Below are 56,475 nucleotides of genomic sequence, written 5' to 3'. Positions count from 1 at the left end.
CGGCAACGATATCGATGGCGCCGCCCGCCCACAGGGAAACCAGCATCGAGCCGATCGTCTCGGTGCCCGGCGACAGCAGGTACACACCGGTCGAATACTCGCGCTCGAAAATCAGGAAGATCAGCAGCCAAGCGCCGAGCAGGCCGTAGCGCGTGAGCGGCACGGTCACGTCGCGCGTGGTGCGGGCACGGGTGGCGCCCACCGAGCGTGCGGCTTCTTCCAGCTCCGGACCGACTTGCAGCAGCGCGGCCGAGATCAACCGCAGGCCATAGGCCAGCCACACTACCGTGTAAGCGATCCACACGCTGAAGATCGTGCTGCGCAGGTCGCGCAGGCTCGGCACGACGTTTTCGATGATCCAGTTGGCGAAGGGCAGGCCGCTGTCGGTCAGGCCGGTCTCGATCCAGTTGGGCACGAACAGGAACACCCACAGGAACGCCAGACCCGCCAGCAGACCCGGAATGGCGCGAGGCACCAGCACGCTGTAATCGAGAAAGCGCGTCCAGCCATCCGGCTTGCGGTGCATGGCCAGACCGATGCACGTGTAGCAGCCCACGGCCAGTGCACCGCCGATCACGCCGATCAGCACCGTGTTGACCATCGCACGCAGGAACTGCGGCTGCTCGAAGATCTGCTGGAACGCCGTGGTCGAGAACGCCTCGACCAGCGACACGCCTTCACCCCAATTCGACACGAAGGCGCGCAGCGCGATGCCCGAGAGCGGCACCACCACCGTCACGAAGAACCACAGCACCACCACGGCCCACGCCGGCCAGCGCCAGCTGCCCAGGGGTAGCGGGCGGCTGCGCGTGACCTTGCCCTTGACGGTGACGAAGCGGTTGGCCGATTTCAGCATGTAGCGTTGCAACAGCACCAGCGGGAACGTCACCATCACGAGACAGACCGCCACGGCCGCCATCAGGTGATATGCCGGCGTGCCGAGCTTGTTCGTCAGCTTGTACAGATAGGTCGCCAGCACGAGGTGGCCTTCCGGATCACCCAGCACGAGCACCAGGCCGAACACCTCGAAGCCCAGGAATGTCACCAGCACGGCTGCGTACAGCAGGGCAGGGCGCACCATCGGCAGGCTCACGTTGAGTGCCACCGACAGCGGCGATGCCCCGGCGATACGAGCGGCTTCTTCCACGTCCGAACCCAAGCTGCGCAGCGCCGACGAGACATACAGATACACGTGGGGTACGTGCGTCAGGCCGGCAATGATGATGATGCTCGTGAAGGAATACACGTTCCACGGCGCACCGCCGAACAGGCTCTTGAACCAGACGGTGTAGAAGCCCACCGGTCCGGCGGACACCACGTAGCCGAACGCCAGCACCATCGGCGAGACGAACACCGGAATCATCAGCAGCGGTTCGAGAACGCGGCGGCCGGGCAAGTCCGAACGCACCATCAGGAACGCCAGGATGCCGCCCAGCGGTACCGAGATCACCGCCAGACCGAAAGCGAGCGCGGTGGATTTCTCAAAGGCCTGCCAGAAATCCGAATCCGTAAAGATGAAGCGATACGCATCCAGCCCCGCCAGCGCGTCGGGCATGAAGAACGGCGCGGACAGAAAGCTCTGGTAGAAAATCAGCGCCAGCGGCGTGAAAATCGCCAGCGCGGTAAGCAGAATGACCACGCCGCGCGGCAAAGCCTGTCCCACACGCGTCCAGGGCGAGCGCTTGAGGGTGACTTGGCGAGCGGCGGCACGGTCTTGCGCTAGAGAACGCATGGTGCCTCCAGGAGGAGCCGGCGCCAGATACGGATGGCGCCGGCAGGTCGGTCAGATGAGAAGGGTGCCGGTGATCAGCGGATCAGATCAACGGCCGGCGGCGGTGCGCCATTGCTTGATGAAGTCCAGGCGCTTCTTGGGTTCCAGGAACGCCAGGATGGATTCGTCAACCGGAATCGGCTTGATGCTGTTGCCGAGAATCTTCTTCAGGCCGGCGGCGGTCGCTTCGCCCGTCACGTCTTCACGCAGCGAGTGCAGATCCGACTTGTTGGCGAGGATTTCCTGGCCGCGCTTGGACAGGATGTAGTCCAGCCACAGCTTGGCCGCGTTCGGGTTCTTCGCCTTCTTGGCGATCATCGCCACGCGCGACACCACGAGCGTGTAGTCCTTCGGATAGACGATGCCGATCGACGGGTCCTTCTTGGCGCGCGCAATCGCGTACGAACCGAGGATGTTGTACGCCACCAGGTTTTCGCCCGAGGCCACGCGCTCCATCATCGTGCCGGTGGAGGACTGCAGCACCAGGTTCGGGCCCACGGCCTTGACGAAGTCGAAGTACTGCGGCGAATCCAGATTGTCTTGCGCCGCCATCATGAAGCCCACGGCCGACTTCTCGATGTCGTACGTCGTGACCTTGTTCTTGAAGCGCTCGGGCTGGCTGGCGACCAGCTTGGCGAAATCGGCGTGCGTTTGCGGCACTTCCGAATCCTTGATCAGGCGCTTGTTGTACAGGAACACGGCTGGCTCATACGTCGTGCCGTATGCGATGCCCTTGTGGACGGCCCACTTGGGCAGGTTCGGCACTTCGGGCGAGTCGTACTTCATCGCGTAGGTCTGCGCGAGCTTGAGCTGCGAGTCCATCGACGAGTTCCACATCATGTCAGCCGAGGCGCCACCGGCAGCCTGCTCGCTGATGAAGCGGTTGTACAACTCGCTGCTGTTCATGTCGTTGTACTCGACCTTCACGCCGGGGTAGAGCGACTCGAAATCCTTGATCAGCGGATCTGCAGCCTTGGTGTCGGTCGTTGCATACACGACCACCTTGCCTTCCTTCTTGGCGGCAGCGATGGTGTCGGCGTAGTTGGCGGGGTAGCCGGCCGGGACTTGCGCGAAGGCGGCGGCGCTGAGGGTCAGTGCGGCAGCCGCGATCGAAGCGAGAGCGGCGTGCGCAGGCGTAAAGCGTCCACGAAGCATGGGTTTGTCTCCTGTTTGCTTGTGATGGTGTGGGGCCGGCTGCTTATGGCTTGTTGCGTACAGCTCGGACGGATGGCCCCAGGTGCGGCGGATTATAGAAATCGCGCGCTTTCGTCACGCTTTCATTGCGGCTGCTGCATCGCAGCATGTTCAAAGGGGGAGGCCGTAGCCGCCAGCGGCACGCGGATCCGCGCCGATAAACCCATACCACCATGCTCGTTCGGCTCGCCGTCGGCCAGCTCGATTTGCCCGCCGCTACGCGCTGCATAGGCACGTGCGATGGCCAGGCCGAGGCCGGAACCTTCTGCGGCATAGCGGGCGTCTTTGGGCGCGACCTTGGGTTTACCCGATCGCCCTCCGCCCTCGTGCGCGCGGCGGAAGCGCTGGAACGCGTGTGCGCGTTCGTCAGCGTTCATGCCGGGCCCGGTGTCGTCCACGCAGACCAGCGCGGCATCGCCTTCCGCCGTGGCGCGTACGGTGATGCGTCCGCCGGCCGGCGTGTAGCGGATGGCGTTGTGCACGAGGTTGGAGAGCGCCTCGCGCAGGAAGGCCGGATAGCCGACGACAGGCAGCGCCATGGCGAGGCCGCCGTCATCCCACCCGAGGTCTTGCTGCTTTTCGCGCGCCAGCGGCAATGCACCCACCACCACGTCGCGTGCCAATTCACCAAAGTCGAAGATTTCGGCCGGCGCGTCCTGCCCCGCATGTCGTGCGCGCGCAAGAGCGAGCAATTGCGTGGTCAGCCGGTTCGTCGACTGCAGGCGCGCGATGATGGCGGACAGGCTTTCGCGCACACGCGCCGGATCGGTTTCGCGCAGCGCGTATTCGGCTTGCGTGAGCAGCACGGCCAGTGGCGTGCGCAGCTGGTGGGACGCATCGGCGAGGAACTGGCTTTGCGCCTCCGCAAGTTCGGCGTAGCGATGAATGTGGTGGTTGATCGCGTCGACCAGCGGGCGGACTTCGGCAGGCACGTCCGTGGCGTCGAGCGGACGCAGGTCATCCGACGCGCGCACGCCGATGCTGCTTGCCAGGCGATTGAGCGGGCGCAGCGCGACGGTCACGCCGAGCCACAATAGCGCGGCGCTGACCGCCACCAGCGCCGCATCGCGCAGCAGCGTACCGCGCCACACCGCCTGCTGCAGCGCGCGTCGCGTCTCGATGGTTTCCGCCACCTGAATGACGATGCGCGCCGGCAGCCCGGGCTGGTAGAGCGGTTTGGCCACGGCGGCCACGCGTACGGGCTCGTCGTGGTACGTCGCGTCGTAGAAGAGCGGGGTGTCGTTCTCCAGCCGTGTGACGGGCAGCGGCAGATCGTCGTAGCCGGTCAGTGCGGCTTCAGGCGCCTTGCCAGGCAAGGGCTCGAAAGCGACGCGGTAATAGACATTGCTCTGCGCGGTCGATTCGAACATGGACAACGCCACATACGGCACGTTGACCTGGACCTGCCCGCGCTCGATCGTCACGCCGTTCTCGATGGCGCGCACCGAGCCGAGCAGGGCGCGGTCGTACGCGCGATCGGTCGCGCTACGCAGCGCCTGGTACGCCGAGACGATGTCGATGGCCAACACACCCACCAGCCCCGGCAGCAGCAACCAGAGCAGTGTGAGTTTCAGGCTGCGCGGCAGCCGAAGCCAAGCGAGCCGCTGCATCATGTGCTGCTATCGACGGGGGCGGGCGCTTCACCATCGCCGGCTTCGAGCAGGTAGCCCAACCCGCGTACGGTGACGATCTGCACGCCCGTGCCCGCGAGCTTCTTGCGCAGGCGGTGCACGACCACCTCCACGGCGTCGGGGCTGGAATCGCTGTCCAGGTTGAAGACCTTGTCGAACAGATGCACCTTGCTGATCGGCTGGCCGGTCTTGTGCAGCAGCGCCGACAGCGCGGCGTGCTCACGCGGCGTGAGCGACAGTGGCTCGCCGGACAACAGGAATGCCTTGCGTCCGGTGTCGAACTCCAGCGGCCCGCAACGCAGACGCGGGAACGCCCGGCCGCGGCTGCGGCGGATGAGCGCCATCAACCGCGCTTCCAGTTCGGACAACGCGAACGGCTTGGTGAGGAAATCATCCGCGCCGGCATTGAGCCCGCGCACGCGCTCGTCCAGCGCGCCCTGCGCGGTGAGGATCAATACCGGCGTGCGGTCATCGCGCGCGCGCATGTCGGCCAGCACGGCAAAGCCATCCTTGCGCGGCAAGCGCAGGTCCAGCACCACTGCGTCAAATTCTCCGGAGCCGAGGAAGGCTTCCGCGATGACGCCATCGGCCGCGCGCTCGATCACGAAGCCGCTTTGCGCCAGCGCGCGCGCCAGCCATGCCGCCAATTCTTCCTCATCCTCCACCAGCAAAATCCGCATCGGGTGTCTCTCAATATCGTTCTGGCTACTTTTTCATGATAATGCGTGGCGCCCTGATCTCGGCCATGTCGCCGATCACACCGTTCACCTGATGCGCCGCCTAGATGCGCTTCAACCGGCATGTCGTCCATCCCCAATTCCCGTCGCCGCTGGCTTTGTCAGACCGCCGCATTGCTGGCTGCAAGCGGCGTTGTCGCGCGTGGGGCGCACGCGCAGTGGCTGGCCCGTCCGGCGCCGGAGCTGCCGTCGTACTACCCGCGCGATTACGGCACGATGATCGACGCCGCGCGCCGCGAAGGCCGTGTCACGGTGTATTCCACGACGGATTTCTCGGCCGCGTACCCGCTTATCCGCGCCTTCGAAACGCGCTACCCCGGCATCACCGTCGACTACCGCGAGCAGAACAGCGACGACATTTATCGCCGCTTTCTTGCTGAATTCGCCGCCAAGTCGCCGGGCGCCGATGTGGTCTGGAGTTCGGCCATGCCCGAGCAGTTCAAGCTGGTGAACGACGGCCACGCACTCTCATACGCCTCGCCCGAACGGCCGTACCTGCCGTCGTGGGCGATCTGGAAGAACGAGGCGTACGGCACGAGCTACGAGCCGGTCGTCTTCGTCTACAACACGCGCCAGTTGCCGGCGGACTTGATCCCATCCACCCACGCTGATTTCGCCCGCATTCTCAATGGCCACCGTGACTTGCTGCGCGGCCGCGTCGCGTCGTACGACATTGAGCACTCGGGCTCCGCCTTCCTCTTCGCCGCCGAAGATGCGCGCACCACGCCTGTATTCTGGGATGTTGCCAAGGCATTGGGTGGCGTCAACGTCAACCTGTACATCACCACGGCCGCGATGCTGGAGCGCGTCGCCTCCGGCGAGAGCCTGCTCGCCTACAACGTGATCGGCTCCTACGCCGCGCGCTACGTCGATCGCAATCCGGCGCTCGCCATCAAGATGCCGACTGACTACACGCTGGTCGCCACGCGCGTCGCCTTCATCGCGCGGCGCGCTGCCCGCCCGAACGCTGCGCGCCTCTGGCTCGACTTCATGCTCTCGCGTGATGGCCAGAGCGTGATGGCGGACCGCGCGTTCTTGTTTTCGCTGCGCCAGGATGTTGAAACCGGGCTCACTGCCAAGCGGCTGCTCGCCGAACTTGGGAACACGCATCGGCCCATTCCCGTCGGCCCGGGTTTACTCGCCCATCAAGATCAGCTCCGCCGAGCCGATTTCCTGAAGCGATGGCACGCCGCGCTCGGTCGATAAAAAGAGAACAAAGAAGCACTTATTGCCGTAACGTGGTGCGAAGGCGACAATTCAGAACTGTCACCAACTGCCAAATTTGTTGCGCAGGAAGAGGGTGACAATCGCCCGCCAACCCCTGTACCACCGCGCAAAAAGCGGGTCGCGCCCCCCTCTAAACGGGGCTTGGCGCGTGTTGCCCATGAGCAACAACTTGGCCGCAAATCGCGGCCCAGAGCCAGAAAGGGTTTCCGGAATCAGTCAACGCTGGCACATAATGCGGTCAGACGTGAGGTATCTGCGTCGTCCATAAGGACAGTCAAGATTTCCCAATCAGTTGACAAGGAAAGTGTCGATATGAAGATGAAACTGTTTGCAGCTGCTGTTGCAGCTCTGGCCGCCGGTGGCGCCTATGCACAATCCTCCGTGACCCTGTACGGCGTGGTCGACGCTGGTCTGACCTACGCAAACAAGGTGCCGGGCGCAACCGCTGGCAGCAGCGGCTCGCGTTTTGGTCTGGATTCGGGCGGCCTGTCGGGCTCGCGTTGGGGCCTGCGTGGCGTTGAAGACCTGGGCGGTGGCCTGAAGGGTATCTTCAACCTGGAAAGCGGCTTCAACCTGGACACCGGCACGTCGGGTCAAGGTGGTCGTCTGTTCGGCCGTAACGCTTACGTCGGTCTGCAAGGCCAGTGGGGTCAACTGACCCTGGGTCGTCAGCAAAACCTGCTGTATGACTTCTCGCTGATCTATGACCCGATGGCAATCGCCACGCGTTACTCGCTGGCTTCGCAAGACCAGTTCTTCGCTGGCCGTGCTGACAACGCCGTCAAGTACATCGGCACGTTCGGTGGCCTGAGCGTCTCCGGTCTGTACTCGTTCAACTACAACGGCAACGAAGTGGCTGGCAGCAACAAGACCGGCCGTGAGTGGAGCCTGGGTGCTAACTACGCTGGCGGCCCGCTGGGTATCGGCGCAGTGTACGACCAGACCAACTCGACGACCGTTGGTAGCGACAACCGCGAACAACGCGCCACGATCGCTGGCACGTACGCTTTCGGCCCGGCCAAGCTGTACGCTGGCTACCGCTGGTACAAGGCTAACTACGCAACTGTTGCTGGCAACGGCAACCTGCGTTCGAACCTGTACTGGGCTGGCCTGGGTTACCAAGCTACTCCGGCTCTGTCGCTGACGGGTACGGCTTACTACCAACAGTTCAAGAACAGCGGCACGGGCAACCCGTGGCTGTTCGTGGTCGGTACCGACTACGCTCTGTCGAAGCGCACCGACGCCTACTTCAACGTGGCCTATGCTAAGAACAGCGGCGGCTCGGGTCTGGGCGTGATGGGCCTGAACGATGCTGGCTACGCTGGCACGACGCTGACGAACGGCAACCAAGTGTTCTCGGGCACGAACAACAGCAACAACCAGTTCGGCGCTACCGTCGGCCTGCGTCACAAGTTCTAATTTGACGCGCTCGTAAGAGCGCATCGAATTAAACGGTTAAACGCCGATTCCGAAAGGGATCGGCGTTTTTCTTTGTGCGAACGATTCGCAGCGCACCTCCATGGCTGAAGCGCTGCCAAGGGTCGCCTGGCTGGTGTGCAAGCTTTAGTTGATGGTGAGGGCAAGGGGCGCGACAGCTGTGCGTTACGCCTGTTACTTTGCGACGGCATACGCCCCGGGGGCGCCCAGCAGAGCGGAACAAGGGCAACTCATATCGACACAACGCAGCGGTTGGTACGTCGGATTGCTCGTTGAGTTGAGCGGGGCGCGGCGGTATCAAGGCGGCTCTCGCCCCATCAACGTGTTGGCTTGATGCTCAAGCGTGCGCGTATAAAAAAACGGCGGCACATCTGGCCGCCGTTTTGGTGTTCCGAAACCTACCCCTTACTGTTGTTGTTCTTCGTCGTCCTGTGAGGGCATCGGTACGTTGCGACGCGTCGGTGGCGGACGTTTGCCGACAACGATGGTCAGTTCCACCGCCTTGCCTTTGCGTGATACCGTCACCTTGGCTTCCGCACCGGGTTTCAGCTGCGCGATGCTGTTGAGTAGCGCTGTCGTATCCAGGATCGGCTCACCATTGACGCTGGTGAGAATGTCTCCCGGGCGCAGGCCCGCCTTGTCTGCGGGGCCACCTTGAACCACGGCGGCGATCAGTGCGCCATCCTTGCGGGACAAGCCAAACGACTCGGCAATTTCCGGCGTCACATCCTGCGGCTCAACACCGATCCAGCCGCGGACCACGCTACCGGTCGAGATAATGGATTCCATCACCTGCTTGGCCAACGACACCGGAATCGCAAAGCCGATGCCCAGCGAGCCGCCCGAGCGCGAGTAGATCGCCGTGTTGATCCCGAGGAGGTTGCCGTCGGCGTCGACCAGCGCGCCGCCCGAGTTGCCTGGGTTGATCGCGGCGTCGGTCTGGATAAAGTTTTCGAAGGTGTTGATGCCCAGGTGGCTACGGCCCAAGGCAGAGACAATGCCCATTGTCACCGTCTGGCCCACGCCGAAGGGGTTGCCAATGGCCAGCACCACGTCGCCAACGCGCACATTCTCCAGCCGGCCGAGCGTGATGGCAGGCAGATTCGGCAGGTTGATCTTGAGGACAGCCAGGTCGGTTTCCGGATCGGAGCCGACCACTTTGGCGTTGGCCTTACGGCCGTCGGTCAGGGCGACTTCGATTTCGTCGGCGCCGTCCACCACGTGGTGGTTCGTTAGAATGTAGCCTTCGGAGCTGACGATCACGCCCGAGCCCAGACTGGCCGTGGGTTCCTGGCGCTGCTCAGGGGCCCGGTCGCCGAAGAAGAAGCGGAACCACGGGTCTGCGCTGGCTTGTGGGTTACTCCCGCGCTTTGGCGCGTTCTTGCTGCTAAAAATATTGACCACCGCCGGCATCGCCACCTTGGCGGCTTCCGCGTAGGAGTTGCTGGAGGTGCCGCCGTGGCCGATCGGCGCGACTTCCTTCAGCGCGACGATGGGCGAGCCGGATTGCACTGCGACCTTGCCGCGCTGCAGCCAATCAGGTTTGAGCGTGGCGATCACAAACCAGACGGCCAGGACGACCGTGACGGCTTGCGCAAAAAACAGCCAAAAGCGGCGCAACATAGAGCGAAATTGAGTCCAAATGGATCGAAAAGAACTTGAATTGTACTTGAACGACCTGTTGCAAGCGGCCCGTTTTCGGGACTATTGCCCCAATGGTCTACAGGTACAAGGGCGCGACACCATTACGCATGTCGTGACGGGGGTGACTGCCAGCCTGGCGCTGATCGAGGCCGCCATCGACGCACGTGCCGACGCCATCCTGGTGCATCACGGTTACTTCTGGAAGGGGGAGGACGGCCGTGTCGTGGGCCAGAAGCATGCGCGCTTGAAGCAACTTCTGGCGCACGATCTCAATCTGTTCGCGTATCACCTCCCCCTCGATGCGCACCCTGAGCTGGGCAACAACGCACAGCTGGGTGCGTTGCTGGGCGTCTCGCCCCAGGGCCGGTTCGGCGACGATGAACTCGGCTGGATTGGTACGCTTGCCGAAGGGACCGCGCTGGGCGCTTTCGCGCAGACGGTATCGGCCAAGCTAAATCGAGTGCCCCTCGTGATTGGCGAGGGGGATCGTCCGGTGCGCACAGTCGGTTGGTGCACGGGCGGTGCCCAAGGCTGGTTTGATGCTGCCGTCGCCGCTGGTGTGGACGTGTATCTGAGCGGCGAAGCGTCTGAGCAGACAACGCATCTGGCGCGCGAATCGGGTGTCGCCTACATTGGTGCGGGCCACCACGCCACTGAGCGCGGCGGCGTTCGGGCGCTCGGCAATCACCTGGCCGAGCGCTTCGGCGTGCGTCACACCTTTATCGATATCCCGAATCCGGTGTGATTCGCGCCTGATTACGGCTTGTTCTTCAGGCTGTCGCGAATCTCGCGAAGCAGCAGGATGTTCTCAGGTGTTTCGGCCGGCGCCGCCGGCGGGTTGGCGTCGATCACGCGCGTGATGGCGCGCACCATCAGAAACACGATAAACGCCAGAATCAGAAAATTGACCGCCATGGTGATGAAGTTGCCGTAGGCGAAGACCGGCACGCCGGCCTTCTTCAGATCGGCAAGGGTGTGTGGCACACCCGCAGGTGCCTCTGCGAGTTGGATGAACAGGTTCGAGAAATCCAGCTTGCCCACGATGCGGCTGATTAGCGGCATGATCAGATCATTGACAAGCGAATCGACGATTTTGCCGAACGCCGCACCGATGATCACGCCCACTGCCAGGTCGATCACGTTGCCGCGCATCGCGAATTTCTTGAAGTCTTGCATCAGTGCCATCGGTTTTCTCCGGATTGTTTGATTCGAGACAAACGGTCAAGCTAGCGAACGGTTGACCTGAATTGTTGAAAGCGAGGTTGCAAGAGGCATGCCGAAGCCTTGCCTGTACTGGGCTGGCGGGCAATCGGTGCGTCCACTATATCTGCAACGACCGCCCCCCGCGACCGCTACCGTTGGCTAGGTACGGTCGGGTATAATTTTTGGTTGACGCGAATCTATCTTGATTTCTCATCTGGGGTCTTGAATGAGTGACCAGCAAAACGTGGACAAGGGTCGCCGTAATCTATTGATTGCGACGTCCGTGGCTGGTGGTGTGGGAGGGGTTGCAGTTGCGGCCCCTTTCGTTTGCACATTCGCACCATCTGAAAAAGCCCGTGCAGCGGGCGCGCCCGTAGAGGCGGACGTGAGTGACCTGGCCCCCGGCCAGATGAAGGTGGTGGAATGGCGCGGCAAGCCGGTCTGGCTGCTCAAGCGCACGCCCGACATGCTGGAATCGCTCAAGAAGACCGATAACGAAGTCGCCGACCCCAAGTCCGACGTGCCCTTCACCATGAAGACGCCGGACTATTGCAAGAACGAAACCCGCTCCCGTGCCGAGCATAAAGACCTGCTGGTCGTGGTCGGCATCTGCTCCCATCTTGGCTGCTCCCCGTCTGGTCCGTTTCCCGCGGGCGCCAACGTGCAGCTTGCCGGAGACCCCGGCTTCGTCTGCCCGTGTCACGGTTCAACGTTCGACCTGGCTGGCCGCGTGTTCAAGAACAAGCCCGCGCCGCAGAACCTCGACGTTCCGCCGTACATGTTCCTGTCCGACACGAAGCTGGTGATCGGTAAAGACGAGAAAGGAGAGGCTTGATCATGGCCGAGAAGAAGGTGGAGACAACCGGGCTGCTGGGCTGGATCGACGCACGCTTCCCGGCATCGGAGCTGTGGAAGGCGCATCTGTCCGAGTACTACGCGCCGAAGAATTTCAACTTCTGGTATTTCTTCGGGTCGCTGGCGCTGCTGGTGCTGGTGATCCAGATCGTCACGGGCATTTTCCTGGTGATGAACTACAAGCCGGACGGCACGCTCAACGCCGCCGGCATCCCCGTCGCCTATGCGAGCGTGGAGTTCATCATGCGGGAGGTGCCGTGGGGCTGGCTGGTGCGGTACATGCACTCGACCGGCGCGTCGGCGTTCTTCATCGTCGTGTATCTGCACATGTTCCGCGGCATGCTGTACGGCTCGTACCGTAAGCCGCGCGAGCTGGTCTGGATCTTCGGCTGCCTGATCTTCCTGTGCCTGATGGCCGAAGCCTTCATGGGCTATCTGCTGCCGTGGGGCCAGATGTCGTACTGGGGCGCGCAGGTCATCGTGAACCTGTTCTCCGCCATCCCGCTGATCGGCCCGGACCTGTCGCTGTGGATCCGGGGTGACTACGTGGTGTCGGACGCGACGCTGAACCGCTTCTTCTCGTTCCACGTCATCGCCGTGCCGTTGGTGCTGCTGGGCCTGGTGGTGGCGCACATCATCGCGCTGCACGAAGTGGGTTCGAACAATCCGGACGGCGTCGAGATCAAGGCCAAGAAGGACGAGCGCGGCATTCCGCTCGACGGCATTCCGTTCCATCCGTATTACTCGGTGCACGACATCGTCGGTGTGGCGGTGTTCCTGTTTATCTTCAGCGCGATCGTGTTCTTTGCGCCGGAAATGGGTGGCTACTTCCTGGAAGCCAACAACTTCATCCCGGCAGACTCGCTGAAGACGCCGCCGCACATTGCGCCGGTCTGGTACTTCACGCCGTTCTACTCGATGCTGCGCGCGACCACGTCGGACTTCCTGCCGTGGCTGTGGGGCTTCATCGCCATCATGCTGGGGCTGTTGTTCGTGCGCTCCAAGAGCATGAAGGTCAAGGGCGTGGCGGTGGCGGTGGCCGTGATTCTGGCGCTGGGCTTCGCGTTTATCGACGCGAAGTTCTGGGGCGTGGTCGTGATGGGCGGCTCGGTGGTGATCTTCTTCTTCCTGCCGTGGCTGGACCAGTCGCCGGTCAAGTCGATCCGTTATCGCCCGGGCTTCCACAAGACGCTGCTGATCGTCTTCGTGATCGCCTTTGCGGTGCTGGGCTACCTGGGTATCCAGCCGCCGAGCCCGGTCGGTTCGATCATCTCGCAGATCGGCACCATTCTGTACTTCGCGTTCTTCCTCGCGATGCCGATCTGGAGCCAGATCGGGACGTTCAAGCCAGTGCCTGAGCGCGTTACGTTCACGCCGCACTGATAGAGCCCGCGCACAAGGACCCATGAAGGACACAAGAATGAAAAAGCTGCTTGCGATTTTCGCCTTGGCCGGTCTCGTGTTTGCCGCGCCCGTGATGGCCAATGAGGGCGGTGTGCCGCTCGATCCGGCGCCCAACCAGTCCAGCGACACGTCTGCGCTGCAGCGCGGCGCCAAGCTGTTCGTCAACTACTGCCTGAACTGCCACGGCGCCAGCGCGATGCGCTACAACCGCCTGCGCGACATCGGTTTGAGTGAGGAGCAGATCAAGCAAAACCTGCTCTTCTCGTCAGACAAGGTCGGCGACACGATGCACATCGCCATGGACCGTGAAGACGCCAAGAAGTGGTTTGGTGCTGTACCGCCGGACCTGTCGGTGATCGCCCGGGCGCGTGGCAGCGACTGGCTCTACACCTACCTTCGCACGTTCTACCGTGACGACACGCGTCCGACCGGCTGGAACAACCTGGTCTTCGACAAGGTGGGCATGCCGCATGTGCTGTGGGAGCTGCAAGGCCAGCAAGTGCCGAAGTACGCCGAAGTGAAGTCCGAGCACGGCGAGGCCGAGAAGAAGCTGGTCGGCCTTGAAGTGACGGTCCCGGGCAAGATGAACAAGGTCGAATATGACCAGGCGGTGGCTGATCTGGTCAGTTATCTGGACTGGATGGCTGAGCCCGCTGGCAACCTGCGCAAGCGTCTCGGCGTCTGGGTATTGTTGTTCATCGGCGTGTTCTTCGTGCTGGCCTGGCGCCTGAATGCGGCCTATTGGAAGGACATCAAGTAAAATCCCTGTTTTCCGGGCAAGGGCTAGGCCGGTGGAGAACTGGCTCTAGCCCTTTGCCTTTTCGCTTTTTGTGCCGTGGCGATGTCATTTTGTCGTCACGGTTGTACCGTCATAGGGCCGCCCCCGGCCCATGCGCCAAGGAACTACAACCATGATGGTCTTGTACTCGGGCACCACTTGCCCGTTTTCGCAGCGTTGCCGCCTCGTCCTGTTCGAAAAGGGCATGGATTTCGAAATTCGCGACGTCGATCTCTTCAACAAGCCGGAAGACATCGCGGTGATGAACCCGTACGGCCAGGTGCCTATCCTGGTTGAGCGCGACCTGATTCTGTACGAGTCGAACATCATCAACGAGTACATCGATGAGCGCTTCCCGCACCCGCAGCTGATGCCGGCCGATCCGGTGCAGCGCGCCCGTGCCCGCCTGTTCCTGTTCAACTTTGAGAAGGAGCTGTTCACGCACGTCTCCGTGCTCGAGAACGAAAAGGGCAAGGCTGCCGAGAAGAATCACGAGAAGGCACGCGCGGCCATCCGTGACCGCCTTACGCAGCTGGCACCGATCTTCCTGAAGAACAAGTACATGCTGGGCGAAGAGTTCTCGATGCTGGACGTGGCGATTGCGCCGCTGCTGTGGCGCCTGGACCACTACGGCATTGAGGTCTCCAAGAATGCGGCCCCGCTGATGAAATACGCTGAGCGTATCTTCAGCCGTCCGGCGTATATTGAAGCGCTGACGCCGTCCGAAAAGGTCATGCGCCGCTGATCGCCGCCGGGTCGCTGGCCGTGCCCGGGCTGAGCCTGCGCGCGGCCGCGCCCAACGGTCACTGATTTCATCATGTCGGAAACCTCCACCAAGCCCTACCTGATCCGTGCAATCTACGAATGGTGCACGGACAACGGCTTCACGCCGTACATCGCTGTCTTTGTCGACAACAGCACCAACGTGCCGCGTGAGTTCGTCAAGAACGACGAGATCGTGCTGAACGTGAGCTTTGACGCGACCAGTCAGCTCGACATGGGCAACGAGTGGATCACGTTCCACGCACGCTTCTCGGGCGTCTCGCGCAAGATCGAGGTGCCAATCGAAAACGTGCTCGCCGTGTATGCGCGCGAGAACGGACAAGGTATGGCATTTCCGGTGGAGCGCAGTACACCGACGACGCAAGCTGCAACCGAACGCGAGAATAATCCGCCGCCCAAGCTGGCCGCGGTGGATTCTGAATCGGTGCCTGCGCCGGTCCCTGCCGAAGCCGAAGCCGGCCCGGAAGACGACCCGACACCTCCGAATGTGCCGCGCATCGGTGGCAAGCCTGCACTAAAGGTCGTCAAGTAACGCGTGTTAGGTTAGAATCGCGTTTCTTTGCCGGCTTAGCTCATCTGGTAGAGCAGTTGATTTGTAATCATCAGGTGGCGGGTTCGAGTCCTGCAGCCGGCACCAGCATCACGAAAACGGTCTCCCTTGCGGAGGCCGTTTTCTTTTGTCCAGCCCGCTCAGCTTGCTACGTCCGTGGTTCCTCTCCAAAGATGCACGTCCAACCGCGCCTCGTATCCATGTACTCGCGCACGCGTGCGATCCGCTCGCCCTCCAGCATGAAGACGAAGCAATAGGCGTTGTCGTAGCGCCGGCCGTTCGCCAGCATGGCCTGCATGTGTTCCTCCACGATCACCGTTTCGCCATCAGCGTGGAGCCCGCTGAGTTCTACCAAGACGTCGGCGACGAAAAGCTTCGGAAACGCGACTGTGAGGAAATGCACGATGGCGTCGCGCCCGATCATGTGATGCGTGCAGTCGAGCGCAATGGCGGTGGCGTTGCCTTCGGGGGCGAGCCATTGCGCGTCGGCTGTGAAACAGTCGGCAATGCGGACGGCATCGCGAGAGGCGAATGCACGCCACGCATCCATGACGATGTCTTTGCTGGTTCGAAGCATCATGTGGGGCATGGAAGAGCAAGATCTACGTCGATCCTAATGCCTGCATCTCCTGCGGACGCGCCAGTTTCGGACCTCCCCCTGGTCGCCCGCGATCCAGCTTCGCGTGCTTCAACCGCGCCGCACCCAGATCACTTTGGCTCCCTGAATGCCGAGGTTGCGGCGTTCTTCGCGGTAGTCCATGGTGCCGGGCAGGGCTTTGCCGTCGCGTTCGTTGATGCGCCAGAGGCAGCCGTTCAGCAGTGCCGTGGCCTCCTGTTCGGATTTGCCGATCAAGGCGTTGTCGGGAACGGCGGCTGCCTGACAAGTGGCGGCTTGAGTGGTGTGTTCCGTCATCTTGGATTCCCCAGCATTTCTGGGTTGCTCTGGGCCGGCCGCCGAGCAGGCCGCCATGCCGAGGGTTGCCGCAATCGTGGTGAGTAGCGTTGCCAAGCGCGTCATAAAACCTCCGTGTGATATCGCAGTGGTGAGCGCCGTCGATCAGGCGCCCGATCGTCGCAGCAGTGTACCGACACACGCTTGCGAAGCGCCTGATGCCGCGGTGTTGCCGCCGCGCAATGGGCTTTGCGACGCCCCCAAGAAAACGCTTGCCGCCATCAACAACACTTTGTTACTCTGCGCCCCGTCATAGCTACGGAGTGCGTCTCCATGGACAGTTGTTCTAGTCGATCCTCGATCGCACATTGAACGGCTAGACAGTCTTGGCGCACCGTCTTCGCGCCTCACCACTGCCTAGCCGTATTGCACGGCGGGTGGTGGCGCTTGCGTAGGTTCTCTGCGCAAGTCACTTCCTGAATTCGATTGTTGTAGCCGGCACAGCCGCGTAGCTGCGTGCGTTTGCGCACGCCATGATGCGGCGTGGCCGGCGTTCGCCTACGCCTGTCAGAGAAACGGGCGGGGGAGGTCTCATGCTGTTCCTTTCGATGCTGCAGTACGCTTGGGTGGCGGTGCGTCCGCTGGTTTGGGTTCGTGTGCTGATGGGCGTGGCGGCCATTGTGTCGGTGATGTCGATGGCGCATGCTGCAGGTGTACCCGCTTCAGCGGATGACGTCCCATGCATCGCCAGCGGCGAACTGGATGACCGCTTCGGCTTCCATGGCCAGACCACCTATGTGTGGCAACGCAAACCTGCATTCGATGCAGCGTATAGCGGCGACAACAGCCTCGGTGCCGCGCGCGCAAAGAGTTATTCCTTCACGGCCACGCTCGACCTTGGCATGCGCTTGTGGAAAGGAGCCGAGTTCCACTTCAACCCCGAGGTCGCGCAGGGCGTCGCGTTCTCAGAACTGCATGGCCTTGGCGGCTTGCCCAACGGCGAGCTGGCCAAGACCGCCGGGACGAATCCAACGCTCTACCGTGCTCGCGCCTTCCTGCGCCAGACGTGGGGCCTGGGCGGCGACACGGAACAAGTCGACGCCGATTTCAACCAGTTCGCCAACGTCGTCGACAAGCGCAGGGTGGTGCTGACTGCCGGCAACTTCGCGGTGCCTGATGTCTTCGATGCGGTGTCGTATGCGCAAGACCCGCGCACCCAGTTCATGAACTGGTCGTTCATGGCGCACCCGTCGTTCGACTATCCCGCCGACGCGCGCGGCTACAACTGGGGCGTGGCGTTTGAATACATCGACAGCGAGAACGGTTGGGCCGTGCGCGCAGGCCGTTTCCTGCAGCCGGAGCAATCGAACGGTTTGCCGCTCGACACGCGATTCCTCAAGCACTACGGCGACATCCTCGAGCTGGAGAAGCGCTACACGCTGTTCGGCCAGGAAGGCACGGCGCAGTTGCTCGGTTGGCGCAACCAAGCGCGCATGGGCCGGTTTGACGATGCGATGGCGCTGGGCGCGGCCATTGGCGCGGCGCCCGACGTCGGGCAGGTGCGCAAGGCGCACGCAAAGCTGGGCGCTGGCATCTCGTTCGAACAGAAAGCCGGCGATAACCTCGGCCTGTTCGCACGCCTGAATTGGTCGGACGACAAGACCGAAACGTACGCCTTCACCGAAGTTGGCCGCAGCGTTTCGTTTGGCGGGTTGCTGAAGGGCACAGCGTGGCGCCGCGCGAACGATGTGCTGGGGATGGCTGTTGCGGTGAACATGCTTGGGCCGGATCACCGCGCCTATCTGGCCGCGGGCGGTAGCGGCGCGTTCCTTGGCGATGGCGGCTTGAGCTATGGCCCCGAGCGCGTGCTGGAAGTGTTCTACAGCTTGCAGGTAACCAAGGCCCTGGCGATCAGCCCGGATTTCCAGCTCATTCAGAATCCGGGCTACAACCGCGATCGCGGTCCGGCCAAGTTTGTGGGCGTGCGTGTTCACGCCGAGTTCTAACCGTAGGAGGACCCATATGGACAGTCCGAGTCGATCTTACCAAACGTCTTTTTCCCACTAGGCGAGTCCGCCGCATGGTTGTTCCCTGCTGCTGACTTGCCGCCCTGGCAAGGCAGCGGTGTCTGCATCGCTCCTTGATTGTTTCGACTATGCCGCCGCGCGTGTGCAATGCCGGCGGCGATGGCCGCGTGCCGTGCGTATGCGCACGCGGCGAGGAGTGTGTCATGCGCAAATTCATGATTCCCGCCCGCCGTTTCTCGGCGATCGCACTGCCGTTCAGCTCGCCGTTCGTGCAGGCCCGGGCCGGTGCGCCCCAGCGTGCCGACGCCGCATCGACCCCGTCCAACCGGCGTGCCGGTGACGGCGGCCAATCTCCGTCCAACCACGGCTATGCGGCGGCGGCGATCCGGCTCTCGCGCACGTATTGGTAGCGCAAGGCAGCTCATCCAACAACACCAAACAAACGGAGGTCGACATGACCCAATTCGCTTCGGGCATCGACGCACCACCACGTCATGCCGCGCTCGACGATGCCCACGTGGGCGATATTCGCGGCGCGCTCGGCACCATCGCTCACCACGATACGGGTGAGCGCAACAGCTGGCGCGCGCGCTTTCGCACGCTGCTCGCCATCCTCGGGCCGGGCCTGATTGTGATGGTCGGCGACAACGACGCCGGCGCCTTCGGCACATACACGCAGGCCGGGCAGAACTACGGCACCACGCTGCTGTGGACGCTATTACTGCTCATTCCGGTGCTGTATGTGAACCAGGAGATGGTCCTGCGCCTGGGCGCCGTCACGCGCGTTGGCCATGCGCGCTTGATCTTTGCGCGTTTCGGCAAGTTCTGGGGCAGCTTCTCCGTCATCGATCTGTTCCTGGTGAACGCGCTGACGCTCGTGACGGAGTTCATCGGCATCAGCTTGGCGCTCGAGTACCTCGGCATCCCGCGACATTGGGGCGTGTGCGCGGCGGCGGCATTGGTGATGCTGGCGGCATCCACCGGCGACTTCCGCCGCTTCGAGCGCTTTGCGCTGGTGCTCGTGGCCGGCAGTCTCACGCTGATCCCCGTGTTTTTGATGGTGCATCCGCCGATGGGGCAGGTGGCGCGCGACTTCTTCGTTCCCGCACTGCCGGCGGGGGCGCCGCTGGCCGAGGTGATGCTGCTGATCATCGCCATCGTGGGGACGACGGTGGCACCGTGGCAGTTGTTCTTCCAGCAGAGCTACGTGATCGACAAGCGCATCACCGCGCGTTTCATCCGCTATGAACGCGCAGATTTGTGGCTCGGCATCGTCCTCGTGATCGCCGGCGCGGTGGCGATGATCGCCTTCAGCGCCCAGGCGTTTCACGGCACGCCGGAGTTCGGCAACTACACCGACGCGCTCGGCACGGCGCACGGTCTGGAGCGCCACTCTGGCCGCTGGGCCGGTGTGTTGTTTGCGATTGCGCTGCTGGATGCCAGCATCATCGGCGCGTGCGCAGTGTCGCTGTCGACCGCGTATGCGATTGGCGATGTGTTTGCCGTGCGCCATTCGCTGCATCGCAAGCCGACGGAGGCCAAGGGCTTCTATGCCGTGTACTTTGGACTGACGTTGCTGGCCGCCGGGCTCGTGTTGACGCCAGGCGTGCCGCTCGGTTTGCTGACCAACGCCGTGCAATCGCTGGCCGGGGTGCTGCTGCCGAGCGCCACGGTGTTCCTGCTGCTGTTGTGCAACGACAAGGCGGTGCTCGGCCCGTGGACGAACGGCCGCGCGATGAACATCTTCACGGGCGGTGTGGTGGCTGTGCTTGTGATGTTGTCCGTCATCCTCACGGCCGCCGTGCTGTTCCCGGGCATTGGCGAATTCGAGATTGGCGCCATCCTGATCGGCGGCACCCTGATCGCGGTGGTGATGTCACTCGTGCTGTGGCGTATCGAGCGACGCGCCCGTCGGCCGCATCATCCGCAGCGTGTGAGCGTGCTGGACCGCGATCACTGGACGATGCCGCCGCTCGAGCAGCTCACGCCCGCACGCTGGACACCTCTCAAGCGCACGTGGATGTTTGTGCTGCGCGGTTATCTCGTGGGGGCGGCGGGGCTGGTGCTGGTGCGGATTGCCGGGCTGTTGACCCAATGACGCCGTAAGGAAACCAGAAGCGGGCCACCTCGGTGGCTCGCCTCAATTCCACCCTAGAGTGCACATTTGGAGACAACGTCGGCTGCGCACCACTGTGGCTGATTGTCGCAGTGCAACAACATGCACTTTCGATTTGCTTACCCGCAAAGCCACGTAAACCCTAGCCGTACGGCGAGGACATCACTTGTCAATCGACGTCGCTTTCTATTTGCCTGAGCAGATAGCGCGATCCGAAGCGCCGTCTGGCGGTAAGATCGCGCCCGCATTCCACTCCCAACCGCGCTCCCCCAACGGGCGCATGACGTAGTGCCTGCTCCGACCTTTTACGCCCCCGATCTGTCGTCCGCCGCTTTGTGCGACGCGGCGGCGCTCGGCCTCGCCCATGCCTGGCATGAGCGAAGCCCGCCTCGCCAACTAAGGGCGTTGGGTTCAGCTTCTCCCTGACCGGCGCCTGATGTGATCGAAGATCCGCTGCCGCACCTCAGCTGTATTCGGGGGCGCCGGTAGTTCGGTCTTCCCTCATTTCCCGCGTTTTTCCCCTTGTGGCCGCTGTCTGGGCTGCTGGGCTCCCGTGATGTCCGGAAGCATCGCCGGCGCAATTGTGCAAGACATGAAGAACACACTCGTTCCACATATGAAGCGGCTCCTCGCCGCAAGCCTCCCGCTCTTGCTGGCGGGCTGCAACCTGACGGTCCTGGACCCGAAGGGGATGATTGCGGCTGAAGAAAAGACGCTGATCCTGGTGGCGACCGGCCTGATGCTGCTGGTGGTCATTCCCGTGATCGTGCTGACGCTGGTGTTCGCGTGGAAATACCGCGCCTCCAACACCAAGGCCCGCTACGAGCCGGACTGGTCGCACTCCAACGCCATCGAAGCCGTGGTGTGGCTGATCCCGTGCCTGATCATCATCGTGCTGGGCGTGATCACGTACAAGTCCACGCACGCGCTCGATCCGTACAAGCCGATCGAATCGGATGTGAAGCCCATCACGGTCGAGGCTGTCTCGCTCGACTGGAAGTGGCTGTTCATCTATCCGGAACTGAAGATCGCGACGGTCAACCAGCTCGCATTCCCGGCCAACACCCCGATCAACTTCAAGATCACGTCCGACACGGTGATGAACGCGTTCTTCATCCCGCAGCTCGGCAGCCAGGTGTATGCCATGGCGGGCATGCAGACCAAGCTGCACCTGATCGCCAACGAGACCGGCGTGTTTGACGGCATGTCGTCGAACTACAGCGGCTCGGGCTTCACAGGCATGAAGTTCAAGGCCACGGCCATGACGAACGAAGAGTTCGACGCCTGGGTCAAGCAGGTTCGTGCTTCGTCGCAGAACCTGACCAAGGAAGGCTACGCCGAGCTGTCCAAGCCGAGCGAGAAGGTGCCGCCGGCGGCGTATGCATCGGTCGACCCGTCGCTGTATCACAGCATCCTGCACAAATACATGGGTGACTCGGACAAGGTCCTGACGCTCGATGAGGCGCTCGAAGGCGCCAACTGCACGACGGCCACGGCTGAGGCGGCAACGCGTCCGCTGCCGGTGCAGTCCGCCCTGCCTGCGCCCAAGAGCGCGCCCAAGAATTCCTAGGAGTTGACGATGTTTGGCAAGTTGAGTCTGGAGGCCATTCCGCTGCACGAGCCCATCGTGGTCGTGACGGTGTCGGCCATTCTGCTGGGTGGCGCGGGCCTGTTCGGCCTGATCACCTATCTCAAGAAGTGGACCTACCTCTGGAATGAGTGGATCACCTCGGTCGATCACAAGAAGATCGGCGTGATGTACTGCATTCTGGCCATCGTGATGCTGCTTCGCGGCTTCGCCGACGCCATCATGATGCGCTCGCAACTGGCGGTTGCCTCGGGCGGCGGTGCCGGCTATCTGCCGCCTGAGCACTACGACCAGATCTTTACCGCGCACGGCGTGATCATGATTTTCTTCATGGCCATGCCGCTGATGACGGGCCTGATCAACCTGATCGTGCCGCTGCAGATCGGCGCGCGCGACGTGGCATTCCCGTTCCTGAATACGCTGTCGTTCTGGCTGGCTGCTGCAGGCGTGGTGCTGATCAACGTGTCGCTGGGCGTGGGCGAATTCGCCCGCACCGGCTGGCTGGCGTACCCGCCGCTGTCGGAGCTGGCCTACAGCCCGGGCGTGGGGGTTGATTACTACATCTGGGCCTTGCAGATATCGGGCCTCGGGACATTGCTGACCGGCGTGAACTTCGTCGCGACCATCTTCAAGATGCGCGCGCCGGGCATGACGCTGATGCGCATGCCGATCTTCACGTGGACCGCCCTGTGCGCCAACATCCTGATCGTGGCTGCCTTCCCGGTGCTGACCGTGGCGCTGGCGCTGCTGGGTGCTGATCGCTACCTGGACATGCACTTCTTCACGAACGATGGCGGCGGTAACGCCATGCTGTACGTGAACCTGATCTGGATCTGGGGCCACCCCGAGGTGTACATCCTGATCCTGCCGGCGTTCGGCATGTTCTCGGAAATCGTCTCGACGTTCTCGCGCAAGAAGCTGTTCGGCTACACGTCGATGGTGTGGGCGACCGCCGGTATCACCGTGCTGTCGTTCCTGGTGTGGCTGCACCACTTCTTCACCATGGGCTCGGGTGCGAACGTCAACGCGTTCTTCGGTATCGCGACGATGATCATCTCGATCCCGACGGGCGTGAAGATCTTCAACTGGCTGTTCACGATGTACCGCGGCCGCGTCGAGCTGAACTCGATGATGCTGTGGACGATCGGCTTCATGATCACCTTCGTGATCGGCGGCATGACCGGCGTGCTGCTGGCTGTGCCGGGTGCCGACTTCCTGCTGCACAACAGCCTGTTCCTGATCGCTCACTTCCACAACACCATCATCGGTGGCGTGGTGTTCGGTTACCTGGCCGGTATCACCTACTGGTTCCCGAAGGCCTTTGGCTTCAAGCTGGACGAGAAGTGGGGCAAGCGCGCCTTCTGGTGCTGGTTCGTGGGCTTCTACACCGCCTTCATGCCGCTGTACGTGCTCGGCTTCATGGGCATGACGCGTCGTCTGAACCATACCGACAACCCGGCATGGCAGCCGTGGCTGATCGTCGCCGTGATCGGCGCCGCGATCATCGCCTGCGGTATCGCTTCGCAGCTCATCCAGATCTTCGTGAGCATCCGGAACCGTCATGCGCTGGCTGATCTCACTGGCGACCCGTGGGGCGGCCGTACGCTGGAGTGGGCGACATCGTCCCCGCCGGCGCACTACAACTTCGCGCGCGTGCCGGTCATCCGTGACATCGACGCCTTTGCAGACATGAAGGCGCGCGGTGAAGTGCTGACGCAGGTCGCACCGAGCTACGAAAAGATCCACATGCCTAAGAACACCGGCGCCGGCTTCTTCATCGGCATGTTCTCGATCGTGATGGGCTTCGCGCTGATCTGGCACATCTGGTGGATGGCCGTGCTGGGTCTGGTCGGCATGATCGGCAGCTTCATCCTTCGCAGCAACAACGACGACATCGATTACTACGTGCCCGCTCATGAGGTTCACGAGACCGAGTCGGCCTACTTCCAACGTATCGGTTCGCAGGCTTAAACCATGGCTTCCAATGTTCTAGACGGTCACGCCGCGCACGGTCACGCGCACGGCCACGACCATGCGCATGACCATGCGCACCACCACGATGCTGCAGACACCAAGGTCTTCGGCTTCTGGGTGTACCTGATGAGCGACTTGATCATCTTCGCGTCGCTGTTTGCCACGTTCTGCGTCCTGCGCGGTGCGACGGCCGGCGGCCCGACGGGCAAGGAGCTTTTTGATCTGTCGTACGTGGCGATCGAAACCGGCATTCTGCTGGTGTCGTCCATCACCTACGGCATGGTGATGATCAGCCTGCAGAACGGCCGCAAGGATCAAGTGATGCTGTGGCTCGGCATCACCCTGCTGCTGGGCGCCGCGTTCGTCGGCATGGAAATCAACGAGTTCCACCACCTGATCGCAGAAGGTGCGGGGCCGAGCCGCAGCGCATTCCTGTCGTCGTTCTTCCTGCTGGTCGGCACGCACGGCCTGCACGTGGCGAGCGGCATGCTGTGGATCATCGTCCTGATGTGGCAGATCAGCCGCAAAGGCCTGACCCCGACGCAATCGACCCGCCTGTCGTGCCTGAGCCTGTTCTGGCACTTCTTGGACGTGGTGTGGATCGGCGTGTTTACCGTCGTGTATCTGCTGGGAGCGATGTAAATGGAACAGACCAACGTTTCGACGGGCATTGCCCACGATGATGCCCACGGTCATGCAGCGGGCGGCGCCGGTCATGCCACCGTCAAGGGCTACCTGATCGGCTTCGTGCTGGCGGTGATCCTGACGGCCATCCCATTCAAGATGGTGATGGAAGGCGGCTACTCGCATCAGACGGTGCTGGTGACGGTGATGGCTCTGGCGGTCGTGCAGATCGTCGTGCATCTGATCTATTTCCTGCACTTGGACGGCTCGTCCGCCCAGCGCTGGAACGTGATGGCTTTCCTCTTCACGCTGCTGATCCTGGCGATCGTCGTTGTCGGCTCGCTGTGGGTCATGCATAACATGAACGCCAACATGATGACGATGTAACGAGGCCTGGCCTCCGCTGCATCGGAAGGGCGCCCCTGGTGGGCGCCTTTTTCTTTTGCTTGTGCGGCCTTGAGCCTTGGGTTTGCCATGCCGCGGCTTTGTTAAACTCGCCGGGTTCCCCATTTCTGCGTTTCCCCCCGCAATTCCGCCATGTCACAGTACGTTTTCACCATGAACCGCGTGGGCAAGATCGTTCCGCCCAAGCGTCAGATCCTCAAGGACATCTCACTGTCGTTCTTCCCGGGCGCCAAGATCGGCGTGCTGGGCCTGAACGGCTCCGGCAAGTCGACCGTGCTCAAGATCATGGCCGGCCTCGACAAGGACATCGAAGGCGAAGCCACGCCGATGCCCAACCTGAACATCGGTTACTTGCCGCAGGAGCCGCAACTCGATCCCGCCAAGACCGTGCGTGAAGAGGTCGAGAGCGGCCTGGGCGAAGTGATGGATGCGCAAAAGCAGCTCGAAGCGATCTACGCAGCGTATGCCGAGGAAGGCGCCGACTTCGACAAGCTGGCCGAAGAGCAGGCGCGCCTGGAAGCCATCATCGCCGCTGGTGCCGGCGACAACGTCGAGCTGCAGCTGGAAATTGCCGCCGATGCACTGCGCCTGCCGCCGTGGGACGCCAAGATCGAGCACCTCTCGGGCGGTGAAAAGCGTCGTGTCGCGCTATGCAAGCTGCTGCTCTCGCGCCCCGATATGCTGCTGCTCGACGAGCCGACCAACCACTTGGATGCTGAATCGGTGGACTGGCTTGAACAGTTCCTCACGCGCTTCCCGGGCACCGTGGTGGCAGTCACTCACGACCGCTACTTCCTCGATAACGCCGCCGAGTGGATTCTCGAACTCGACCGCGGCCACGGTATCCCCTGGAAGGGCAATTACAGCTCGTGGCTCGATCAGAAAGAGACGCGCCTGAAGCAGGAAGAGTCGAGCGAATCGGCCCGCCAGAAGGCGCTGAAGAAAGAGCTGGAGTGGGTGCGCCAGAACCCGAAGGGCCGTCAGGCCAAGTCGAAGGCGCGTTTGGCTCGCTTTGACGAGCTGAACAGCCAGGAATACCAGAAGCGCAACGAAACGCAGGAAATCTTCATTCCGGCGGGCGAGCGTCTGGGCAATGAAGTGATCGAATTCACCAACGTCAGCAAGAGCTATGGCGATCGCTTGCTGATCGACAACCTGAGCTTCACGATTCCGCCGGGCGCGATCGTCGGCATCATTGGCCCGAACGGCGCTGGTAAGTCGACGCTGTTCCGCATGATCACGGGCAAGGAGCAGCCGGACTCGGGCACCATCAAGATCGGTCCGACGGTCAAGCTGGCTTACGTTGACCAGAGCCGCGATGCGCTGTCCGCAGACAAGACCGTCTTCGAAGAGATTTCGAACGGCTCCGACATCCTCACGGTGGGCCGGTATGAGACGCCCTCGCGCGCCTACATCGGCCGCTTCAACTTCAAGGGCGGCGATCAGCAGAAGCACGTCGGCACGCTGTCGGGCGGCGAGCGTGGGCGCCTGCATCTGGCCAAGACGCTCATCTCGGGCGGCAACGTGCTGCTGCTGGATGAGCCGTCGAACGACCTCGACGTCGAAACGCTGCGTGCGCTGGAAGATGCGCTGCTCGAATTCGCGGGCTGCGTGATGGTGATTTCGCACGATCGCTGGTTCCTCGACCGTATCGCCACGCACATCATTGCCTTCGAAGGCGATTCGCACGTCGAATTCTTCCCGGGCAACTACCAGGAATACGAAGCCGACAAGAAGAAGCGTCTGGGCGAAGAAGGCGCGAAGCCCAAGCGTATCCGCTACAAGCCCGTTACACGTTAAGCGAGGACGCGCGGGTCTTTCGGCCCGTGTTCCCGCTTACGGTGACCGGTCTGCCTCAACCGGCGCAGGCGCGTCGAGGTTGCTGTCAAACTCGACGCGTTTGTGCGAGCCATCACAGAACGGCTTGTTCAGCGAGTGCCCGCAGCGGCACAGCCACGCCTGCCCTTCCTCCACCGGCAATTCGCGTCCGCCCTGGGTGACGATCCGGAAGCTTCCCTTGATGTGACACGGCCCGTTGTTGCGGACCGTGATGACGACATCGTCGGCCATGTCGACCTCCTCAGAAGAGGATGCCCTGCATGCGATACGCGAAGTGGGCGGGCTTGGCGTCGCGCATCAAGGCCATGAACTGATCCATGTCCATGTGCACGACGTTTTCGTGGTCGCCAGCTTCGAAGTAGACGTCGCCGTGGGTCATCAGGCTGCTGTCGATGTAGGTCGGCATGCCGTAGGCCATGCCCACGGGCGGAACGGCCCCTGCATCGCAGTCCCGGAAGACTTCGCGCAACTCCGATTCATCGGCCAGCGTAAGGTCGAAGCGGCCTGATTCCTTTTGCAGCTCGGACAGATGCAGGTGATACGTCGACGGCAACACGGCTGCGACATAGCCAAGCTTGTCTTCGAGCAGTAGCGTCTTGGCCAGACGGTCGCCCGGGACATGCGCAGATTGGGCGGTTTCCGTGCTTGTGTGGGTATGCGGATGGCGAATCACCTCGTACATGCAGCCCTTGCTGCGCAGGCAGCCGTCGAGGGTGCTGGAGATCGACATGGCGTCCTCCCGTGTGCTGTGCGGCCGGCGGCGGGATTGCAGTGGCCGCTACGTCAGCATAGGTCGGTTTGCGGATTGCGCAGGCAGTCGAGCGTACAAAAGCAACGGGCCGCTCGATTGAGCGGCCCGTGTGCCGATGCGGCTTGTGGTTGCCTTAAACGTCAGGCATTAGCGGTCCCAACCGCGGTGCCAGCCGTTATCGTGGCGCCATTCGCGTTCGCGCCATTCGTGACGACGCCATTCGCGCTCACGCCAGTAGTCGCGGTCGCGGTAGTAGCCACCATAGACTACGGGAGCCGGGGCATAGACCGGGGCAGGGCGATACACCACCGGAGGCGGTGCATAGACAGGTGCAGGGGCTACATATACCGGCGCGGGCACGCCGATCGATACGCCGACGTCCACATGCGCCAGCGCCGCCGTCGAGGCGCACAGCGCGGCCCCACCCAGAACGAATGCGAGCAGTGTGCGTTTCATGATGCTTCTCCTTACGGTTGCGAGGCCGGGGCCGAGGTGCCGTCGACTTCGTATATCAAGTTCGTGAAGCCATTCTATGAACCGCCGGGCGCTTCAGGTGATACGCAAATCCTACGGATGTAACGGAAAGTAAAGCGCCCCACCGGCAAAACGCTGGTGGGGCGCGGGATGGCGCAGGGCAGAATCGTTCAGCCTTGTGCAGGCTCCCAGGCCGCACGCTGTTCAGGTGACGACCACACCGCCAGGTGCAGCGCCGACAGCGAGAACGGGTCCGACAGCAACACCAGCTTCTGCTTACCCGTGAGCTTGTCGGGGCCGACTTCCAATGCGTGACGCACATGTGCTTCCCGCACAGCAATCAGGCGCCGGTCGTACGGAAAGCGCGCGGTGCCGATCGCGCACATCAGCGCGTTGGTGACGGGGTCGACCACGGCCTGACGGAAGTCGGGCATCGGCGGCGCATTGCGCAGGTGCTTGCGCGTGGCGCGGAGTTCGCGCGGCGGGCGCACTTCCTCGGGAATCATGAAGAGGCGCAAGCGCCGCATGCGGCGGCCCAAGCTCACACGGCTGGAGAACACGGACAGCGGAATCGACACGATCAGCGCGCCCACGACTGGCGAAAGCCACCAGAGGAAGCTCGGGTTCAGCCAATACACGATCGCAGCCCAGACAATGCCGATCACGGTGTGGAGGCCGTGGCGGCGGACGGCGTCGCCCCAATGTGTTTGCGCGTCTTCGCGCGGCGGCGATTTCCAGTGCACCTTCCAGCCGAGGAACGCGGCCGTCACGAAGCGCGTGTGGAACAGCATGCGCACGGGGGCGGCCAGCACCGAGAACGCCGCCTCGATCGCCATCGACAACGCCAGGTGGATCGCGCCGCCAAAGCGCTTCGGCCCCTGCGCCCACAGCACGAGCACGCTGAGGATCTTGGGCAGGAACAGCACGGTGGCGGTGGCAGAGAATAGCGCTGCGGCTTTTTCCGGATGCCACTCCGGCCAGATCGGGAAGAGCTGGCGGGGCTGCGTGAAGTATTCCGGCACGATCAGCGTGTGCTTGGCCAGCAGGGCTGTCGACAGGAGCAGGAACAGGAACCACAGCGGCGCCGACAGATACGCCATCACCCCGGTGATGAACACCGCGCGGTGCACACGGTGGAAGCCCGGCGCACCAAACAGACGGAAGTTCATCAGGTTGCCGTGGCACCAGCGGCGGTCGCGGCCCAGCTCGTCGAGCAGGTTGGGCGGCATTTCTTCGTAGCTGCCGTCCAGGTCGTAGGCGATCCACACGGCCCAGCCGGCGCGGCGCATCAGCGCGGCTTCGACAAAGTCGTGCGACATGATCTCGCCCGAAAGCGAACCCTTGCCCGGGATCGGCGCCAGCGCACAGTGCTTGATGAATGGGTCCAGCCGGATGATGGCGTTGTGGCCCCAGTAGTGCGATTCGCCGAGTTGCCAGTAGTGCAGGCCGGCGGTGAACAGCGGCCCGTACACGCGCGTGGCGAACTGCTGGATACGCGCATACAGCGTGTCGCGGCCGGCCGCGCGCGGGGCGGTCTGGATGATGCCCGCGCTGGGCGCACCTTCCATCAACTGCACGAGGCGCGTCAGGCAATCGCCGCTCATCACGCTGTCGGCGTCGAGCACGATCATGTAGCGGTATTTGCCGCCCCAGCGCCGGCAAAAATCGTCGATGTTGCCGCTCTTGCGCTTCACGCGGTGGCGGCGCCAGCGGTAGAAGATGCGGCCGAAACCATCGAGCGCGCGGCAGATGTGCAGCCAGGCATCGGCTTCTGCCGTGCGGATGTCCGGGTCGCCGGAGTCCGACAGCACGAAGAAGTCGAAGTGCTCCAGATGTCCCGTGCGCTGCAACGATTCGTACGTCGCGCGCAGCCCGGCGAAGACGCGCTGCACATCTTCGTTGCAGATCGGCATGACGATGGCCGTGCGTGCATCGTCGGGAATCGTGGCGTCGGGCGTGGCGCGGCGCGAGATGACGAAGCGGTCGCCGTGGAAGGCCAGCAGCAGGAAGCCCGTGATGGCCGTCCAGAAGCCCGCCGACACCCAGCAGAACAGCACCGCAAACAGGACGATGATGATGGCTTCGAGCCAGTCGGCACCGTGATACGGCAGCACCGTGCTCATCGCCCAGGTGGCGGCGACGGTCTGCGCGATCATCAGCGCGAGCAGCGTCAGGCGGCGGCGTGCGCCGACGAAGCGCCAGATGCCTTTCGGGTCCGGCGAGTCGGGCGCTTCATACGGCACCGGCTTCTTGCCGCCATGCATCCAGCGGTCGATGGCCTTGCGCGTGCGCCAGATCGGGCCGAGCACCCATGGCCACGGCACCATCGAACGGCGCGCGGGCGTGGGGCCGGTATCCAGGTGGATACGGCCCTGGTTGTCGTGCTCAACGGGTGGCGCAGGTTGGGCGGAGGGCTCCGTCGATGCGGCATCGGCGCGCGTGGCGCCATACGCAGCATCCAGGCGCGAGCCTACGGACGCGTAAGCCGGCGCGTCGGCGTCGAGCGACGTCGTCTGTGCGGGGTCGAGCGTGGCCAGTGCGCGATGCAGCTTCGCGAGCGCTGCTGCATCGTCGTCGCCCGCTGTGATGCCCGCGGTGCGCAGCAGCGTAGCGCGCGCCTCGGCCGCCAGCGGCAGCGCCTCTAGGTAATGGTCGGCCACAGACTGCGCTGTGGCAGGGCTGGTGGAGGGGGCAGTGCCAGCGGCACCGCCGGTCTGGGCTGTCGTCACGTTCAGCCCGGAGGTAACAGGTAGCTCCACGTCTCAGAGAGTCCGGTGCCGCCGCTGCGCAGGTAGCCGCGCATTTCGACGGGTTTATCGTCGTCGACCCGCTTGAGGCGCACGGTCACGCGCCATCCGCCGGTCGCGGTGTTGGGTTGGCCGAAGATCGATTCGATCTTGCCGTTGGCATCTGCCGAGAACACCGGCTCAACCGGTGCATTGGGCGGAAGCTTTGCCAGCGCGGGGCCTTCGAAGTCGACCACAAAGGCGATCGTATCGTCGGGCTTGCGCTCGTCCGGGCGCTTGGTCGTCCAGCCGTGCGAGCGGCGCGTCTGCGTAACCCATGCCAGCGCCGGCTTCTTGTCGGCGTCTTTCTGCCACAGCAGGCGGTATTCAAGATTGAACGGCTGATGCGGCTTGGGCGGGTTTTCAGGCACCCAGTAGGCGACCACGTTGTCGTTCGTCTCGTCCGGCGTCGGAATCTGCACAAGCTCCACGCGGCCCGCGCCCCATTTGCCGACGGGCTCGACCCACGCGCTCGGGCGCAGTTCGTAGTGGTCGCCGATTTCCTGGTAGCTGGAGAACGCGCGGTCACGCTGCATCAGGCCGAAGCCGCCCGGGTTGGTCGTCCCGAACGAGCTGACCAGCAGGCGCTTGGGGTTCGTCAGCGGGCGCCAGATCCATTCACCCGTACCAGAAAGCACCGACAGGCCGTCGGAGTCGTGCACCTCGGGGCGGAAATCCAGCGCAGGCGCCGGTTGGTTCTCGCCAAAGAAGAACATGCTGGTGAGCGGCGCGATGGCCAGCTTGCTCACGTTCTCGCGCATGTATAGCTGCGCCTTCACCTCGACCGCCGTGTCGCTGCCCGGCTTGATGACAAAGCGGTAGGCACCCGTGGCGCGGCGCGAGTTGAGCAACGCGTAGATCGTCAGCTCTTTCGCATTGGCGGCCGGGCGTTCGATCCAGAAATCGGTGAAGCGGGGGAATTCCTCGCCCGAATTGAGCGCAGTGTCGATGGCGAGCCCGCGCGCGGACAGGCCGTAGACCTGCCCCTTGCCGATGCCGCGGAAGTACGACGCGCCCAGAAACACGATGACCTCGTCCTTGTACTTGGGCGTGTTCATCGGGTAGTGCACGCGGAAGCCGGCAAAGCCGAGCTTCTGCAATTGCTTCGGGTCGAGCTTGACCGGGCCGTAGTCGAACAGGCGTGGATCGAAGCGGATTTCGCGCACGCCGGCGGGCGACACTTCGTTGATCTTCACGGGCTGGTCGTAGTACGAACCCTCGTGGAAGAAACCGAGTTCGAACGGCAGCTTGTCGCGGCGCCAGTAAGCCTGGTCGGACTTGAAGCGGATTTCGCGGTACTGGTCGTAGCGCAGCTCGCGCAATTCGCGGGGCAGGGTGTCGGCGGGCGCCTGGTACGGTTTGGAGGCCAGTTGCTTGGCGCGTGTGGCCACATCGTTGAAACCGAAGGCCAGCGCAGCGTGCGCCGAAGCCAGCGCCAGCAGGCCAACGGCCAGCCGTGCATAGCTGGCTACCGAACGGGTGCGTGCCGCGCGAGCGGCCCCCGGCGTGCGGGAGGAAACAGCGGAGGGAATGTTCAAAATGAGATCGCGTCTATGCGGCGGGCCGAGGAACGTGACGCTTCGGTCCTGCCGGTCATTCGTCTGTGCCGCCGAGATTTTACCCGCCGTACCTTTGCGAGATCAAAACCGGCAACATTTTGATAATGTTTCTGGCCGCATCGGGCCGACATCCGCGTCAAATGGCGTGTAATCAGGCGGTCTGTGGCGGGCCAACCATTCGGTTGAGGGGAACGCATACCGCCGGCCGGCAGTCAGAACCGCTTTGCCGTGTGCCGGGATTCCCGCGTGGCACACTCTCGGCTCTTTCCTCCATGGAGTTCGCATGACCTGCTGGACGCGACGCGCCACGGCAACTGCCGCGCTTGCCCTTTCGACCTCGTTGCTCGCGCCCGTGGCGTTTGCAGCACCCGCAGCCAAGGCGGCTCCCAAGTCTGCAGCGCCAGCCAAGGCTGTGCGCGATCCCGGCGACGTGGCGGTGCTGCTCGATGCCTTCCCGCTCGGCAAGCCGCTGCGCAAGCTGCCTTCGTGCGAAGACGTACGCGCGAATGGTGGCAAGGATGTCGCCGAATACTGCTCCGATGCGCTTGAATCGCATGGCCGAACGCGCTCGCTTGGCGTGCCGCAGGCATTGCGCCCCGAGTTGATGGATGGGCCGCAGGCCGTGCTCCTGATTGACCAAGATGGCAACATCGCCGGCATGTTCGTGCCGACGCGCGGCGTGGATACCGAACAGCGCGTCTTCCAGGCCCTGTCCGATCGTTACGGCAAGCCTGCGCAGGAAGGCAAGGCCCCGCTCAAGCTGAAGTCTGGCAAGACGGTCGATTCGCTGCGCGCACGCTGGGCAGGCCATCAGACCATCATCACGATGTACGCGATTCCCGAAGAGCCGCAGAACGGCACGGTGGAATTCCTTTGGGCACCGCGCGCCGGGGCGGTCATGGACCAGATGCGTGCAGAAGTCGATCCGAACGCACCCAAGCCGGCTGCTGCGTCTGGCGTGGCGGCTTCAGCGACCGCCGCAACGGCCAAGCCCTTTTCAGGCAAGCCGACGCCTAAGCAGTGAACTTACGGACACATGTTCGTAGTTTTCGGTTACACCGCTTACACCCGCATGACGCCGACGCCGCTCGCGTCGGCTTATAACGTCCACATGGCTCCACTAGCGGGGCCGAAGGACGCTAATCATGAAAATCGTGGCTCTGGCCTTGTTGGCCGCGACGCTTGGGGGGTGTGCGGTGTATCCGGCACCGGTGGCCGTGGCCCCTGCGCCGGTCTATGTCGCACCGGCTTATCCGGCCTATTACGGCGGATATTGGGGTGGACCGTCGGTGTACTTCAATTACCACCACCGCTGATCGGCAGTTGGCTGATCTGCGCCTAGTCCGTTGAACGCAAGCCCGGCCAGCCCGGCGCCAACGTCTGCGGCAAGCCAAGCAGGTCCAGCACGCGGCCGACTGTGTGGTCGACCAAGTCGTCGATCGTCTTGGGCCGCTGGTAAAAGCCCGGTACGGGCGGGAACACGATTCCGCCCATCTCGGTGACGGCCGTCATGTTGCGCAGATGCGCCAGATTCAACGGCGTTTCGCGCACCATCAGGATCAGACGGCGGCGCTCCTTGAGCGTGACGTCGGCAGCGCGGGCGATGAGGTTGTCCGACAGGCCGTGCGCAACGGCCGCCAGCGTCTTCATCGAGCAGGGCGCCACCACCATCGCTTCGGCAGCAAAGGAACCGCTCGCGATGGTCGCGCCGATATCGCGCACGTTATGCACGACGTGCGCCAGCGCTTCCACTTCTTCGCGTGCCATGTGCAGCTCGTGCTGCACATTCATCAGCCCTGCGGGCGACATCAGCAGGTGCGATTCCACCCCCGCTGATTCCCGCAGGTCCTGCAGAACCTGCAGCAGCCGCACACCGTAGATTGCCCCCGACGCCCCCGTGATCGCCACGATGATGCGGCGTACAGGTGGCGTTTGAGCGGCGGCGTTCGGGGTTGAAGTCACGCTGAAACGAGAGCGGAGCTCAAGCAGCCAGCAGCGGCTGCAGTTCACCGCTCTGGTACATCTCCATCATGATGTCCGAACCGCCGATGAATTCGCCCTTGACGTAGAGCTGCGGAATGGTCGGCCAGTTGGCGTAGTCTTTGATGCCCTGGCGGATTTCGTCGTCTTCCAGCACGTTCACGGTATGCGGCCGGTCCACGCCGCAGGCCTTCAGGATTTGGATAGCGCGGCCCGAAAAGCCGCACATCGGGAATTGCGCCGTGCCCTTCATGAAGAGGACGACGGGGTGGCCTTTGACGATCTGGTCGATCTTTTCGTGCGTGGTGCTCATGGGGAGACTCGATTTGGTGAGGGGCGGCAGCTGGGTTTCCGGGTTGCCATCCACATTGGAAAACCCGTCTATTTTAGCGAGGAACGCGTACTGGCGTTTTGATCCGGCCATTGCCCGCCGCTGCAGCGGTCGTGGCCGGCGAGGTCTTGCGCGGTGAAAACGTTGGCGAAGTCGGCGCCGTTCAGCAGCGCCCGCACGGGTTCGCCCTGGTCGTAGCCGTGTTCGAGCAGCAGCCAGCCGCCGGAGACAAGCCGCGCAGGCGCGCCTGCGACGATGCTGCGCAGGTGGCGCAGGCCGTCATCGTGGTCGGTGAGGGCGCTGGCGGGTTCGAAGCGCAGGTCTCCCTCGTCGAGGTGCGCGTCGGTGGCGGCGATGTAGGGCGGGTTGCTGGCGATCAGGACGAAAGCAGGTGGCGCATCGGCATCGGCCAGCGCGCCATACCAGTCGCCCAGCGCAGTCTGGACATTGGTGGCTCCGAGCGCCTTGGCGTTGTCGATTGCCACGGCCAGCGCATCGGCGGACGCATCGGTGGCCCACACGCGCGCGTCGCGTCGCGCCAGCGCGATCGTGATGGCGATGATGCCGCTGCCCGTGCCCATGTCGAGCACGGCTGGCGCATCGCGTTCTTCGAGGCGGTCCAGCGCCTGTTCGACCAGCAATTCGGTATCGGGCCGCGGAATCAGCACGGCTGGCGTCACCTTGAACGTGCGGCCGAAGAATTCACGTTCGCCGAGCAGATAGGCCATCGGCTCGCCGGCCAGGCGCCGCGCCGCAAGTTCGCTGATGTGCGCGCGCGCGGCCACGTCGATGGCGCAGGTGTCTTGCGTGATGAGTTGCACGCGCGACAGGCCCGTCACGTGCGAGACCAGCATGCGTGCTTCCAGGGCAGGCAAGCCGGCACGCGCCAGCGCTGTCAGCGCATCGGCCACGCGAGCCAGGGTTTCGGGCGAAATTACGGCGGAAGACGACACGGCAACAGACCAGCAGCGAAGATCGGGCGCACAAAATAACACGGGCCCGGCCGATGTGGCGCGGGCCCGCGAGCGGGTCGCTGTGGTTAAACAGCGCTTATTGCTTGGTCGCGTCCTTGACCTTGTTGGCCGCTTCCTTCGTGGCGTCAGCGGTCTTGTCGGCTGCAACCTTGGCGGCGTCGGCCGTCTTGTCGGCCGCGGTTTTGGCAGCATCCTTGGCCTGGGCCAGCGCGCCCGAAGCGGAGACCTGCGCATCCGAGGCCGCTTGCGAGAGTTCTACCTTAGCGGCGTCGGCGGCCTTGCTCACGGCGGTGCCGGCGTTGTCGATCGCCTGTTTGGCGGCGTCCTTCGATTGTTCCATCGCGCTCTTGGCGGCCTGGTCGGTGGCGTCGTCTTTCTTGCCGCAGGCGGCCAGACCGAGTGCGAGGGAGGTGGCGACAGTGATGGCCAGCAGTTGGGTACGCATTGCGATTCTCCTAATCGTGATGTTGCCGCGCTTGTTGGTGAGTGCGCGCCGGATGCGACCGGCGATGCACTCGGCGTGATCGAGATCGATTATAGGAACGCGGGGCCGGCGCGCCATCGCGCAAAGCTGTATCAAACGCAAGCGGATGTTACGGACGGTGCGCTTTTTTAACGATTGGGCGCTCAGGCGTCTTCACCCAGCGCTGCAAGCTGCTCGGCTTGGTGCTCAGCGGCCAAGGCACCGACGAGTTCATCGATGTCGCCGTCCATGATCGCGTCGATCTTGTACAGCGTCAGGTTGATGCGGTGATCGGTCACGCGGCCTTGCGGGAAGTTGTACGTGCGGATGCGGTCGGAGCGGTCGCCCGAGCCGATCAGGCTCTTGCGTGCGCTGGCTTCCTTGGCTTGCGCCTCACGCTCCTGGCGATCCTTCAGACGCGCGGCCAGGACTTGCATGGCGCGGTCCTTGTTGCGGTGCTGGCTGCGGTCGTCCTGGCATTCCACCACCAGGCCGGTCGGCAGGTGCGTGATGCGCACGGCCGAATCCGTCTTGTTGATGTGCTGGCCGCCCGCGCCCGACGCGCGGAACGTATCGATGCGCAAATCCGCCGGGTTGATCTGGATGTCGGCCAGCGCGTCGGCCTCGGGCATGACCGCCACGGTGCAGGCCGACGTGTGGATGCGCCCCTGGGCCTCGGTGGCCGGCACGCGCTGCACGCGGTGGCCGCCAGACTCGAACTTCAGGCGCGAGTACGCACCTTCGCCCACCAGCCGCGCGATCACTTCCTTGTAGCCGCCAAGGTCCGACGGCGATTCGCTCACGATCTCGACTTGCCAGCGCTGCCGTTCGGCGTAGCGCGTGTACATGCGCAGCAAGTCGCCGGCAAAGAGCGCGGATTCATCGCCGCCCGTCCCGGCGCGGATTTCCACGAAAATGTTGCGATGGTCGTTCGGGTCTTTGGGCAGCAGCAGGCGCTGCAGCTCGTCTTCGAGAGACTCCATCCGCTCACGCGCGGCGCGAAGTTCGTCTTCGGCAAATGCCTTCATGTCCGGATCGGCCGCCAATTCCTGTGCGGTGGCGATGTCTTCCTCGGCCTGCTTCCATGCGGAAAATTGCGCGACCACGGGCTCCAGCTCGGCGTGTTCGCGCGTGAGCTTGCGGTATTGGTCGAGGTTGGCGGTAGCGTCTTCACGCGCAAGCAGCGCGTTGATTTCGACGATGCGCTCGGCCAATTGGTCGAGCTTGGACAGCATGCTGGGCTTCATTCGGGCAGTCGCGGAGGGAAACGCTGGAAGCGAGGGCGGCGCATGATACCGCGCCAGAAGTTGCGTGCTGGAGTGAACACAGGCAGCGCGCGTGCGATGCGCTGGCCGCTAGCGCTCGGAGTGGCTGGACTGGCGGAACAACGCCGGCAGCAGGTCGATGAGCTGTTCGCGGCCTTCGCCCTGCGCGTGGTTGAGCGCATGCGTCGGGCCGTGGAGGAATTTCTTGGTCAGCGCCTGCGACAGCGCTTCAAGCACCTGCGCCGGGTCATCGCCGCGCGCGAGCATGCGCTGGGCGCGTTCCAGCTCACCTTGGCGCAGCGTTTCGGCCTGCGCGTGCAGATCCCGGATGACGGGCACCACGCTGCGCGCGTCGAGCCAGTGCATGAAGTTCAGCACGCGCGTTTCGATAATGGCCTCGGCCTGTGCCACGGCAGCCTGCCGCAGGGCGTTGCCCTCGCGCACGATGGCGCCCAGGTCATCCACGGTGTAGAGGAATACGTCGGACAGGCGCGCGACTTCGGGTTCGATGTCGCGCGGCACGGCCAGGTCGACCATGAACATCGGGCGGTGGCGGCGCTGCTTGATGGCGCGCTCCACGGCACCCAGGCCGATGATGGGCAGCGTGCTGGCGGTGCAGGAGACCACGATGTCGAACTCGGCGAGCTTGGTCGGCAGTTCGGCCAGGCGCACGGCGCGAGCGTTCAGGCCCTGGTTCGACAGCGATTCGGCGAGTTTCTCGCCGCGTTCCAGCGTGCGGTTGGCGATCACCACTTCACGTGGCGTCTGCGCGGCGAAGTGGGTGGCGCACAGCTCGATCATTTCGCCGGCGCCAATGAACAATACGCGCTGATCCGCGATCGATTCGAAGATGCGCTGCGCCAGGCGCACGGCGGCAGCGGCCATCGACACGGAATGCGCGCCGATCTCCGTCGTGCCGCGCACTTCCTTGGCCACTGCAAAGGTGCGCTGGAATAGCTGATTCAGGTATGTGCCCAGGGCGCCCGCCTCGGTGGCGGTGCGCACGGCGTCTTTCATCTGGCCGAGGATCTGCGTTTCACCCAGCACCATCGAATCGAGCCCGCTGGCCACGCGGAACGCGTGACGTACCGCCAGCGACTGGCCGAGCGAATACACATGGGGCGCGAGTTCGCCGGCGTCGATGTTGTGGTGCTGTGCCAGCCAGCGAATCGCATGCTCGTGCGCGGTCTGCTCGGGCAGGTTGCCGTCGGTTGCGCAGTAGATTTCAGTGCGATTGCAGGTGGAAAGGATGGCCGCTTCGGCCGTGCTTCTGAGGTGCGGTAGGTGCTGGCGCAGCGTGCCCAGCGCGGGCTTGAGCTGCTCGAGCGGAAACGCCACCTTCTCGCGCAGGGAAAGCGGCGCAGTGTGGTGGTTGATTCCGAGCGTCAGCAACTGCATGTGGGGCGGCCGGTTAAAAGGGACGGCACGAATTTTGAGTACTCCGGATTATAACGCCCGCCCCCCAGATGAGCAGGACGCAGGTCAAATCTGGTGGCATGTGTGACTGAATGTCGATTATTCGTCACGTGCTGCGCGCTGTGCTGCCGTGGCCTTCTGCGGCGTCCTGCGCTAAGGTACGCGTCCAGTTGAATCGCTCAAGGGCAATACGGAGAACAGGCATGGGGTGGATCGGGCCGCTGTGGATCGGGCTGGCGGTGGGCGTGGCTGCGCGCTGGCTGCATCCTGCAGGCAAGCGCTTGGGCTGGTTGGCTGCGCTCGTGACGGGCGGGCTCGGCGCGTTGTTCGGTTACTACAGCGGCCAGTTTGCCCACCTGTATGCCGATGGGCAAATCATGGCGTGGACGAGCGCCGTGGTGGGCGCCATGCTGCTGCCTGCCGCCTGGGGCCTGCTGCGCCGCTAGATCAAGTGTCCTGCGGCATTCTGGCGCGTTTCAGCCCGCGCCCACGTCGGCGGCGCGCGCATCGCGTGCGGCCAGATATCCGGCCATCAGCGTTTCCAGCCGCTTGAAGTCCACCGGTTTGGTCAGGTGATCGGTAAAGCCCGCCTCCTGGCAGCGGGCGATGTCTTCTTCCATGCCATAGCCCGTAATCGCGATTGATGGTGCGGCTTGCCGCTCCGCAAACACGCGCACCACGTCCAGGCCGCTGCCGTCCGGCAGACCAATATCGCTGATCAGCAGATCGAACACGCCAGACTCAGCGGCTTGCATGGCCGTGCGGGCACTATTGGCCACGGCGACGCTGTGGCCGAGAATCTCCAGCATTCGCGACATGGCTTCGGCAGTATCGGCGTTGTCTTCCACCAGCAGCACGTGCAGGCCGCGCGTTGGTTGGGCGCGAGGCAAGGGCGGGGAGGGCGGTGTCTCGGGCTGCACCATCTCGGTGGCCAAGGGCAGTGTGAGCGTGAACGTGGCCCCCTCGTGGCGGCCGGCGCTCTCGGCAATCAGCGAGCCTTCATGCTTCTGCACCAGCGCATAGGCAATCGCCAGGCCCAGGCCGAGCCCGCCAAAACGCTGTGTGATCGATGCATCGGCCTGTTCGAACGCCGAGAAGATGCGCGGCAGCGCTTCGGGTTCGATGCCGATGCCGTTGTCCTTCACGGACACGGCAACGGCAGAGGGCGACGGGTTCCAGACCCGTACCTCGATGGCGCCGCCTTCGGGCGTAAACTTGACCGCGTTGCGCACGAGGTTCCAGATCACTTGTTGGATGCGCGCGCCGTCGGCGTACAGCCGGCTACGGCCTGCTTCGAAGCGCGTCTTGAGCGACAGCCGCTTGGCCTGCATGTCGTTGCGCGACATCTCCAGCGTGCTCTCCAGCAACGGATACAGGTCGACCAGCGCGAAGCTGACTGCCAGCTTGCCGCGTGCAATGCCGGTGATGTCGAGCAGGTCGTCGATCAGGCGCGCTTCCAGCTCGGCATTGCGGCGCACGACTTCAAGCTGTGCGACTACATACGCCGGCAAATCCTGGCGCAGTTCCAGCAGATGCACGGCGGTCAGGATGGGCGTGAGCGGCGTGCGCAGTTCGTGCGAGAGCACGGCCAGGAAGTGGTCCTTGGCGTGGTTGGCGGTCTCGGCTTCTTCCTTGGCACGGCGCAGGGCGTCGGCCGCGATGCGCTCTTCGGTGGAGTCGCGGATGATCTTGGAGAAGCCGACCAGTTGCCCGGTCTCGTTGTGGATGGCGGTGACCACGCTTGATGCGTAAAACGGCGTGCCGTCCTTGCGCAACATCCAGCGGTCGTCGGTGAGGCTGCCTTCGCGGCGCGCGCGTTCGAGCTTGCGCTGGAATTCACCGGCCTCGCGCGCAGCCTGCGGATACAGAATCTCGGCCGACTTGCCGAGGATGTCCTCGCGCGCATAGCCGAGAATGCTGCGCGATGCCGCGTTCCAGGTGCGCACGATGCCCTGCGGGTCTAGCGAGAGCACGGCGTGCTCCTTGAGTGCGTTGATCAGCAGGCGAAAGTGCGTTTCCGCTTCCCGCAGGGCCGCTTCGGCAGCGATGCGCTGGCGGCGTTCGGCGGCTTCGGCCAGCGCGCGCAACAGCACCACGGGCAGGCGCTGCAGGCGCTGCTTGATGACGTAATCGGTGGCGCCGCGCTTGAGCATGTCCACCGCATGTTCCTCGCCCAGCGCACCCGATACGAAGATAAATGGCGTTTGCGGCGCCATGCGGCGCGCAATGTCCAGCGCCTCCGCCCCCGTGAATTGCGGCAGCATGTAGTCGGCCAGGATGGCATCGAAGGTCCGTGCGCTGAGCTGGGCGACGAAGTCGGTCTCGTTGTCGACCAGCGTGGTGTCGGCCTGCAGGTTGGCGGTTTCCAGTCGCGCGCGCGTCAGTTCTGCGTCGAGCGGATTGTCTTCGACCAGCAGCAGTTGCAGATTGGGCATGGGGGCGATTGCTCCGGAGGGGGCGGCTAGCTCGCCGGCAGCAACGTACGGCGTGCCCGGGTGGAGCCAGGCGGCGGTTCGTTGAGCACTGCCCAGAATACCCCCAGATCGGCAATCGCATCGACAAACGCGCGGAATTCCACCGGTTTGACCACATAGGCGTTGACGCCCAGCTCGTAGCTGCGCAAGAGGTCGGTTTCTTCTCTCGACGAGGTGAGCATGACCACCGGCAGGCTCTTGAGCACGGGCGTGGCGCGAATCTCGGCCAGCACTTCCAGGCCGTCGACCTTCGGCAGCTTCAAGTCGAGCAACACCACAGCCGGGTTGCCCGGCACGCGTTGCGCGTAAAGGTTGCGTGCGTGCAGGTAATCCAGTGCCTCGGCGCCATCGCGCGTGACGACCACATCGTTGGCGAGTTGGCTACGCTCCAGCGCCAGCAGGGTCAGCTCGAGGTCGTTTGGGTTGTCTTCGACGAGCAGGATGGGTTTGAGCATGGTGACAATGAACGTGGAAAGAACGATCAGGTATCGCGAGTCGCGGGTGTGTGCAGGCCCGTCCTGGATGCCGCCTGCGGGTCGGGCGTGCGCGGCAGCGCGAAGTAGAACGTTGCGCCGCGATTGAGCTCGCCCTCGGCCCAGGTGCGGCCGCCATGGCGATCGATGATGCGCCGCACATTGGCCAGGCCGATGCCGGTCCCCTCGAATTCGTCCATGCGATGCAGCCGCTGGAACACGCCGAACAGCTTGGCCACGTATTCCATCGAGAATCCCACGCCGTTGTCGGCAACGCGCACGATGGTTTCGGCGTCGGTCTGTTCGGCGTCGATATGGATGCGCGCCGGATCACGGTCACGCGTGTATTTGACGGCGTTGGAGAGCAGATTGCGCATCGCCAGTTGCAGGAATGTCGGGTCGGCGCGCACCACCGGCAGCGCGGCGATGTTCCATTCGATATGGCGACGCCCTTGGTCAATCGTCAGGTCGCGGACGATGCCGCGTACGAGTTGCGCGAGGTCGACATCGGTCAGGTGGAGCGCGCCGCGCCCCATCTGCGAGAAGGTCAGCAGGTCGTCGACGAGCTTGCCCGCAAAGCGCGACGACTCCGAGATCGTTTGCAGAAAATGCCGCCCGCGCGCCGAGACGTGCTCACCCTCCATCTCGTCGAGCAATTCCGCATAGCCGGCAATGTGGCGCAGCGGCGCGCGCAAGTCATGCGAAACGGAATACGAGAACGCTTCCAGCTCGTGATTGGCGCGGCGCAACTCGCTGGTCAACTCCGCGGCTTCTTCGGCGCGGCGCAGCACGATGTTGAGCACGGCGTAGCGGAACTCCGCAGCGGTTTCCACTTCGCTCGTACGCCACGGGCGCGATGTGCGTGCGATGTGCTCGTGCCAATAATGCGTGCGTGCGAGCATCTGCCCGGTATCGTGAGCGGTGGCCGGGTCCGGCATGTCGCCCGCCCACCGTACGGTGTGCGGGGTTTCGGGACGGAACCACAGCACGTAGTGGCGATGCAGTTGCGAAACCTGCACAGCAAGCACGCCGCTGGCCTGGGGCAGCAGTTCGGCGCCGTCCGGATAGGCGGCGGCCAGATGGTCGGTGTGGAAGACATCGCCAGGGTGCTCATCGGCCAGCCATTCGGTCAGGCGCAGGATGCTGTCTTCGTCAGGCGCGGCACCGATGCGCACACACTCGCCCTGGCGCACGATGGCGGCGCCGCTGGCCGAGGCAAAGCTCAGCAGATCGGCGGGATGTTCGATCAGACCTTCCTGAAAATGGTCACGATCCGCCATTGCGGCCAGCAGGCGCACCAGGATGCGTCTCAGTTCCAGCCGGTGGGCGATCTCGGCACGGTCTTCCTTCGCTTCGATCTGCAGCGACAGAATTTGCGCGAGGTGTTCGCATGCCGTGCGCACTTCAAACGACAAAGAGCATGGCGTCGCATGGTGGCAGGCGATCAGGCCCCAGAGGTCGCCTCGCACTGTAAGCGCCAGCGTGAGCGAGGCCTTCGCGCCCATGCGGCGCATGGTTTGGCGCTGCGCCTCGGACGCCGCGCGCAGCGCCGCGTACGTCAGATCAGTCGCGCGCCCGGTGTACGGATGCAGCGGCGGCACCAGACCCACCGGCGTATCGTCGACGTCTGCCACGAGACGCAAGGGGTTGTGGCTATACAGGTTGCGGAGTTCGGGCGTCATGCCGGCTCCAGACAGGTGCGTGCCGACCAGCGTGTCATAGGCCTCATCGCGCGCTTCGGCGAGTGCCTGCAAGGAGCCATCGCGGTCAATGCGATAGATCGTGACGCGGCCGAAGTGCGTAAGGCGGCGGACTTCGCGCGCTGCCAGGTCCGTCAGCGCATCGACCGTGCTGACAGCTTGCAGGCTGGCAACGAACGTCCGCACCAGCGGATACATCGATGCAAACGCGCCGTCGGTCGCATGCACCGCGGGTTCCAGCTCCAGGATCAGCGTGCGCTTGTGCCGATGCATCACCGCGTCGAGCACGTGGCCGTGCGGCGTCTGCAGCGTGCCGATATACAGCGGATGGCCGTCGATGCTGTGTGTGCCCAGGGCGCGCTCCAGCACCTCGCGGCCGGCGGTGCCGATCACACGGTCCACGGGCGCCTGCAGCGCGGTGGCCACTGGCGTACCCAGCGCAGCCTCCAGGTTTTCGCTCACCTGGTGGATGCGTAAATCGGGTTCGGATAGGCATAGCAACACCCCGCGCGACTGGATGGCAGCGTGGCTGCCAATACCGGGCGAGGCATCGACGTCATCAACTACGGACAAGGGCGGAGGCGATTGCGAACTCATGGCGTTGGGCGAGTGCGCCGCCCCGAAGCCTTGGCTGAATGCCGGGCGGGTGCGGCGGGCTGCCCCGGGCGGAAGCGGCCTGCCGGGGTTCAGCGTATCCGCTGTGCGCTACGCAAGCGACGTGCCCGACACGCCAAAACGGCATAGCGATGCGCCCAGTGGAGCACTGAAGCTGCGTTCTCGGCCCTTCCCACAGGTAAAAAAGTGATGCTGGGTCGCTTCAACGTTACAAGACTGGAAGGGTAGCCGGACTGCCCCGTTGCCCAGGCGTGCAAGCTCGCTTCGCCCATGAAAAAAGCCCCGCAATTGCTGCGGGGCTTTTTCGTTGTGCTTGTGCTGCTCAGACGTTGAACAGGAAGTGCAGCACATCGCCGTCCTTGACGATGTACTCCTTGCCTTCGGCGCGCATCTTGCCGGCTTCCTTGGCACCTTGTTCGCCCTTGAACTGGATGAAATCGTCGTACGAAATGGTCTGCGCGCGGATGAAGCCACGTTCGAAGTCGGTGTGGATGGCCGCAGCGGCACGCGGGGCCGTGTCGCCGATGTGGATCGTCCAGGCGCGCACTTCCTTCACGCCGGCCGTGAAGTAAGTTTGCAGGCCGAGCAGCTTGAAGGCCGCGCGGATCACGCGGTTCAGGCCGGGTTCGTCCATGCCGATGTCGGCCAGGAATTCAGCCTTGTCGGCGTCGTCCAGATCCGCGATTTCGGCTTCGATGGCGGCGCAGACGGCCACCACCGGCGAATTCGTCTGCGCAGCGTAGTTGCGCACAGCGTCCAGGTGCGGATTGTTCTCGAAGCCGTCTTCGCGCACGTTGGCAACGTACATGGTCGGCTTGGCGGTGATCAGGCACAGCGGCTTGATGGTTGCCCACTCGTCGTCGGTCAGGTTCAGGCCGCGCACGGGCTTGGCTTCATCCAGCACCTTCTGCGCTTTTTCCAGCACGGCGACCAGCTTGGCGGCTTCCTTGTCGTTGCCCGACTTGGCGGCCTTGGTGTAGCGCTGCAGCGCCTTTTCGACCGTACCCAGGTCAGCGAGGGCCAGTTCGGTATTGATGACTTCGATGTCGGCGATCGGGTCGACCTTGCCGGCGACGTGGATCACGTTTTCATCTTCGAAACAGCGGACCACGTGCGTGATGGCATCCGTCTCGCGGATGTTCGCCAGGAATTGGTTGCCCAGGCCTTCACCCTTGGAGGCGCCCGCCACCAGGCCCGCAATGTCGACGAACTCGACCACCGCCGGCAGCACCCGCTCGGGCTTGACGATGTCGGCCAGCGCTTGCAGGCGGGCATCCGGCACTTCCACCACGCCTACGTTGGGCTCGATCGTGCAGAACGGGTAGTTCTCGGCAGCGATGCCGGCTTTGGTCAGGGCATTGAACAGGGTCGACTTGCCGACGTTCGGCAGACCGACGATGCCGCATTGGAGGCTCATGGTGAAAAAGGCTCTAAATCAAGGGGTTGCGTGACGCGGGGGAGGCGGCAGCACAGTGGAATCCGGGCTGTGCGCGTCGTTCACGGAAAGGCGTGATTGTAACCGCTCCGGATGGGGTCTAGCCCTGCGATGCCGCTTCGACGCGCTTGCGCTGTGTGCGGCTGGCCAGCACCAGGGCGATGCCGCCGAGGATGGCGGCGGAGGCGGCCGCCAAGCGCGGGGTCAGCGGCTCCGCCAGGAACAGCACCGCGCCGAACGCGGCAATGGGTGGCACCGACAGTTGTACCGCTGCCGCACGGATCGCCGACAGCCCTTTGAGCGCGGCGTACCAGAGCACATAGCCGATGCCTGAAGTGAGCGCGCCGGCGGCGAGCGCGAGCAGGATGCCGGCCGGGCTGGCGTGTGCGCGGCCATACAGCAACAGGCTCAGCGCAAGCGCCATGGGCGCGGCGCGCAAGAAATTGCTGGCAGTGGCAGCCAGCGGATTGTCGAGCCCGCGCCCGCGCAGCGAATACACGCCCCAGGCAACGCCCGCCACCGTCATTAACGCGGCACCCAGCGGCGTCGGCGCTGTCACGCCCGGTGATACGAGATAGACGAGCCCACCTGCCGCCAGCGCAAAACCCGCCCAGCCAAGCGCATCGAACCGTTCGCCGGCACGCAGGCCGGCTGCCAGCATGGTGAGCTGCACGGCGCCAAACAGAATCAGCGCGCCGGTGCCCGCGCTCAACGTCAAATACGCAAACGAGAAGAACGCGACGTAGAGGAACAACATTGTCGCGGCAGCCCAATCAACACGCGCTGGCGCCGCCCGCCCCGCGCTTGCCCGCGCAAGGACGGCCAGCACGACGGCGCCCGACACCAGCCGGATGCTGGAAAAGCTCGCCGCGTCGATGGCCGCGTGCTGCAACGCCAGCCGGCACAGCAGCGAGTTCGACGCGAACGCCACCATGGTGATGCTGGTGAGCAGCACCGTGCGCAAGGCGGGGTGCCCGTCGTTCGTCTGGTCCATGTGAGTTCTCATGCGATGGGCGATCAGCGCCCCCGGAGATGCCCGGCTCGAGCAACAGACCGCACGGGCGCGGCGCGATGCCCTCATTCTAGAAGGCGCTTCGGTCAAACAAGGCGCTTCCCGGCTGCATGGGCGAGGGGGAGGCGGCGTTACGGGCCCCGTTACGCGTTACGTTTCAGAAACGTAACAACTTCGCTTGAAGCGGCCGTTTTTCGGGTCTGCTACGCCCGCCATCAGATGCCCTCCGTATCCTGCTAGGCCAAGCCGGCAAAGGCTTGAGCGTCGTTTCCGAGCGTGCTGGAGACGGCGGCGGGCCGCCCGGGCATGCCTATTGCACTGGTATCCCGCAAACAACACGTTTGATTCTGGAGCACAGCATGTCCTGGACCGTCGCCACCGCCGCCCGCCCGATCCATACGGTTTCCGACAGCGCCGGCCTGTTCGCCTGCTACGAGGCCATCGCGAGCCTGTCCGAAGACATGGTGGATGCGGCCGAACGCGGCGATTGGGACGAGGTGAGCTTGCTGGAGCGCGAATGCGCGGCCCACATGGAGCGCCTGGGCCACGGCCTGCGCCCGGCCTTGTCGCACGAAGAAGTGCAACGCAAGCGCGACCTGATGATGCGTATCCTGGCCAACGACGCCCGTGTGCGTGCGCTGGTCTGCCCGCGCCAGGATGAACTGATGCGTCTGGTCAGCGGCGAGCGCCGCGCCATTGGCGCACGTCAGGCGTACGCCGCCGTCTCGTACTACTGAGCGGCAGAGCGGTTCGGAGGCCGGACCCGATTCAGCGGTCGGCCCGCAATTCTCCCCACGACATCAATACCCGCTGGATGCTGCGCGCATAGGCGTCGCGGTGGACAGGCGTTTCCGAGTGGTACGCGCCGATGGCCCGCCAGGTGTTTCCGTGGCGCACCATCTTTTGCTTGAGCAGCCAGGCCGCCACGAACACGTTGACGCAGGCGTCGGTCAGTGCACGGCGCGGCACGCCGTAGCGGGCCAGCGTACTGAAGTGGATCGAGTTGATCTGCGCCTGGCCGATGTCGACCGAGCCGTCGGCGTTGCGGTGGATGGCGCCGGCATCGCCCTTCGATTCGAACCACACGATCGCGCGCAGCACAGTCGGATTCACGCCCTGATAGGTGCCGGCCTGCTCGAAGCAATCGCCCGAAGCCGCGTGCACGGCAAAGCTGGAGGCGGCCAGCACAAGCGCCGCGCCAATGCGGCTGCCGGTCAAGCGAAGAGGGCGGGCGAGGTGCATGACGGCTCCGGCGGTTTCTGATTACTTCTGCAGGGCCGCTTCAAGCTGACGCTCGATACCGGCCAGATACGTGTGCGATGCCTCCGACACCACCATGCGCGGCACCGGCTCGGTCGCCTTGCGCCACTGGGGGGTCACGACCTTGCGCTTGCCGCCGCGCGTGTGCACGGCGGGCACGGCCTCGGTTTCGGCCCCGCCGCCGGGCGGCAGCATCGCCAGCGAGGGCAGGGGCGGATAGACACGGTCGGGCGCTGCGGCCGTCGCCGGCATCAGTGCGTCGGGTGGCGCGGCAAAGGCCGATGCGGCCGGTACGGTCAGCAGGCCGACGGTGAGCGCGAAAAGCAAATGGGGCATACGCATGACGGTCCTCTTAATCCTGCGTGCGGATCGTCACGCTGTAAGGCTGGCTGGCGCTGACGGTCAGATTTTCCAGGCGGACGTAGCCGGCACGCTGCGCGGGCACGCCGTTCCACAGCGCCTGGTTCAGGTAGCGGAAATCCTGCGCCAGCGCGGCCACCTGAATCGTCGCCGGGCGTTTTTGCGCAGCGGCCAACGCGCCGGCCTTGGTCAGCACGGCGGTCAGTTGCGGGTCATGCGCGCCCAGTGCATCGGGCGGGATGGCGAAGGTCATGACTTCGCCCGTGGGCGCGGTGCGGGCCACCGGGGCAGGCGTCTGGGCAGGCATTTGCGCACAGCCGGCCAGTGCCTGCAGCGCGGCCAGCATCAGCGATATGGCGGAGCGTTCGGAGAAAGTCCACATGGCGATGAGGAATGCGTGGATCGGACCCGCACTGTATCGGCGGGTCGTGCGTGTCAAAACGTCGAATTACCCAGCTTTTATCGTCCATCCTGACGGATGGCTTGAGGGCCCGATCCAAGGTGGAAATGGCGTCACATCGCGGGTTTGTGGGTGAGCGACGTGCTTGGCACATATGCGGCGCAAACGCCATCTCAAAGCGGCAAATATGCGCTGTACGTTGCAATAGGCCCGGGTGATGCGGACGTCTCGCCGGGCCGGTGCTGCGCGTAAACACCGAGCCGGGATGCCATGGCGCCAAGTGTCGGCCGTGACACATTTGCGCGGCCACAAGGCTGCAAGATCCCCCGCCGCTATAATCGGCGCACCATGAATACACCCGCGTTTTCCTCTTCCAAGGCGGTGCCAAAAGAGGCAGTGCCTTACCACCTGGCCGTGGTGGGCGGCGGCATCGTCGGGAGCGCCTGCGCGCTGCGGCTGGCGCAGATCGGCTTGCGCATCGCGCATATCGCACCACCTGCTCCAGCCTCCGCACCGGCCGGGCCGGACGCCTGGGATGCGCGTGTCTACGCGTTCTCGTCCAGCTCTCAAGCATTGTTGGAGCAGTTGCGCATCTGGCCGGCGCTCGACATGACGCGCGTGCAGCCTGTGCACGACATGCGGATCTTCGGCGACGACGCTGCTGCGCGCGGCGAGCACGCCCACCCGGACCTGCATTTTTCCGCCTACGCAGCCGGCACGCCGCAACTGGCGTGGATTGCTGAATCGTCGCTCGTCGAGCGCGCACTGGAAACGGCGCTGCGCTTCGCCCACACGGTGCAGACCTTACCGCACGCCGCCGCCGGCTTCGAAATGGAAGCCGAAGCCGTAAAGCTGACGCTGGCCGACGGCCAGACGATCCGCGCGGAATGCGTGATCGGCGCCGACGGCAAGCATTCCTGGGTGCGCCAGCAGGCCGGCATCCAGGCCGAAGCAAAGCCGTATCGCCAGCTTGGCGTGGTCGCCAACTTCCAGGCCGAGCGCTGGCATCAGGACACCGCGTGGCAATGGTTCCTCGGTGCATCTGCCGAGCAGGCCGCCGCCCCGGATGACGCAGCCCCGGTACGCGGCGAGATCCTCGCGATGCTGCCGCTGCCCGATCGGCGCGTGTCGATGGTGTGGTCCGCCAGCGAAGACCACGCCCGCGAGCTGCTCGCGCTGTCGCCCGAGGCGTTGTGCCGTGCCGTGGAAGCCGCCGCGGGTGGCGCCATCGCCGCCCGCTTTGGGCGCCTCTCGAACATCACGCCGGCGCAGGGCTTCCCGCTCGTGCTGCAACACGCCAGCCGGGCGGTCGCGCCGCGCGTGGCGCTGGTGGGCGATGCTGCGCATGTGATTCATCCGCTGGCCGGGCAGGGCATGAACCTCGGGCTTCGGGATGTGTCCGAAATTGGCAGGGTGATGGCGGAACGTGAAACCATGCGCGATCATGGCGATCTGAGGTTGCTGCGCCGTTACGAACGTGCCCGCCGCGAAGATCTGCTTTCGCTCACGGCCGCGACGGACGGTCTGCACAAACTGTTCGCCCTGCCGGGCGCGCTGCCCCGCACAGTACGTAACGTGGGGATGCGCATGGTGGGCATGACGCCATTTATCAAACGCTTGTTGATCAAGCACGCACTCGGCTGAGGCAATCTCAGCGGGTTTGTGGTTTTTCGGGGTTCCAGGAGTCGTTATGTCGTTTCGTATTCGGGTGGCGGCCATCGCCTCTGCGGTGGCAGTGGCAGCCATTGGCGCGGGCTATGTATTGAGCGCCGGTGCCGCCGAGCCCGCTTTGGACAAGGTCAAGGCCACGGTACAGAAGGCCCTGGGCCCGAACGTGGAGATCAAAAGCGTCACCAAGTCGCCGCTGGCTGGCCTGTACGAAATCAACCTCGGCAGCCAGGTCGTCTATAGCGATGCCACTGGCCGCTACGTGCTCAACGGCGACCTGCTTGATACGCAGACCGCCACCAACCTCACACAAGAGCGCCTGGCCGAGCTGAACCGCGTGAAGTGGTCCGACCTGCCGCTGGACCGCGCCGTGAAGTGGGTCAAGGGCAACGGCGCACGCAAGATCGCCGTGTTCTCCGATCCGAACTGCCCGTACTGCCACAAGCTAGAGCAGATGCTCACGCAGGTCGACAACGTCACCGTCTACACCTTCCTGTTCCCGATCCTGTCGGAAGACTCGAACACCAAAGCCAAGCAGATCTGGTGCTCCGCCGACCGTGCCAAGGCCTGGCGTGACTGGATGACCGCCAAGACCGCCCCGGGCGGCGCCGGCACCTGCGACACACCGCTGGAAGCCAACCTGAAGCTTGGTCAGCAACTGAACGTGACTGGCACGCCGGCCATCATCTTCCCGGACGGCACTCGGGCCCCCGGCCTGATCGACGCGGCCACGCTGGAGCGCAAGTTCGCCGCGCTCAAGAAGTCGTAATTCGCACGAAGGAAGCGCCGGTCGATCCGGCGCTTTTTCTTTGGGCGCTCGCATTCACCACACCCTCGGAGACTTGGCATGTCGTTTCGCGCGCTGATGCTGGAAAAGCAGGATGGCGGGTCGCTGGCCCACATCGTTGACCTCGACGACGCGGCGTTGTCCACGCCCGAAGCGCTTGCCAACGACGTGACCGCTGGTGACGTGCTGATCCGCGTGGACTGGTCGACCATCAATTACAAGGACGGCCTTGCCATCACCGGCAAAGGCCCCGTCGTGCGCAAATGGCCGATGGTGGCCGGTATCGACGGTGCGGGCGTCGTGCTCGAATCTACGCACCCGGATTGGCGGACGGGCGATGCGGTCGTGCTCAACGGCTGGGGCGTCGGCGAGACGCACTGGGGTTGCCTTGCCCAGCAGGCGCGGCTTTCCGGCGATTGGCTGGTGGCATTGCCGGTAGGGCTCGACGCCCGGCAGGCCATGGCGATCGGCACGGCAGGCTACACGGCGATGCTGTCGGTGCTGGCGCTGGAGCGCGCCGGCGTGAAACCCGGCGATGGCGAGGTGCTGGTGACCGGCGCGTCGGGCGGCGTGGGCTCGATCGCCATCGCGCTGCTCGGCAAGCTGGGCTACCGCGTGGTGGCGTCCACCGGCAAGACGAACGAGGCCGATTTTCTGCAGGCACTGGGCGCGAAGGATGTCATCGACCGTGCCGAGCTTGCCGCCCCGGGCAAGCCGCTGCAGAAAGAACGCTGGGCGGCAGTGGTCGATTCGGTGGGCTCGCATACGCTCGTCAATGCCTGTGCACAGGTGCGCTATGGCGGCGTGGTCACGGCGTGCGGGCTGGCACAGGGCATGGATTTTCCGGCCACGGTGGCGCCGTTCATCCTGCGCGGCGTGACGCTGTACGGGATCGACAGCGTGATGGCGCCGCGTGCGTTGCGCCAGACCGCGTGGCAGCGCCTGGCCGCCGATCTGCTGCCCGATCGCCTGGCCGCCATCACGCGCGAAGTGACGCTCTCAGGGGCCATCGACGCCGCACACGACATCATGGCCGGCAAGATGCGCGGGCGCGTCGTGGTCGACGTCAACCGATAGGCTGGCAGGCGGGTTTGCGGACGATTTGCCTTCGGCAGCGTGGGACGGCAACGCTACAATGTCCGCCATGAAGCCGATCCGCTACACCATCGCCCCCGCCGCGCCCGAGGCGCACGTTTTCACCGTCACCGTCACGGTTGACGCGCCCGACAGCCAGGGCCAGCGTTTTTCGCTGCCGGCATGGATTCCGGGCAGCTACATGATCCGCGAGTTCGCACGCAACATCGTGCGGATCGAGGCATCGTCCGCCCACAGGCCGGTGCGTCTGACCAAGGTCGACAAGCACACGTGGTGGGCCGCACCGTGCACCGGACCGCTGACGGTTTCCTACGACGTCTATGCGTGGGATTTGTCGGTGCGCGCGGCGCATCTGGACGCCACGCACGGTTTCTTCAACGGCACGTCGGTCTTCCTGCGTGTGGAAGGCGCGGATGACCAGCGTTGCCTCGTCGACATCCAGCCGCCCGCCGGAGATGCCTACCGCGGCTGGCGCGTGGCCACCGCGCTGCGCGAAGCGACCGGCCGCGTTCAGGGCAAGGCTGGCGCCAAGCGCTACGGCTTTGGCTGGTACGAAGCGGCCAATTACGATGAACTGATCGACCACCCGGTCGAGATGGGCACGTTCGAGCTAGTGTCGTTCGAGGCCTGCGGCGCGCAGCACGACGCCGTCTTTACCGGCCGGGTGCCGAATCTCGATCTGGAACGCATCGCCCGCGACTTCAAGCGCATCTGCGAAGCGCAGATCCGCCTGTTCGAGCCGCACACCGCCACGGCGCCGTTCCTCGACAGCAACCGCCGCTACGTCTTCATGACGATGGTCACCACCGACGGCTACGGCGGCCTCGAGCATCGCGCCAGCACCGCATTGATGTGCGCGCGCAATGACTTGCCCGTGACCGGCCGCGACGAGACCACCGAGGGCTATCGCACCTTCCTTGGCCTCGTCAGCCATGAGTATTTCCACACCTGGAACGTCAAGCGCATCAAGCCGGCCACCTTCGTGCCGTACGCACTCGACCGCGAGGTCCACACACCGCTGCTGTGGCTGTTTGAAGGGTTCACCAGCTACTACGACGACCTGATGCTGGTGCGCTCGGGCCTGATCTCCGAAGCGCAATATCTGGAGATGCTCGGCAAGACGTGGAATGGTGTGCTGCGCGGCAGCGGCCGACTGAAGCAGAGCGTGGCCGAAAGCTCGTTCGATGCGTGGACGAAGTATTACCGCCAGGACGAGAACGCGCCCAATGCCATCGTCAGCTACTACACCAAGGGCTCTCTGGTGGCGCTGGCACTGGACCTGACGATCCGCACGCAGACCCACGGCGAACGTTCGCTCGACGACGTGATGCGTGCCCTGTGGGTGACGTACGGCCGCGATTTCTACGCCGCCGGCCACACGCAGCGCGGCGTGACCGAAGCCGGGTTGATCACCCTGATGGAAGAGACCACCGGTGTGCGCCTGCGCACGCTGGTCCGCCAGTTGAGCGAAGGCCGCGACGACCCGCCGCTGCCGGCGCTCTTCAAGGCGATGGGCGTGAGCGCCACGCGCAAGGCAGCCGACGCGGCGCTCGCGCTGGGCGTCAAGACCGCCGCTGAGAATGGCTTCGTCAAGCTGCAGCAGGTCTTCGATGGCAGCCCCGCGCAGCGCGGCGGGTTATCTGCCGGCGATCTGATCGTTGCGGTGGATGGCCTGCGCGTGCCGGCCGGCCAGCTCGACAAGACGCTCACGCGCCATCGCGCCGGCGATACCGTGCCGGTGCACGTGTTCCGCCGCGACGAACTGATGACGCTGAACGTGACGCTTGCCGCGGATGCGACGCCGCAGTTCACACTGGCGCTGGCCACGGAGCCCTCGCCGCTGCGCTCGGCGTGGCTGGGCAAGCGGGCGGCTGCGCGCAAGGTGGCGCGCGGCAAGTCGGCCTGACGCGCGCCGCCTGATCCGATGGATTACGTCCACGATCCACGTACCTTCCTCTATAGCCATTACGTCTCGCGCGGCATCCGTACTGCCACGGGCGTGATTGGCTTGACGCTGCTCGCACTGCTGGTGATGGACTTGCAGGGCGCGATGGTGGTGTCGATCGGTGCGCTTTGCACCAGCCTCATGGATTTGCCCAGCCCGCTGCGGCACAAGTTCAACGAGATGATGGCGTGCGTGCTCCTGACGACCGCCGTCACGTTTCTCGTGGCAGTGGTGACGCCATACGCGATCCTGCCGGCCGTGATCGTGGTGGTGAGCTTTCTGGCGGGGCTCATGGTGGCGTACGGCAACAAGACGATGCCGCTGCAGTTTGCGGCGCTGTTCGTCATGACGCTCACCTTTACCGAGGAATTCGCCTTTCGCGAAGCCGTAGAGCACACGTTGCAGTTCTTCCTCGGCGCCATCGGCTACATGGCCTTTGCGATGGCAGTGGCGTGGGGCCAGCGGCGACGCATCAAAGAACAGGTGCTGGCCGAATGCCTGTACGAACTGGCCGTGTACGTGGAATGCAAAGCCGGCTTTTACGACGCATCCAAGGATTTCGACGAGCAGTTCAATGCGCTCGTGCGTCAGCAGATTTCGGTGGCCGACAAGCAGCAGGTGGCACGCGATTTCGTGTTCCGCGATAACCGCACCGCCAGCGACGGGCGCCTCGTGCAGATCCACATGCGGATGCTCGACATCTACGAGTACCTGCTGTCGTCCAACACCGATTACACCGTGCTGCGCCAATGGCTGGCCGATGCCGAGGTGTTGCGTCTGCTGCGCGAGTTGATCGAGCGCATGCGCCTGGACATCGAAGGCGTCGCCTATGCCGTCGGCCGGGATCGGCCATCGCCTACGCCGATGTCGTACGACAAGGAGATGGCCGCCATTGAGGCAGCGCTGCTCGAACTCCAACGCAACCACCATGGCGTGCCGATCGAAGCCATTGCAGCGCTGGAAGAGTCGGTGGCCACGGTGCGCGGCGCGATCCGCCTGATGGCGCAGTTGCATGCCGCCACTGACACGCAGGTCGAGCCGTCGCAGGTGCTGCTGCGCCCGGACATGACGCCGTTCCTCACACGCCAGAAATATGAACTGCGTCTGGTGCTTGAAGAACTGACTTGGCGGTCTCCGGTGCTGCGCTTTGCGTTGCGCATCTCGATGGCGGTGGCTGCCGGGTTGTGGATCGCCGACCACCTGCCATATGCGTCGCACGGCTACTGGGTCTTGCTGACCATTGTCGTGATCCTCAAGCCGACGTTCAGCATGACGCGCCAGCGCAATTTCGATCGTGTGCTTGGCACACTCATCGGCTGCGTGATCGCGGCGGTGATTCTGCGCTTCACCCATTCGACGTGGATCCTGATGGGTGTGTTGTACCTGTCGACGGCGGCCAGCGCAGCGTTCGTCACCGTGCGCTACCGCTACACGGCCATTGCGGCGTGCGTGCAGGTGCTTATCCAGATCAACCTGCTGCTACCAGGCAGCAAGGGCGCCATTGGTGAACGGCTGGTCGACACGCTGATCGGCGCGGCCATCGCCACCGCCTTCAGCTACGTGTTGCCCGCCTGGGAATATCGCAACCTGCCCAAGCTGGTGGACGACGTGCTGCGCACCAACCGGCGCTTTATTGAGGCCGCGCGCGAGCTGCTGCTCGGCACGCTCAAGGATGATTTCGCCTATCGCGTGCAGCGCAAGCAATTCATGGAATCGCTCACGGGGCTGATCTCGGCCTTCGCGCGCATGCTGGACGAACCCAAGAGCCGCCACCGCGCCGTCGACAACCTCAACCGCTTCATCGTCCAGAACTACTTGGTGGCCGCGCATGTGGCGGCGGTGCGCATCCTGATGCGTCAGCGCGCGCAGGAGCTGGACGAAGCTGACACCCGCGCGCTGGTCGAGCAGACCGCCGAAGCCGCGCTCGAAAGCCTCGCCCGCGCCAAGGAGCGTTTCGACCAAGCCGTGCATGAAGGCGGTTGGGGCGTGCGTCCGCGCGATACGCAAGAGTTGGGCGCTGCGGATTTCGCCGATAAATCCGCCCGTTCCCGCATGGTCGATGCGGCAGCAGAATCGGATTCGCTATCGGCGATGCACTTGCTGGAGCGGCGCCTGCAGGCGCTGCGGGCCGACACGGCCAAGATTGCATTGCGCTGTGGTGCGCTCGGACGCGCGCTGCGTATCTCGAAGGACTAGCGCGGCCGGCGGCTGAAAGGCTTCGCACGGGCGGAGATATTCCACCGCGACTGCGCTGAGCCCTGGACCTGAATCGCCCCGACTTTCCTAGACACCCGCGAGCCGTTGGGAATGGCGTTGTTCGAACTCTACCGGTGATAGACCGTTGGCGCTCGAATGGCGCCGTGTTGGGTTGTAAAACATCTCGATGTAGTTGAAGACATCGGACTTGGCCTCCTGCCGGGTGGCATAGATCTGCCGGCGCACCCGCTCGCGTTTGAGCAACTGGAAGAAGCTCTCCGCCACTGCGTTGTCGTGGCAGTTGCCGCGCCGGCTCATGCTGCACAGCAGGTTGTGCTCGCGCAGGAAGCTTTGCCAGGTGTGGCCGGTGAACTGGC

At 64.1% G+C, this 56,475-nt stretch carries 53 protein-coding genes and 1 tRNA gene (1 of these 54 only partly in view); 26 read left to right on the top strand and 28 right to left on the bottom strand.

What is annotated here, in order from left to right; all coding sequences use genetic code 11:
• The 4 genes from BM136_RS21845 to BM136_RS21830 all read right to left on the bottom strand — a co-directional run.
• Positions 1 to 1,732, bottom strand: partial view of an ABC transporter permease gene (locus BM136_RS21845; RefSeq protein ID WP_092975709.1) — the 5' portion only. Its footprint begins 80 nt before the window's first position; the window shows 1,732 of its 1,812 coding nt (coding positions 1-1,732); the start codon lies at positions 1,730 to 1,732; the stop codon falls past the left edge of the window.
• Between the two features lie 87 nt (positions 1,733 to 1,819).
• Entirely contained in the window at positions 1,820 to 2,926 is a 1,107-nt protein-coding gene (locus BM136_RS21840; RefSeq protein ID WP_092975708.1) for an ABC transporter substrate-binding protein, read from the bottom strand.
• Positions 2,927 to 3,048: 122 nt separating this feature from the next.
• On the bottom strand, positions 3,049 to 4,578 hold the full coding sequence (locus BM136_RS21835; protein ID WP_092975705.1) for a sensor histidine kinase: 1,530 nt from the start codon (positions 4,576 to 4,578) through the stop codon (positions 3,049 to 3,051).
• Positions 4,575 to 5,276, bottom strand: coding sequence for a response regulator (locus BM136_RS21830; RefSeq protein ID WP_092975702.1), 702 nt, complete (start codon positions 5,274 to 5,276; stop codon positions 4,575 to 4,577). The genes BM136_RS21835 and BM136_RS21830 overlap by 4 nt, the downstream gene beginning before the upstream one ends.
• Positions 5,277 to 5,396: 120 nt before the next feature.
• On the opposite strand from BM136_RS21830, the gene BM136_RS21825 reads away from it, so the two are divergent.
• On the top strand, positions 5,397 to 6,539 hold the full coding sequence (locus BM136_RS21825; RefSeq protein ID WP_092975699.1) for an extracellular solute-binding protein: 1,143 nt from the start codon (positions 5,397 to 5,399) through the stop codon (positions 6,537 to 6,539).
• A 333-nt stretch (positions 6,540 to 6,872) separates the two neighbouring features.
• Positions 6,873 to 7,979, top strand: a complete 1,107-nt coding sequence (locus BM136_RS21820) for a porin (protein ID WP_092975696.1) — start codon at positions 6,873 to 6,875, stop codon at positions 7,977 to 7,979.
• Positions 7,980 to 8,402: 423 nt separating this feature from the next.
• Here the strand turns inward: BM136_RS21820 and BM136_RS21815 are convergent, their stop codons facing one another.
• Entirely contained in the window at positions 8,403 to 9,620 is a 1,218-nt protein-coding gene (locus tag BM136_RS21815; protein ID WP_092975693.1) for a Do family serine endopeptidase, read from the bottom strand.
• Between the two features lie 19 nt (positions 9,621 to 9,639).
• On the opposite strand from BM136_RS21815, the gene BM136_RS21810 reads away from it, so the two are divergent.
• Positions 9,640 to 10,386, top strand: a complete 747-nt coding sequence (locus BM136_RS21810; protein ID WP_092975690.1) for a Nif3-like dinuclear metal center hexameric protein — start codon at positions 9,640 to 9,642, stop codon at positions 10,384 to 10,386.
• A gap of 11 nt (positions 10,387 to 10,397) precedes the next feature.
• Here the strand turns inward: BM136_RS21810 and mscL are convergent, their stop codons facing one another.
• Positions 10,398 to 10,826 (bottom strand): large conductance mechanosensitive channel protein MscL, encoded by a 429-nt coding sequence (mscL, locus tag BM136_RS21805; RefSeq protein ID WP_092975687.1) that lies wholly within the window; start codon positions 10,824 to 10,826, stop codon positions 10,398 to 10,400.
• A gap of 244 nt (positions 10,827 to 11,070) precedes the next feature.
• Between mscL and petA the strand changes: the two genes are divergently transcribed.
• The 6 genes from petA to BM136_RS21775 all read left to right on the top strand — a co-directional run bounded on the left by petA (position 11,071) and on the right by BM136_RS21775 (position 15,301).
• Positions 11,071 to 11,679 (top strand): ubiquinol-cytochrome c reductase iron-sulfur subunit, encoded by a 609-nt coding sequence (gene petA, locus BM136_RS21800; protein WP_009241960.1) that lies wholly within the window; start codon positions 11,071 to 11,073, stop codon positions 11,677 to 11,679.
• On the top strand, positions 11,679 to 13,082 hold the full coding sequence (locus BM136_RS21795) for a cytochrome b (RefSeq protein ID WP_092975884.1): 1,404 nt from the start codon (positions 11,679 to 11,681) through the stop codon (positions 13,080 to 13,082). The genes petA and BM136_RS21795 overlap by 1 nt, the downstream gene beginning before the upstream one ends.
• 37 nt (positions 13,083 to 13,119) lie before the next feature.
• The gene (locus BM136_RS21790) at positions 13,120 to 13,863 is read left to right on the top strand and encodes a cytochrome c1 (protein WP_024977815.1); all 744 of its coding nucleotides are present in this window, start codon (positions 13,120 to 13,122) and stop codon (positions 13,861 to 13,863) included.
• Positions 13,864 to 14,014: 151 nt separating this feature from the next.
• The gene (locus tag BM136_RS21785; RefSeq protein WP_004634649.1) at positions 14,015 to 14,626 is read left to right on the top strand and encodes a glutathione S-transferase N-terminal domain-containing protein; all 612 of its coding nucleotides are present in this window, start codon (positions 14,015 to 14,017) and stop codon (positions 14,624 to 14,626) included.
• Between the two features lie 72 nt (positions 14,627 to 14,698).
• Positions 14,699 to 15,196, top strand: a complete 498-nt coding sequence (locus tag BM136_RS21780; protein WP_092975684.1) for a ClpXP protease specificity-enhancing factor — start codon at positions 14,699 to 14,701, stop codon at positions 15,194 to 15,196.
• A 29-nt stretch (positions 15,197 to 15,225) separates the two neighbouring features.
• A tRNA-Thr gene (locus tag BM136_RS21775) sits at positions 15,226 to 15,301 on the top strand.
• Between the two features lie 61 nt (positions 15,302 to 15,362).
• Here the strand turns inward: BM136_RS21775 and BM136_RS21770 are convergent.
• Positions 15,363 to 15,794, bottom strand: coding sequence for a nuclear transport factor 2 family protein (locus BM136_RS21770; protein WP_217649367.1), 432 nt, complete (start codon positions 15,792 to 15,794; stop codon positions 15,363 to 15,365).
• Between the two features lie 108 nt (positions 15,795 to 15,902).
• Positions 15,903 to 16,127 carry a hypothetical protein gene (locus BM136_RS21765; protein WP_254775735.1) on the bottom strand — a complete coding sequence of 75 codons (225 nt, stop codon included), beginning with the start codon at positions 16,125 to 16,127 and terminating at the stop codon, positions 15,903 to 15,905.
• Positions 16,128 to 16,699: 572 nt separating this feature from the next.
• On the opposite strand from BM136_RS21765, the gene BM136_RS21760 reads away from it, so the two are divergent.
• The 8 genes from BM136_RS21760 to ettA all read left to right on the top strand — a co-directional run bounded on the left by BM136_RS21760 (position 16,700) and on the right by ettA (position 26,640).
• Positions 16,700 to 18,112 (top strand): carbohydrate porin, encoded by a 1,413-nt coding sequence (locus BM136_RS21760; RefSeq protein WP_092975678.1) that lies wholly within the window; start codon positions 16,700 to 16,702, stop codon positions 18,110 to 18,112.
• A 224-nt stretch (positions 18,113 to 18,336) separates the two neighbouring features.
• On the top strand, positions 18,337 to 18,543 hold the full coding sequence (locus BM136_RS21755; protein WP_092975878.1) for a hypothetical protein: 207 nt from the start codon (positions 18,337 to 18,339) through the stop codon (positions 18,541 to 18,543).
• 44 nt (positions 18,544 to 18,587) lie between these two features.
• Positions 18,588 to 20,231, top strand: coding sequence for an Nramp family divalent metal transporter (locus BM136_RS21750; RefSeq protein WP_092975675.1), 1,644 nt, complete (start codon positions 18,588 to 18,590; stop codon positions 20,229 to 20,231).
• Between the two features lie 634 nt (positions 20,232 to 20,865).
• Positions 20,866 to 21,819 (top strand): ubiquinol oxidase subunit II, encoded by a 954-nt coding sequence (gene cyoA / locus BM136_RS21745; RefSeq protein ID WP_092975875.1) that lies wholly within the window; start codon positions 20,866 to 20,868, stop codon positions 21,817 to 21,819.
• A gap of 9 nt (positions 21,820 to 21,828) precedes the next feature.
• The gene (cyoB, locus tag BM136_RS21740) at positions 21,829 to 23,808 is read left to right on the top strand and encodes a cytochrome o ubiquinol oxidase subunit I (protein ID WP_027680204.1); all 1,980 of its coding nucleotides are present in this window, start codon (positions 21,829 to 21,831) and stop codon (positions 23,806 to 23,808) included.
• Positions 23,809 to 23,811: 3 nt separating this feature from the next.
• Positions 23,812 to 24,453, top strand: coding sequence for a cytochrome o ubiquinol oxidase subunit III (cyoC, locus tag BM136_RS21735; RefSeq protein ID WP_027680203.1), 642 nt, complete (start codon positions 23,812 to 23,814; stop codon positions 24,451 to 24,453).
• On the top strand, positions 24,454 to 24,822 hold the full coding sequence (locus BM136_RS21730) for a cytochrome o ubiquinol oxidase subunit IV (protein ID WP_092975672.1): 369 nt from the start codon (positions 24,454 to 24,456) through the stop codon (positions 24,820 to 24,822).
• Positions 24,823 to 24,972: 150 nt separating this feature from the next.
• Positions 24,973 to 26,640 (top strand): energy-dependent translational throttle protein EttA, encoded by a 1,668-nt coding sequence (ettA, locus tag BM136_RS21725; RefSeq protein WP_024977805.1) that lies wholly within the window; start codon positions 24,973 to 24,975, stop codon positions 26,638 to 26,640.
• Between the two features lie 36 nt (positions 26,641 to 26,676).
• On the opposite strand, the gene BM136_RS21720 is transcribed toward ettA, so the two are convergent.
• The 5 genes from BM136_RS21720 to BM136_RS21700 form a co-directional block, all read right to left on the bottom strand.
• Complete coding sequence (locus BM136_RS21720; RefSeq protein WP_092975669.1) at positions 26,677 to 26,910, bottom strand: CDGSH iron-sulfur domain-containing protein; 234 nt, start codon at positions 26,908 to 26,910, stop codon at positions 26,677 to 26,679.
• A 10-nt stretch (positions 26,911 to 26,920) separates the two neighbouring features.
• The gene (locus BM136_RS21715; RefSeq protein WP_092975666.1) at positions 26,921 to 27,409 is read right to left on the bottom strand and encodes an aminoacyl-tRNA deacylase; all 489 of its coding nucleotides are present in this window, start codon (positions 27,407 to 27,409) and stop codon (positions 26,921 to 26,923) included.
• Positions 27,410 to 27,577: 168 nt separating this feature from the next.
• Positions 27,578 to 27,886, bottom strand: coding sequence for a hypothetical protein (locus BM136_RS21710; protein WP_092975663.1), 309 nt, complete (start codon positions 27,884 to 27,886; stop codon positions 27,578 to 27,580).
• A gap of 188 nt (positions 27,887 to 28,074) precedes the next feature.
• Positions 28,075 to 30,663, bottom strand: a complete 2,589-nt coding sequence (gene mdoH / locus BM136_RS21705) for a glucans biosynthesis glucosyltransferase MdoH (protein WP_092975660.1) — start codon at positions 30,661 to 30,663, stop codon at positions 28,075 to 28,077.
• On the bottom strand, positions 30,636 to 32,222 hold the full coding sequence (locus tag BM136_RS21700; protein ID WP_092975872.1) for a glucan biosynthesis protein G: 1,587 nt from the start codon (positions 32,220 to 32,222) through the stop codon (positions 30,636 to 30,638). The genes mdoH and BM136_RS21700 overlap by 28 nt, the downstream gene beginning before the upstream one ends.
• A 310-nt stretch (positions 32,223 to 32,532) precedes the next feature.
• On the opposite strand from BM136_RS21700, the gene BM136_RS21695 reads away from it, so the two are divergent.
• Both BM136_RS21695 and BM136_RS25445 read left to right on the top strand, forming a co-directional pair.
• Positions 32,533 to 33,273 (top strand): hypothetical protein, encoded by a 741-nt coding sequence (locus tag BM136_RS21695; RefSeq protein ID WP_092975657.1) that lies wholly within the window; start codon positions 32,533 to 32,535, stop codon positions 33,271 to 33,273.
• Positions 33,274 to 33,394: 121 nt separating this feature from the next.
• Positions 33,395 to 33,565 carry a hypothetical protein gene (locus BM136_RS25445; protein WP_175537192.1) on the top strand — a complete coding sequence of 57 codons (171 nt, stop codon included), beginning with the start codon at positions 33,395 to 33,397 and terminating at the stop codon, positions 33,563 to 33,565.
• A 22-nt stretch (positions 33,566 to 33,587) separates the two neighbouring features.
• Here the strand turns inward: BM136_RS25445 and BM136_RS21690 are convergent, their stop codons facing one another.
• The 6 genes from BM136_RS21690 to hemA all read right to left on the bottom strand — a co-directional run bounded on the left by BM136_RS21690 (position 33,588) and on the right by hemA (position 38,660).
• A complete protein-coding gene (locus tag BM136_RS21690; RefSeq protein WP_092975869.1) occupies positions 33,588 to 34,211 on the bottom strand; it encodes a UbiX family flavin prenyltransferase in 624 nt (207 codons plus the stop codon).
• A gap of 19 nt (positions 34,212 to 34,230) precedes the next feature.
• A complete protein-coding gene (gene grxD / locus BM136_RS21685) occupies positions 34,231 to 34,542 on the bottom strand; it encodes a Grx4 family monothiol glutaredoxin (protein ID WP_024977796.1) in 312 nt (103 codons plus the stop codon).
• A gap of 68 nt (positions 34,543 to 34,610) precedes the next feature.
• Entirely contained in the window at positions 34,611 to 35,513 is a 903-nt protein-coding gene (gene prmC, locus BM136_RS21680) for a peptide chain release factor N(5)-glutamine methyltransferase (protein WP_092975654.1), read from the bottom strand.
• Between the two features lie 97 nt (positions 35,514 to 35,610).
• Complete coding sequence (locus BM136_RS21675; RefSeq protein WP_092975651.1) at positions 35,611 to 35,979, bottom strand: hypothetical protein; 369 nt, start codon at positions 35,977 to 35,979, stop codon at positions 35,611 to 35,613.
• A gap of 182 nt (positions 35,980 to 36,161) precedes the next feature.
• Entirely contained in the window at positions 36,162 to 37,244 is a 1,083-nt protein-coding gene (gene prfA, locus BM136_RS21670) for a peptide chain release factor 1 (RefSeq protein WP_092975648.1), read from the bottom strand.
• Between the two features lie 108 nt (positions 37,245 to 37,352).
• Complete coding sequence (hemA, locus tag BM136_RS21665; protein ID WP_092975645.1) at positions 37,353 to 38,660, bottom strand: glutamyl-tRNA reductase; 1,308 nt, start codon at positions 38,658 to 38,660, stop codon at positions 37,353 to 37,355.
• A 221-nt stretch (positions 38,661 to 38,881) separates the two neighbouring features.
• Here hemA and BM136_RS21660 point away from each other — a divergent pair, with 221 nt between their 5' ends.
• On the top strand, positions 38,882 to 39,124 hold the full coding sequence (locus BM136_RS21660) for a GlsB/YeaQ/YmgE family stress response membrane protein (protein WP_092975642.1): 243 nt from the start codon (positions 38,882 to 38,884) through the stop codon (positions 39,122 to 39,124).
• Between the two features lie 30 nt (positions 39,125 to 39,154).
• Here BM136_RS21660 and BM136_RS21655 read toward each other — a convergent pair whose 3' ends face one another.
• The 5 genes from BM136_RS21655 to BM136_RS21635 form a co-directional block, all read right to left on the bottom strand.
• Positions 39,155 to 41,113 carry a hybrid sensor histidine kinase/response regulator gene (locus BM136_RS21655; protein WP_092975639.1) on the bottom strand — a complete coding sequence of 653 codons (1,959 nt, stop codon included), beginning with the start codon at positions 41,111 to 41,113 and terminating at the stop codon, positions 39,155 to 39,157.
• 26 nt (positions 41,114 to 41,139) lie between these two features.
• A complete protein-coding gene (locus tag BM136_RS21650; RefSeq protein ID WP_009241984.1) occupies positions 41,140 to 41,607 on the bottom strand; it encodes a response regulator in 468 nt (155 codons plus the stop codon).
• A 26-nt stretch (positions 41,608 to 41,633) separates the two neighbouring features.
• Positions 41,634 to 43,922 (bottom strand): ATP-binding protein, encoded by a 2,289-nt coding sequence (locus BM136_RS21645; protein WP_092975636.1) that lies wholly within the window; start codon positions 43,920 to 43,922, stop codon positions 41,634 to 41,636.
• Between the two features lie 340 nt (positions 43,923 to 44,262).
• Positions 44,263 to 45,357 carry a redox-regulated ATPase YchF gene (gene ychF / locus BM136_RS21640; protein WP_092975633.1) on the bottom strand — a complete coding sequence of 365 codons (1,095 nt, stop codon included), beginning with the start codon at positions 45,355 to 45,357 and terminating at the stop codon, positions 44,263 to 44,265.
• A gap of 118 nt (positions 45,358 to 45,475) precedes the next feature.
• On the bottom strand, positions 45,476 to 46,369 hold the full coding sequence (locus BM136_RS21635; RefSeq protein WP_092975630.1) for a DMT family transporter: 894 nt from the start codon (positions 46,367 to 46,369) through the stop codon (positions 45,476 to 45,478).
• 377 nt (positions 46,370 to 46,746) lie between these two features.
• On the opposite strand from BM136_RS21635, the gene BM136_RS21630 reads away from it, so the two are divergent.
• Complete coding sequence (locus BM136_RS21630; protein ID WP_092975627.1) at positions 46,747 to 47,124, top strand: flagellar protein FliT; 378 nt, start codon at positions 46,747 to 46,749, stop codon at positions 47,122 to 47,124.
• A 31-nt stretch (positions 47,125 to 47,155) separates the two neighbouring features.
• Here the strand turns inward: BM136_RS21630 and BM136_RS21625 are convergent, their stop codons facing one another.
• From BM136_RS21625 to BM136_RS21615, 3 genes are read right to left on the bottom strand one after another with little or no spacing between them, the layout of a single operon-like run.
• A complete protein-coding gene (locus BM136_RS21625) occupies positions 47,156 to 47,629 on the bottom strand; it encodes a lytic transglycosylase domain-containing protein (protein ID WP_092975624.1) in 474 nt (157 codons plus the stop codon).
• A gap of 21 nt (positions 47,630 to 47,650) precedes the next feature.
• Entirely contained in the window at positions 47,651 to 47,989 is a 339-nt protein-coding gene (locus BM136_RS21620) for a hypothetical protein (RefSeq protein ID WP_092975621.1), read from the bottom strand.
• A gap of 10 nt (positions 47,990 to 47,999) precedes the next feature.
• Positions 48,000 to 48,389 carry a hypothetical protein gene (locus BM136_RS21615; RefSeq protein ID WP_092975618.1) on the bottom strand — a complete coding sequence of 130 codons (390 nt, stop codon included), beginning with the start codon at positions 48,387 to 48,389 and terminating at the stop codon, positions 48,000 to 48,002.
• A gap of 366 nt (positions 48,390 to 48,755) precedes the next feature.
• On the opposite strand from BM136_RS21615, the gene BM136_RS21610 reads away from it, so the two are divergent.
• The 5 genes from BM136_RS21610 to BM136_RS21590 all read left to right on the top strand — a co-directional run bounded on the left by BM136_RS21610 (position 48,756) and on the right by BM136_RS21590 (position 56,098).
• Positions 48,756 to 50,051 (top strand): UbiH/UbiF family hydroxylase, encoded by a 1,296-nt coding sequence (locus tag BM136_RS21610; protein WP_092975615.1) that lies wholly within the window; start codon positions 48,756 to 48,758, stop codon positions 50,049 to 50,051.
• Between the two features lie 46 nt (positions 50,052 to 50,097).
• A complete protein-coding gene (locus BM136_RS21605) occupies positions 50,098 to 50,844 on the top strand; it encodes a DsbC family protein (RefSeq protein WP_092975612.1) in 747 nt (248 codons plus the stop codon).
• Between the two features lie 78 nt (positions 50,845 to 50,922).
• Positions 50,923 to 51,939 carry an acrylyl-CoA reductase (NADPH) gene (locus tag BM136_RS21600; protein ID WP_092975609.1) on the top strand — a complete coding sequence of 339 codons (1,017 nt, stop codon included), beginning with the start codon at positions 50,923 to 50,925 and terminating at the stop codon, positions 51,937 to 51,939.
• A 67-nt stretch (positions 51,940 to 52,006) separates the two neighbouring features.
• On the top strand, positions 52,007 to 53,863 hold the full coding sequence (locus BM136_RS21595; protein ID WP_092975866.1) for a M61 family metallopeptidase: 1,857 nt from the start codon (positions 52,007 to 52,009) through the stop codon (positions 53,861 to 53,863).
• 18 nt (positions 53,864 to 53,881) lie between these two features.
• Positions 53,882 to 56,098: an FUSC family protein gene (locus BM136_RS21590; protein WP_092975606.1), complete on the top strand. Its 2,217-nt coding sequence runs from the start codon at positions 53,882 to 53,884 to the stop codon at positions 56,096 to 56,098.
• Between the two features lie 87 nt (positions 56,099 to 56,185).
• On the opposite strand, the gene BM136_RS21585 is transcribed toward BM136_RS21590, so the two are convergent.
• The coding region (locus BM136_RS21585) for an IS3 family transposase (protein ID WP_139219392.1) at positions 56,186 to 56,475 on the bottom strand (290 nt) is incomplete at its 5' end.

The sequence above is a fragment of the Ralstonia sp. NFACC01 genome, from assembly GCF_900115545.1.
In the GTDB taxonomy this organism is placed as follows: Bacteria; Pseudomonadota; Gammaproteobacteria; order Burkholderiales; family Burkholderiaceae; genus Ralstonia; species Ralstonia mojiangensis.
This window is presented reverse-complemented; position numbering and strand designations above follow the sequence as displayed.

Bases quoted from the DNA above. Each gene is read 5' to 3' on its own strand.
- BM136_RS21840 (WP_092975708.1), bottom strand. From the start codon at position 2,926: ATGCTTCGTGGACGCTTTACGCCTGCGCACGCCGCTCTCGCTTCGATC.
- BM136_RS21835 (WP_092975705.1), bottom strand. From the start codon at position 4,578: ATGATGCAGCGGCTCGCTTGGCTTCGGCTGCCGCGCAGCCTGAAACTC.
- BM136_RS21830 (WP_092975702.1), bottom strand. From the start codon at position 5,276: ATGCGGATTTTGCTGGTGGAGGATGAGGAAGAATTGGCGGCATGGCTG.
- BM136_RS21825 (WP_092975699.1), top strand. From the start codon at position 5,397: ATGTCGTCCATCCCCAATTCCCGTCGCCGCTGGCTTTGTCAGACCGCC.
- BM136_RS21820 (WP_092975696.1), top strand. From the start codon at position 6,873: ATGAAGATGAAACTGTTTGCAGCTGCTGTTGCAGCTCTGGCCGCCGGT.
- BM136_RS21815 (WP_092975693.1), bottom strand. From the start codon at position 9,620: ATGTTGCGCCGCTTTTGGCTGTTTTTTGCGCAAGCCGTCACGGTCGTC.
- BM136_RS21810 (WP_092975690.1), top strand. From the start codon at position 9,640: ATGGATCGAAAAGAACTTGAATTGTACTTGAACGACCTGTTGCAAGCG.
- mscL (WP_092975687.1), bottom strand. From the start codon at position 10,826: ATGGCACTGATGCAAGACTTCAAGAAATTCGCGATGCGCGGCAACGTG.
- petA (WP_009241960.1), top strand. From the start codon at position 11,071: ATGAGTGACCAGCAAAACGTGGACAAGGGTCGCCGTAATCTATTGATT.
- BM136_RS21790 (WP_024977815.1), top strand. From the start codon at position 13,120: ATGAAAAAGCTGCTTGCGATTTTCGCCTTGGCCGGTCTCGTGTTTGCC.
- BM136_RS21785 (WP_004634649.1), top strand. From the start codon at position 14,015: ATGATGGTCTTGTACTCGGGCACCACTTGCCCGTTTTCGCAGCGTTGC.
- BM136_RS21780 (WP_092975684.1), top strand. From the start codon at position 14,699: ATGTCGGAAACCTCCACCAAGCCCTACCTGATCCGTGCAATCTACGAA.
- BM136_RS21770 (WP_217649367.1), bottom strand. From the start codon at position 15,794: ATGATGCTTCGAACCAGCAAAGACATCGTCATGGATGCGTGGCGTGCA.
- BM136_RS21765 (WP_254775735.1), bottom strand. From the start codon at position 16,127: ATGACGGAACACACCACTCAAGCCGCCACTTGTCAGGCAGCCGCCGTT.
- BM136_RS21760 (WP_092975678.1), top strand. From the start codon at position 16,700: ATGCTGTTCCTTTCGATGCTGCAGTACGCTTGGGTGGCGGTGCGTCCG.
- BM136_RS21755 (WP_092975878.1), top strand. From the start codon at position 18,337: ATGCGCAAATTCATGATTCCCGCCCGCCGTTTCTCGGCGATCGCACTG.
- BM136_RS21750 (WP_092975675.1), top strand. From the start codon at position 18,588: ATGACCCAATTCGCTTCGGGCATCGACGCACCACCACGTCATGCCGCG.
- cyoA (WP_092975875.1), top strand. From the start codon at position 20,866: ATGAAGCGGCTCCTCGCCGCAAGCCTCCCGCTCTTGCTGGCGGGCTGC.
- cyoB (WP_027680204.1), top strand. From the start codon at position 21,829: ATGTTTGGCAAGTTGAGTCTGGAGGCCATTCCGCTGCACGAGCCCATC.
- cyoC (WP_027680203.1), top strand. From the start codon at position 23,812: ATGGCTTCCAATGTTCTAGACGGTCACGCCGCGCACGGTCACGCGCAC.
- BM136_RS21730 (WP_092975672.1), top strand. From the start codon at position 24,454: ATGGAACAGACCAACGTTTCGACGGGCATTGCCCACGATGATGCCCAC.
- ettA (WP_024977805.1), top strand. From the start codon at position 24,973: ATGTCACAGTACGTTTTCACCATGAACCGCGTGGGCAAGATCGTTCCG.
- BM136_RS21720 (WP_092975669.1), bottom strand. From the start codon at position 26,910: ATGGCCGACGATGTCGTCATCACGGTCCGCAACAACGGGCCGTGTCAC.
- BM136_RS21715 (WP_092975666.1), bottom strand. From the start codon at position 27,409: ATGTCGATCTCCAGCACCCTCGACGGCTGCCTGCGCAGCAAGGGCTGC.
- BM136_RS21710 (WP_092975663.1), bottom strand. From the start codon at position 27,886: ATGAAACGCACACTGCTCGCATTCGTTCTGGGTGGGGCCGCGCTGTGC.
- BM136_RS21695 (WP_092975657.1), top strand. From the start codon at position 32,533: ATGACCTGCTGGACGCGACGCGCCACGGCAACTGCCGCGCTTGCCCTT.
- BM136_RS25445 (WP_175537192.1), top strand. From the start codon at position 33,395: ATGAAAATCGTGGCTCTGGCCTTGTTGGCCGCGACGCTTGGGGGGTGT.
- grxD (WP_024977796.1), bottom strand. From the start codon at position 34,542: ATGAGCACCACGCACGAAAAGATCGACCAGATCGTCAAAGGCCACCCC.
- BM136_RS21675 (WP_092975651.1), bottom strand. From the start codon at position 35,979: ATGCGTACCCAACTGCTGGCCATCACTGTCGCCACCTCCCTCGCACTC.
- prfA (WP_092975648.1), bottom strand. From the start codon at position 37,244: ATGAAGCCCAGCATGCTGTCCAAGCTCGACCAATTGGCCGAGCGCATC.
- hemA (WP_092975645.1), bottom strand. From the start codon at position 38,660: ATGCAGTTGCTGACGCTCGGAATCAACCACCACACTGCGCCGCTTTCC.
- BM136_RS21660 (WP_092975642.1), top strand. From the start codon at position 38,882: ATGGGGTGGATCGGGCCGCTGTGGATCGGGCTGGCGGTGGGCGTGGCT.
- BM136_RS21655 (WP_092975639.1), bottom strand. From the start codon at position 41,113: ATGCCCAATCTGCAACTGCTGCTGGTCGAAGACAATCCGCTCGACGCA.
- BM136_RS21650 (WP_009241984.1), bottom strand. From the start codon at position 41,607: ATGCTCAAACCCATCCTGCTCGTCGAAGACAACCCAAACGACCTCGAG.
- BM136_RS21645 (WP_092975636.1), bottom strand. From the start codon at position 43,922: ATGAGTTCGCAATCGCCTCCGCCCTTGTCCGTAGTTGATGACGTCGAT.
- ychF (WP_092975633.1), bottom strand. From the start codon at position 45,357: ATGAGCCTCCAATGCGGCATCGTCGGTCTGCCGAACGTCGGCAAGTCG.
- BM136_RS21635 (WP_092975630.1), bottom strand. From the start codon at position 46,369: ATGGACCAGACGAACGACGGGCACCCCGCCTTGCGCACGGTGCTGCTC.
- BM136_RS21630 (WP_092975627.1), top strand. From the start codon at position 46,747: ATGTCCTGGACCGTCGCCACCGCCGCCCGCCCGATCCATACGGTTTCC.
- BM136_RS21625 (WP_092975624.1), bottom strand. From the start codon at position 47,629: ATGCACCTCGCCCGCCCTCTTCGCTTGACCGGCAGCCGCATTGGCGCG.
- BM136_RS21620 (WP_092975621.1), bottom strand. From the start codon at position 47,989: ATGCGTATGCCCCATTTGCTTTTCGCGCTCACCGTCGGCCTGCTGACC.
- BM136_RS21615 (WP_092975618.1), bottom strand. From the start codon at position 48,389: ATGTGGACTTTCTCCGAACGCTCCGCCATATCGCTGATGCTGGCCGCG.
- BM136_RS21610 (WP_092975615.1), top strand. From the start codon at position 48,756: ATGAATACACCCGCGTTTTCCTCTTCCAAGGCGGTGCCAAAAGAGGCA.
- BM136_RS21605 (WP_092975612.1), top strand. From the start codon at position 50,098: ATGTCGTTTCGTATTCGGGTGGCGGCCATCGCCTCTGCGGTGGCAGTG.
- BM136_RS21600 (WP_092975609.1), top strand. From the start codon at position 50,923: ATGTCGTTTCGCGCGCTGATGCTGGAAAAGCAGGATGGCGGGTCGCTG.
- BM136_RS21595 (WP_092975866.1), top strand. From the start codon at position 52,007: ATGAAGCCGATCCGCTACACCATCGCCCCCGCCGCGCCCGAGGCGCAC.
- BM136_RS21590 (WP_092975606.1), top strand. From the start codon at position 53,882: ATGGATTACGTCCACGATCCACGTACCTTCCTCTATAGCCATTACGTC.